At 71.5% G+C, this 57,671-nt stretch carries 46 protein-coding genes; 29 read left to right on the top strand and 17 right to left on the bottom strand.

The window, feature by feature from the left end; genetic code table 11:
- Window positions 1-116 precede the first annotated feature (116 nt).
- Complete coding sequence (locus tag ACFY0P_RS28180; protein WP_388918784.1) at window positions 117-2,333, bottom strand: NADP-dependent isocitrate dehydrogenase; 2,217 nt, start codon at window positions 2,331-2,333, stop codon at window positions 117-119.
- A 203-nt stretch (window positions 2,334-2,536) separates the two neighbouring features.
- On the opposite strand from ACFY0P_RS28180, the gene ACFY0P_RS28175 reads away from it, so the two are divergent.
- The gene (locus tag ACFY0P_RS28175; RefSeq protein WP_388918781.1) at window positions 2,537-4,120 is read left to right on the top strand and encodes a M1 family aminopeptidase; all 1,584 of its coding nucleotides are present in this window, start codon (window positions 2,537-2,539) and stop codon (window positions 4,118-4,120) included.
- Between the two features lie 15 nt (window positions 4,121-4,135).
- On the opposite strand, the gene ACFY0P_RS28170 is transcribed toward ACFY0P_RS28175, so the two are convergent.
- On the bottom strand, window positions 4,136-5,215 hold the full coding sequence (locus ACFY0P_RS28170; RefSeq protein WP_388918778.1) for a mechanosensitive ion channel family protein: 1,080 nt from the start codon (window positions 5,213-5,215) through the stop codon (window positions 4,136-4,138).
- Between the two features lie 215 nt (window positions 5,216-5,430).
- On the opposite strand from ACFY0P_RS28170, the gene ACFY0P_RS28165 reads away from it, so the two are divergent.
- The 7 genes from ACFY0P_RS28165 to ACFY0P_RS28135 all read left to right on the top strand — a co-directional run bounded on the left by ACFY0P_RS28165 (window position 5,431) and on the right by ACFY0P_RS28135 (window position 14,773).
- A complete protein-coding gene (locus ACFY0P_RS28165) occupies window positions 5,431-7,020 on the top strand; it encodes an NAD(P)-binding domain-containing protein (RefSeq protein WP_388918775.1) in 1,590 nt (529 codons plus the stop codon).
- Complete coding sequence (locus tag ACFY0P_RS28160) at window positions 7,020-8,153, top strand: alpha-hydroxy acid oxidase (RefSeq protein WP_388918772.1); 1,134 nt, start codon at window positions 7,020-7,022, stop codon at window positions 8,151-8,153. The genes ACFY0P_RS28165 and ACFY0P_RS28160 overlap by 1 nt, the downstream gene beginning before the upstream one ends.
- Window positions 8,150-9,529, top strand: coding sequence for a cytochrome P450 (locus ACFY0P_RS28155; RefSeq protein ID WP_388918769.1), 1,380 nt, complete (start codon window positions 8,150-8,152; stop codon window positions 9,527-9,529). The genes ACFY0P_RS28160 and ACFY0P_RS28155 overlap by 4 nt, the downstream gene beginning before the upstream one ends.
- A 14-nt stretch (window positions 9,530-9,543) precedes the next feature.
- Window positions 9,544-10,818, top strand: a complete 1,275-nt coding sequence (locus ACFY0P_RS28150) for a cation:proton antiporter (protein ID WP_388918766.1) — start codon at window positions 9,544-9,546, stop codon at window positions 10,816-10,818.
- 90 nt (window positions 10,819-10,908) lie between these two features.
- Window positions 10,909-12,360: an FGGY family carbohydrate kinase gene (locus tag ACFY0P_RS28145; protein ID WP_388918763.1), complete on the top strand. Its 1,452-nt coding sequence runs from the start codon at window positions 10,909-10,911 to the stop codon at window positions 12,358-12,360.
- Window positions 12,357-13,739, top strand: a complete 1,383-nt coding sequence (locus tag ACFY0P_RS28140; RefSeq protein ID WP_388918760.1) for an FAD-dependent oxidoreductase — start codon at window positions 12,357-12,359, stop codon at window positions 13,737-13,739. The genes ACFY0P_RS28145 and ACFY0P_RS28140 overlap by 4 nt, the downstream gene beginning before the upstream one ends.
- Entirely contained in the window at window positions 13,736-14,773 is a 1,038-nt protein-coding gene (locus ACFY0P_RS28135) for an FAD-dependent oxidoreductase (RefSeq protein ID WP_388918757.1), read from the top strand. The genes ACFY0P_RS28140 and ACFY0P_RS28135 overlap by 4 nt, the downstream gene beginning before the upstream one ends.
- Here ACFY0P_RS28135 and ACFY0P_RS28130 read toward each other — a convergent pair.
- Together ACFY0P_RS28130 and ACFY0P_RS28125 are read right to left on the bottom strand one after the other, a co-directional pair.
- A complete protein-coding gene (locus ACFY0P_RS28130) occupies window positions 14,760-15,524 on the bottom strand; it encodes a crotonase/enoyl-CoA hydratase family protein (protein WP_388918754.1) in 765 nt (254 codons plus the stop codon). The two genes, ACFY0P_RS28135 and ACFY0P_RS28130, sit on opposite strands and share 14 nt — an antisense overlap.
- Before the next feature lie 31 nt (window positions 15,525-15,555).
- A complete protein-coding gene (locus ACFY0P_RS28125; RefSeq protein WP_388918751.1) occupies window positions 15,556-16,539 on the bottom strand; it encodes a YbhN family protein in 984 nt (327 codons plus the stop codon).
- A gap of 213 nt (window positions 16,540-16,752) precedes the next feature.
- Here ACFY0P_RS28125 and ACFY0P_RS28120 point away from each other — a divergent pair, with 213 nt between their 5' ends.
- From ACFY0P_RS28120 to ACFY0P_RS28095, 6 genes are all read left to right on the top strand, one after another.
- Window positions 16,753-18,618: an ABC transporter ATP-binding protein gene (locus ACFY0P_RS28120; protein WP_388919068.1), complete on the top strand. Its 1,866-nt coding sequence runs from the start codon at window positions 16,753-16,755 to the stop codon at window positions 18,616-18,618.
- Window positions 18,619-18,903: 285 nt separating this feature from the next.
- Window positions 18,904-20,268: a lectin gene (locus ACFY0P_RS28115; RefSeq protein ID WP_388918748.1), complete on the top strand. Its 1,365-nt coding sequence runs from the start codon at window positions 18,904-18,906 to the stop codon at window positions 20,266-20,268.
- Window positions 20,269-20,300: 32 nt separating this feature from the next.
- Window positions 20,301-22,487, top strand: a complete 2,187-nt coding sequence (locus tag ACFY0P_RS28110; protein ID WP_388918745.1) for an RICIN domain-containing protein — start codon at window positions 20,301-20,303, stop codon at window positions 22,485-22,487.
- A 146-nt stretch (window positions 22,488-22,633) separates the two neighbouring features.
- Window positions 22,634-23,164, top strand: a complete 531-nt coding sequence (locus ACFY0P_RS28105) for a (2Fe-2S)-binding protein (RefSeq protein ID WP_388918743.1) — start codon at window positions 22,634-22,636, stop codon at window positions 23,162-23,164.
- Window positions 23,161-24,156, top strand: a complete 996-nt coding sequence (locus tag ACFY0P_RS28100) for an FAD binding domain-containing protein (protein WP_388918741.1) — start codon at window positions 23,161-23,163, stop codon at window positions 24,154-24,156. The genes ACFY0P_RS28105 and ACFY0P_RS28100 overlap by 4 nt, the downstream gene beginning before the upstream one ends.
- 35 nt (window positions 24,157-24,191) lie before the next feature.
- A complete protein-coding gene (locus tag ACFY0P_RS28095) occupies window positions 24,192-26,279 on the top strand; it encodes a xanthine dehydrogenase family protein molybdopterin-binding subunit (protein WP_388918738.1) in 2,088 nt (695 codons plus the stop codon).
- Here the strand turns inward: ACFY0P_RS28095 and ACFY0P_RS28090 are convergent.
- The 7 genes from ACFY0P_RS28090 to ACFY0P_RS28060 form a co-directional block, all read right to left on the bottom strand.
- Window positions 26,257-28,014, bottom strand: a complete 1,758-nt coding sequence (locus tag ACFY0P_RS28090) for an MFS transporter (RefSeq protein ID WP_388918735.1) — start codon at window positions 28,012-28,014, stop codon at window positions 26,257-26,259. The genes ACFY0P_RS28095 and ACFY0P_RS28090 overlap by 23 nt on opposite strands.
- Window positions 28,011-28,478, bottom strand: a complete 468-nt coding sequence (locus ACFY0P_RS28085; protein WP_388918732.1) for a MarR family winged helix-turn-helix transcriptional regulator — start codon at window positions 28,476-28,478, stop codon at window positions 28,011-28,013. Before ACFY0P_RS28085 ends, ACFY0P_RS28090 begins: the two co-directional genes overlap by 4 nt.
- A gap of 61 nt (window positions 28,479-28,539) precedes the next feature.
- A complete protein-coding gene (locus ACFY0P_RS28080; RefSeq protein WP_388918729.1) occupies window positions 28,540-28,713 on the bottom strand; it encodes a hypothetical protein in 174 nt (57 codons plus the stop codon).
- A gap of 26 nt (window positions 28,714-28,739) precedes the next feature.
- Window positions 28,740-29,096, bottom strand: a complete 357-nt coding sequence (locus tag ACFY0P_RS28075; RefSeq protein WP_388918726.1) for a PRC-barrel domain-containing protein — start codon at window positions 29,094-29,096, stop codon at window positions 28,740-28,742.
- A gap of 43 nt (window positions 29,097-29,139) precedes the next feature.
- Window positions 29,140-31,584, bottom strand: a complete 2,445-nt coding sequence (locus ACFY0P_RS28070; protein WP_388918723.1) for a SpoIIE family protein phosphatase — start codon at window positions 31,582-31,584, stop codon at window positions 29,140-29,142.
- 77 nt (window positions 31,585-31,661) lie between these two features.
- On the bottom strand, window positions 31,662-35,936 hold the full coding sequence (locus ACFY0P_RS28065; RefSeq protein WP_388918720.1) for a HAMP domain-containing protein: 4,275 nt from the start codon (window positions 35,934-35,936) through the stop codon (window positions 31,662-31,664).
- Between the two features lie 301 nt (window positions 35,937-36,237).
- Entirely contained in the window at window positions 36,238-36,603 is a 366-nt protein-coding gene (locus tag ACFY0P_RS28060; RefSeq protein ID WP_388918717.1) for an STAS domain-containing protein, read from the bottom strand.
- Window positions 36,604-36,811: 208 nt separating this feature from the next.
- Between ACFY0P_RS28060 and ACFY0P_RS28055 the strand changes: the two genes are divergently transcribed.
- The 3 genes from ACFY0P_RS28055 to ACFY0P_RS28045 all read left to right on the top strand — a co-directional run bounded on the left by ACFY0P_RS28055 (window position 36,812) and on the right by ACFY0P_RS28045 (window position 38,256).
- Entirely contained in the window at window positions 36,812-37,288 is a 477-nt protein-coding gene (locus ACFY0P_RS28055) for an ATP-binding protein (protein ID WP_388918714.1), read from the top strand.
- A gap of 69 nt (window positions 37,289-37,357) precedes the next feature.
- Window positions 37,358-37,585, top strand: a complete 228-nt coding sequence (locus ACFY0P_RS28050; RefSeq protein WP_388918711.1) for a DUF5133 domain-containing protein — start codon at window positions 37,358-37,360, stop codon at window positions 37,583-37,585.
- Window positions 37,586-37,809: 224 nt separating this feature from the next.
- Window positions 37,810-38,256, top strand: coding sequence for a MarR family winged helix-turn-helix transcriptional regulator (locus ACFY0P_RS28045; RefSeq protein WP_388918708.1), 447 nt, complete (start codon window positions 37,810-37,812; stop codon window positions 38,254-38,256).
- 210 nt (window positions 38,257-38,466) lie between these two features.
- Here ACFY0P_RS28045 and ACFY0P_RS28040 read toward each other — a convergent pair whose 3' ends face one another.
- Window positions 38,467-39,639, bottom strand: a complete 1,173-nt coding sequence (locus ACFY0P_RS28040) for a PP2C family protein-serine/threonine phosphatase (protein WP_388918705.1) — start codon at window positions 39,637-39,639, stop codon at window positions 38,467-38,469.
- A 200-nt stretch (window positions 39,640-39,839) separates the two neighbouring features.
- Between ACFY0P_RS28040 and ACFY0P_RS28035 the strand changes: the two genes are divergently transcribed.
- From ACFY0P_RS28035 to ACFY0P_RS28005, 7 genes are all read left to right on the top strand, one after another.
- The gene (locus ACFY0P_RS28035) at window positions 39,840-40,274 is read left to right on the top strand and encodes a MarR family transcriptional regulator (protein ID WP_388918702.1); all 435 of its coding nucleotides are present in this window, start codon (window positions 39,840-39,842) and stop codon (window positions 40,272-40,274) included.
- Window positions 40,275-40,787: 513 nt separating this feature from the next.
- Entirely contained in the window at window positions 40,788-41,147 is a 360-nt protein-coding gene (locus tag ACFY0P_RS28030) for an STAS domain-containing protein (protein WP_388918699.1), read from the top strand.
- A gap of 196 nt (window positions 41,148-41,343) precedes the next feature.
- Entirely contained in the window at window positions 41,344-41,697 is a 354-nt protein-coding gene (locus ACFY0P_RS28025) for an ATP-binding protein (RefSeq protein WP_388918696.1), read from the top strand.
- A 219-nt stretch (window positions 41,698-41,916) separates the two neighbouring features.
- Window positions 41,917-42,744 (top strand): FAD binding domain-containing protein, encoded by an 828-nt coding sequence (locus ACFY0P_RS28020; protein WP_388918693.1) that lies wholly within the window; start codon window positions 41,917-41,919, stop codon window positions 42,742-42,744.
- A complete protein-coding gene (locus ACFY0P_RS28015) occupies window positions 42,741-45,458 on the top strand; it encodes a molybdopterin-dependent oxidoreductase (protein WP_388918690.1) in 2,718 nt (905 codons plus the stop codon). Before ACFY0P_RS28020 ends, ACFY0P_RS28015 begins: the two co-directional genes overlap by 4 nt.
- A 5-nt stretch (window positions 45,459-45,463) precedes the next feature.
- A complete protein-coding gene (locus ACFY0P_RS28010) occupies window positions 45,464-46,438 on the top strand; it encodes an antibiotic biosynthesis monooxygenase (protein WP_388918687.1) in 975 nt (324 codons plus the stop codon).
- Window positions 46,439-46,891: 453 nt separating this feature from the next.
- Window positions 46,892-47,557: a hemerythrin domain-containing protein gene (locus ACFY0P_RS28005; RefSeq protein WP_388918684.1), complete on the top strand. Its 666-nt coding sequence runs from the start codon at window positions 46,892-46,894 to the stop codon at window positions 47,555-47,557.
- 27 nt (window positions 47,558-47,584) lie between these two features.
- On the opposite strand, the gene ACFY0P_RS28000 is transcribed toward ACFY0P_RS28005, so the two are convergent.
- Window positions 47,585-49,111 carry a HAMP domain-containing protein gene (locus ACFY0P_RS28000; protein ID WP_388918681.1) on the bottom strand — a complete coding sequence of 509 codons (1,527 nt, stop codon included), beginning with the start codon at window positions 49,109-49,111 and terminating at the stop codon, window positions 47,585-47,587.
- Window positions 49,112-49,255: 144 nt separating this feature from the next.
- On the opposite strand from ACFY0P_RS28000, the gene ACFY0P_RS27995 reads away from it, so the two are divergent.
- Window positions 49,256-49,909, top strand: coding sequence for a response regulator (locus tag ACFY0P_RS27995; RefSeq protein ID WP_388918678.1), 654 nt, complete (start codon window positions 49,256-49,258; stop codon window positions 49,907-49,909).
- On the opposite strand, the gene ACFY0P_RS27990 is transcribed toward ACFY0P_RS27995, so the two are convergent.
- Window positions 49,887-50,282, bottom strand: a complete 396-nt coding sequence (locus ACFY0P_RS27990; protein ID WP_388918676.1) for a response regulator transcription factor — start codon at window positions 50,280-50,282, stop codon at window positions 49,887-49,889. The genes ACFY0P_RS27995 and ACFY0P_RS27990 overlap by 23 nt on opposite strands.
- 689 nt (window positions 50,283-50,971) lie before the next feature.
- Between ACFY0P_RS27990 and ACFY0P_RS27985 the strand changes: the two genes are divergently transcribed.
- Window positions 50,972-51,373: an STAS domain-containing protein gene (locus ACFY0P_RS27985; RefSeq protein ID WP_388918673.1), complete on the top strand. Its 402-nt coding sequence runs from the start codon at window positions 50,972-50,974 to the stop codon at window positions 51,371-51,373.
- A 61-nt stretch (window positions 51,374-51,434) separates the two neighbouring features.
- Here the strand turns inward: ACFY0P_RS27985 and ACFY0P_RS27980 are convergent, their stop codons facing one another.
- The 3 genes from ACFY0P_RS27980 to ACFY0P_RS27970 form a co-directional block, all read right to left on the bottom strand.
- Window positions 51,435-52,298, bottom strand: coding sequence for an AraC family transcriptional regulator N-terminal domain-containing protein (locus ACFY0P_RS27980; protein WP_388918670.1), 864 nt, complete (start codon window positions 52,296-52,298; stop codon window positions 51,435-51,437).
- Between the two features lie 36 nt (window positions 52,299-52,334).
- Entirely contained in the window at window positions 52,335-53,921 is a 1,587-nt protein-coding gene (locus tag ACFY0P_RS27975; protein WP_388918667.1) for a SpoIIE family protein phosphatase, read from the bottom strand.
- Window positions 53,922-53,997: 76 nt separating this feature from the next.
- Window positions 53,998-55,287, bottom strand: coding sequence for a PP2C family protein-serine/threonine phosphatase (locus ACFY0P_RS27970; protein ID WP_388918664.1), 1,290 nt, complete (start codon window positions 55,285-55,287; stop codon window positions 53,998-54,000).
- A 379-nt stretch (window positions 55,288-55,666) separates the two neighbouring features.
- Between ACFY0P_RS27970 and panD the strand changes: the two genes are divergently transcribed.
- From panD to ACFY0P_RS27955, 3 genes are read left to right on the top strand one after another with little or no spacing between them, the layout of a single operon-like run.
- Complete coding sequence (gene panD, locus ACFY0P_RS27965) at window positions 55,667-56,086, top strand: aspartate 1-decarboxylase (protein ID WP_388918661.1); 420 nt, start codon at window positions 55,667-55,669, stop codon at window positions 56,084-56,086.
- 21 nt (window positions 56,087-56,107) lie between these two features.
- Complete coding sequence (locus ACFY0P_RS27960) at window positions 56,108-56,452, top strand: GNAT family N-acetyltransferase (RefSeq protein ID WP_388918658.1); 345 nt, start codon at window positions 56,108-56,110, stop codon at window positions 56,450-56,452.
- A 10-nt stretch (window positions 56,453-56,462) separates the two neighbouring features.
- Window positions 56,463-57,110: an aspartate/glutamate racemase family protein gene (locus ACFY0P_RS27955; RefSeq protein ID WP_388918655.1), complete on the top strand. Its 648-nt coding sequence runs from the start codon at window positions 56,463-56,465 to the stop codon at window positions 57,108-57,110.
- Window positions 57,111-57,671: the final 561 nt, after the last annotated feature.

Below are 57,671 nucleotides of genomic sequence, written 5' to 3'. Positions count from 1 at the left end.
GACCGCTGACCGGGCCGGGCCGAGGGCCGGCGGAGCCGGACACGGCTCCGCCCCGGCGGGCGGGGTGCCTGCCGGGGCGGAGACTGCAGCAAGGCGGCCTGGAGGGCCGGGCGGTCCTAGAGGGCCGCGAGGGCCGCGTTCCAGGTGGCCGACGGGCGCATGACCGCGTCCGCCTTGGCCTTCTCGGGCTGGTAGTAGCCGCCGATGTCGGCCGGCGAGCCCTGGACGGCGAGCAGCTCGTCGACGATCTTCTGCTCGTTGGCGGCGAGCGTCTCGGCGAGCGGCCCGAACGCCTTGGCGAGCTCGGCGTCGTCGGTCTGCTTGGCCAGCTCCTGCGCCCAGTACAGGGACAGGTAGAAGTGGCTGCCGCGGTTGTCGATGCCGCCCACGCGACGGGTCGGGGACTTGTCCTCGTTGAGGAAGGTCGCCGTCGCGCGGTCGAGGGTGTCGGCCAGCACCTTGGCGCGGGCGTTGCCGGTGAAGTCGGCGTACTGCTCGAAGGACGGCACCAGGGCGAAGAACTCGCCGAGGGAGTCCCAGCGCAGGTAGTTCTCCTTGACCAGCTGCTGGACGTGCTTCGGTGCGGAGCCGCCGGCGCCCGTCTCGAACAGGCCGCCGCCCGCCATCAGCGGGACGACCGACAGCATCTTGGCGCTGGTGCCCAGCTCCAGGATCGGGAAGAGGTCGGTCAGGTAGTCGCGGAGGACGTTGCCGGTGACGGAGATGGTGTTCTCGCCGCGGCGGATCCGCTCCACCGACAGCTTGGTGGCCTCGACGGGGGACAGGATCCGGATGTCCAGGCCCTCGGTGTCGTGCTCCGGCAGGTACGCGTTGACCTTGGCGATCAGCTGCGCGTCGTGGGCGCGGCCCTCGTCCAGCCAGAAGACGGCCGGGTCGCCGGTGGCGCGGGCGCGGGTGACGGCCAGCTTCACCCAGTCCTTGATCGGCGCGTCCTTGGTCTGGCAGGCGCGGAAGATGTCACCGGCGGCGACCGGCTGCTCGATCACGACGTTGCCGGCCGCGTCGACCAGGCGGACCGTGCCGGCGGTGGGGATCTCGAAGGTCTTGTCGTGGGAGCCGTACTCCTCGGCCTTCTGTGCCATCAGGCCGACGTTCGGGACCGAGCCCATGGTGGACGGGTCGAAGGCGCCGTTGGCCCGGCAGTCCTCGATCACGGCCTGGTAGACGCCGGCGTAGGAGGAGTCCGGGATCACCGCGAGGGTGTCGGCCTCCTGGCCGTCCGGGCCCCACATGTGGCCGGAGGTGCGGATCATGGCCGGCATCGAGGCGTCGACGATGACGTCGGAGGGCACGTGCAGGTTGGTGATGCCCTTGTCGGAGTCGACCATCGCCAGGGCCGGGCCATCGGCGATCTCGGCGTCGAAGGAGGCCTTGATCTCGGCGCCCTCGGGCAGGTTCTCCAGGCCCTTGAGGATGCCGCCCAGACCGTCGTTCGGGGACAGACCGGCCGCCTTGAGCGTCTCGCCGTACTTCGCGAACGTCTTCGGGAAGAAGACGCGCACCACGTGACCGAAGATGATCGGGTCGGAGACCTTCATCATCGTGGCCTTCAGGTGCACGGAGAACAGGACGCCCTCCTGCTTGGCGCGGGCGACCTGCGCGGCCAGGAAGTCGTTGAGCTGTGCGACGTGCAGCACGGAGGCGTCGACGACCTCGCCCTCGAGGACCGGTACGGACTCCCTGAGGACGGTGGTGGTGCCGTCCTCCGCGACCAGCTCGATCTTGAGCGCGCCGGCCTCGGAGATCACCGCGGACTTCTCGGTCGAGCGGAAGTCGTTCTCGCCCATGGTCGCCACGTTGGTCTTGGACTCGGGGGTCCAGGCGCCCATGCGGTGCGGGTGGGTCTTGGCGTAGTTCTTGACCGAGGCGGGGGCGCGGCGGTCCGAGTTGCCCTCACGCAGGACCGGGTTCACGGCGGAACCCTTGACCTTGTCGTAGCGGGCGCGGATCTCGCGCTCCTCGTCCGTCTTCGGGTCGTCCGGGTAGTCCGGCAGCGCGTAGCCCTTGCCCTGGAGCTCGGCGACGGCGGCCTTCAGCTGCGGGATCGACGCCGAGATGTTCGGCAGCTTGACGATGTTGGCCTCGGGCTTCTTGGCCAGGTCGCCCAGCTCGGCCAGGGCGTCCGGGACGCGCTGGTCCTCGTTCAGGTACTCCGGGAAGTGGGCGATGATGCGCCCGGCCAGCGAGATGTCGCGGATGTCCACGGCGACACCGGCCTGCGAGGCGTACGCCTGGATCACCGGCAGGAACGAGTGCGTCGCGAGGGCCGGGGCCTCGTCTGTGTAGGTGTAGATGATGGTCGAGTCAGTCACCGGGTGCTCCGCTCCACGTCTGCAACATTGCTCGACATCAAGATATCTCGTGACCGGCCCACACTCGACAGGGGTCCGCGACTCGGAAGATCCGTTTGTCATACGACAGGCAACCGGATCGGTCAAAAGGGTGGTCAAGACGAACGAGCCACCATCGACCGGCGGCCGGACCGACCAGCCGGCCGCCCGAGCGAAAGCGGACCATGAGATATCGCACCAGAGTCACGGCCCCGGCGGCCGCCCTGCTCGGCACCGCGACCGTACTGGCCACGGGGGCCCCGGCCCTCGCGCGTCCCTTCTCCGCGGGGGAGACAAGGGGCGACGCGAGGACCGGGGGCGACACACCCGCCCCGGGCCCGGAGACCCTCGGCGACCCCGTCTACCCGGCCCTCGGCAACGCCGGCTACCGGGTCCGCGCCTACGACCTCGACCTCGCCTACGACGCCACGACCCGCCTGGTCGCCGCCACCGCGACCCTGCGCATCCGCACCACCCAGGACCTGTCCCGCTTCTCCCTGGACGCCCTGGGCCTGGACATATCCGCCGTCCGGGTCGACGGCCGGGACGCCGCCTTCGAGCAGGCGGACGAGAAACTGCGGATCACCCCGGCCCGGCCGCTGTGCGAGCTGGACGACGTCACGGTGTGCGTGACCTACACCGCCGACCCGCGCCGCACCCTCCCGCACACCGCCTGGGTGCCCACCCCCGACGGCTTCGCGATCTGCCCGCAGCCCAACTCCGCGCACACCGTCTTCCCGTGCAACGACCACCCCTCGGACAAGGCGGACTTCACCTTCCGCGTCACCGTCCCGAGCGGCCTGCGGGGCGTCGCGAACGGCCTGCTCACCTGCACCGAGAACCTGCCGGGCGACCGCACGGCGTACTCGTACCGCTCCCGTTCGCCGATCGCCACCGAACTCGTCCAGATCACCGTCGGCGACTACGTGATCAAGGACCGGCCGGGCCCGCACGGCCTGCCGCTGCGGGACGTCGTCCCCACGGCCCGCGCCGCCGCCCTGGAACCGGCGCTCGCCCTCACCGCGGGCCAGGTGGCCTGGCTGGAGGACCGGCTCGGCGCCGCCTTCCCGTTCGAGACGTACGGCCTGCTGCCCTGCAACTCCGACGACCCGAACGCCTTCGACTTCACCGGCATGGAGACCCAGACCCTCACCCTCTACAAGCCGAACTTCCTGCTCCAGGCCGAGCCGAAGATCGGCTCGCACATGATGCACGAGCTGGTCCACTCGTACTTCGGCAACATGGTCAGCCCCGCCACCTGGGCCGACCTGTGGCTGAACGAGGGCCATGCCGACTTCTACGGGCTGCTCTACCGCTACGAACGCGGCTGGCCGGACTCCCTGGGCCTCACCACCATGGAGGCCCGGATGAAGGACACCTACGCCCGCGGCGACCAGTGGCGCCACGACTCCGGCCCGGTGGCCGCCCCGAACGAGGTCAACCTCTTCGACAGCCAGCGCTACCTCGGCGGCGTCCTGGTCCTGTACGCCTTCCGCGAGCTGGTCGGCGAGGACGCCTTCCACGCGGTGGAGCGCACCTTCCTGGACCGCTTCCGGCGCCGCTCGGCCTCCACGGAGGACTACATCGCGGTGGCCACGGAGGTCACCGGCCAGGACCGGTCCGGCTTCCTCCGCGACTGGCTCTACGGCACGACGACCCCGCGCATGCCCGGCCACCCCGACTGGACGGTCACGCCGGTGACCCCGTCCCTCGCCGCCCCGCACAGCCTGCGGGGCGGGCACCACCACGACAACTCGGCCACGCTCTGAGAAAGGACCAGGGGGCTAGTCGGTGACCGGCACTTCCCCGGCGGTGCGCTGCTGCGGGATCACCACGGCCCCCTGCTGGAGCGCCACCGTGCGGGCCGGCGCCGGTATGCGGATGCCCTCCTCGCGGTAGCGGCGGTGCAGGCGCTTGATGAACTCGTGCTTGATCCGGAACTGGTCGCTGAACTCGCCGACGCCCAGGATCACCGTGAAGCCGATCCGCGAGTCGCCGAACGTGTGGAAGCGGATGGCGGGTTCGTGGTCCGGGACCGCGCCGGTGATCTCGGCCATGGTCTCGGCGATGACCTCGTGCGTGACCCGCTCGACGTGGTCCAGGTCGCTGTCGTAGCCCACACCCACCTGCACCAGGACCGTCAGCTGCTGCTCGGGACGCGTGTAGTTGGTCATGTTGGTCTTCGCCAGCTGGCCGTTGGGGATGACCACCAGGTTGTTGGAGAGCTGGCGGACGGTCGTCTGGCGCCAGTTGATGTCCACGACATACCCCTCCTCGCCGCTGCTCAGCTGGATGTAGTCGCCCGGCTGCACGGTCTTGGAGGCGAGGATGTGGATGCCCGCGAAGAGGTTGGCGAGGGTGTCCTGGAGGGCGAGCGCGACCGCGAGACCGCCCACGCCCAGGGCGGTGAGCAGCGGCGCTATGGATATGCCCAGCGTCTGGAGCATGACCAGGAAGCCGATCGCCAGGACCAGCACCCGGGTGATGTTCACGAAGATCGTGGCCGAACCGGCGACCCCGGAGCGGGACTGGGTGACCGACTGCACGAGCCCGGCGACCACCCGTGCCGCCGACACCGTCACCGCGAAGATGAGCAGCACCTTCAGGCACTGGTCCGTGTGGTGCTGGACCGTCTTCGTCAGCGGCAGCACCGCCGCCGCGGCGGCCGCGCCGCCCGCGATCGCCGCCCACGGCACCACCGTGCGCAGCGCGTCCACGACGACGTCGTCACCGCTCCAGCGGGTCCGCTTCGCGTGCTTGGCCAGCCAGCGCAGCATCCCGCGCGACAGAAAGGCCAGCAACAGCCCCGCCGCCAGGGCGATTCCGGCCAGGACCAGGTCATCGACGGTGAGCGCTCGGTTCACCGGTTACCTCCCATTCGGTTGTGCAACCGCTCATCCTGCCGCATCCGCACGGAGGTTCGTACCGGCGCCCGTCCGCCAGGGCTGTGCCGAACCTGTCGACTTGCTGTCGATGTGGGGGGCGTGGCTAGCGCTGGGGCTCCTGGGGGACTTGGCTTCTGCGCTGGCTCACCCGCACGTCTGCTCCGGCCCCCACCCCCCATCGGAAGGCAGGCACTGTGCACCAGGAACAGCTCGACTATCTCGTCGTCGGAGCCGGTCCCGCCGGACTCCAGCTCGGACAGCTCCTCCAGGCGGCAGGCCACGAATTCCGCATCCTGGAGAGCGGCAGCACACCGGGCACGTTCTTCCGCACGTTCCCCCGGCACCGGCAGCTGATCTCCATCAACAAGGTCCACAACGGCACCCGGGATCCCGAGCTCAACCTCCGGATGGACTGGAACTCGCTCCTGTCCGACGACTCCGACCTGCTGTTCAAGCACTACTCCACGCGCTACTTCCCGGCCGCCGACGACTTCGTGCGTTATCTCGCCGACTTCGCCGAGGCGTTCAAACTGGACATCGCCTACGACACCCGGGCGGTCCGCATCGCCCGCGACGACACCGGGTTCACCGTCACCGACCAGCACGGCGCCGAGCACCGCGCCCGCCGGCTGGTCATGGCCACCGGTGTGTCCCGGCCCTACATCCCCGACGTCCCCGGCATCGAGACGGCGGAGCCGTACCCGGACGTCTCCGTCGACCCCGACGACTTCACCGACCAGCGTGTCCTGATCCTCGGCAAGGGCAACTCCGCGCTGGAGACCGCTGACAACCTCGTCGAGACGGCCGCCGTGATCCACGTGGCGGGACCGCACTCGATCAAACTGGCCTGGAACACGCACTTCGTGGGCCATCTGCGGGCGGTCAACAACAACTTCCTCGACACCTACCAGCTCAAGTCGCTGAACGCCCTGCTGGACGGCAACGTCGAGTCGATCGAGCGGGACGGCGGCCGCTATCGCGTGCGGTTCAGCTTCTCCCGCGCCGACGAGGTCGTGAAGGAGCTGGTCTACGACCGGGTGATCGTCTGCACGGGCTTCCGCTTCGACGCCTCACCGTTCGACGCGGAGTGCCGCCCCGAACTCGTCCTCAGGGACCGCTTCGCCGCGCTGACCCCCGCCTACGAGTCCGTCAACGTGCCCGGACTCTACTTCGCCGGAACGCTGATGCAACAGCGCGACTTCAAGAAGTCCACCAGCGGATTCGTCCACGGATTCCGCTACGCCGTAAGGGCGTTGAGCCGCATCCTCGACGAACGCCACCACGACCGGCCCTGGCCGCACCGCCCGCTCACCACCGCTCCGTCGGAGCTCGCCGACGCCGTGGTGGCCCGGGTCAACCGGAGTTCCGCGCTGTGGCAGCAGTTCGCCGTGATCGGCGACCTGATCGTCACGGCGGACGACGGCACGGCCCGGTACCACGAGGAGGTCCCCGTCGACTACGCGCACATCAGCGAACTCACCCGGGACCGCGACTACTTCACCGTCACCCTGGAGTACGGACCCGACCACGACAAGGTCGACCCCTTCGACATCACCGTCCGCCGCACCGCGCAGAACTCGGTCGACGACGCCTTCGACGCGTCGTACCTCCACCCCGTGATCCGCCACTTCCGCGACGGCGACCTCCTCGGCACCCACCACCTGGCCGAGAACCTGGAGAACCACTGGGACCATCCCGACGTCCACCACGCCCCGCTCGCCGGCTTCTTCACCCGTGAACTGATGTCCGAACCGAAGACCGGCCGGACGGTGAGGCGGCCGTGATGTTCAGCGCGAAGGACTTCGAGACCGCCGCCCGCGACCGACTCGACCCCGTCCACGCCGACTTCGTCGCCGGCGGCGCCCGCGACGAGATCACCGTACGGGCCAACGAGGAGGCGTACGCCCGGCTGCGGCTGCTGCCCCGTGTGCTGCGCGGCCGCGCGGTGCCCGACCTGGATGTCGTGCTCTTCGGCGGGCGGGCCCGGACGCCGGTGCTGCTCTCGCCCACCGCCTTCCACCGACTCGTGGACCCGGAGGGCGAGTTGGCCACGGCCCGGGCCGCGGCCGCCGCCGGGGCGATCATGATCGCGAGCATGGCGTCGACCGTCGCCGTCGGGGAGGTCGCCGCCGCGGCCCGCGCCGCCGCCCCGCCCGGCGCGACCGTACCGCTCTGGTTCCAGCTCTACCTCCAGCCCGACCCGGGCATCACCGAGGCCCTGGTCCGCCGGGCCGTCGACGCCGGCTGCACCGCCCTGGTCGTCACCGTCGACTCTCCGGTGCTCGGCGCGAGCGAGCGCAACCGGCGCAACGGCTTCCACGACCTGCCCGCGGGCCTGCGCTGCGAGAACCTCGTCGACCTCCGCGACGGCGAACGCGGGCACGTCCGCCAGATCGCGATGTCCCCTGAGTTCTCCTGGGACCACATCACCCGGCTGCGCGGGATCACCGACCTGCCGATCCTGCTCAAGGGCGTCCTGCACCCCGAGGACGCCCGGCTCGCAGTCCGCCACGGCGTGGCGGGTCTGCTGGTGTCCAACCACGGCGGCCGTCAGCTCGACACCGTCCCCGCCACGCTGGAGGTCCTGCCGGACATCGTCGCGGCCGTGGCCGGACGGATCCCCGTCCTTCTGGACGGCGGGATCAGACGCGGCACCGACGCGGTCAAGGCGCTGGCGCTCGGCGCGCGGGCGGTGGGCATCGGCCGCCCGGTGATGTGGGCGCTGGCCGCCGACGGGGAGAAGGGCGTGCGGCGGCTGCTGGAACTGCTGCGCGAGGAGATCGAGGACGCCCTCGCCCTGTGCGGAGCGGCGGGCCTCGGCGAACTCACCCCGGATCTCGTCCGCCCGGCCTGGTCGGGACGGCACTTCGGCGGGGCGGAGTCCGGGGGAGCGGCATTCGGCGGAGCGGTCTCATGAGCGCCGCCGGATGGATCGCCCTCCTGGCCGTCCTCGCCCTGGTCGCGAGCCTGCCCTCGTGGCTGCCTCGCGCGGTGGTCGCCCTCCGTGTGCGGATCTTCGCCCGGCTCAACGGCGAGGAGGGCATCGCCGCCCCCGGCCGCGAGGTGCCCGCCGAGGAGTTCAAGCAGGTCTACGGCCACCCGGCGGCCAACGGCCGCAGCCGGGGCGCCGCCCTGTCCGACCTGTTCTGGTACTGGCTCTCGCCCGGCCCCGAGGTCCACCAGGAACACCTGGAGCCCGGCCCCCGGTACGACGACGTGGCCCGCACCACCCGGCAGATCCTCGCCGGGCCGTCCCGCGCCGAGTGGACCGAGCTGGTCGGCCGCTGCACCCGCCACGTCCTGGCCGAACTCGGACCCGGAACACGCCAGGTGCGGTTGCGCGACCTGATGATGCCGGTGTGGGCCGAGGTCTACTACGAGGTCGTCTTCCGCGCCCCCTGCCCCCGCGAGGTCCGGGACCTGATCACCGGCAACGCCGACGACGTGGTCAGCGCCCTGAAGTGCACCCGGCTACGGCACCTGGACCGCCGGATGCGCCTCACCGCCTATCTGCGCGAGCGGCTCGCCCACGACCCGCCCCCGGTGCCGCTGCCCGCGCTGCTCACCGAGCGGGAACGGGCCTACTACCTCCAGGGCACCTTCTTCAACACGGCCGTGGTGCAGATGTCGGAGGCCATGGCCCACCTGCTGCTCGCCCTCGCCACCCACCAGGAGGTGCAGGACCGGCTGCGCACGGCGGCCGACCCCGACTACCTCGACCACGTCATCGACGAGACCCTCCAGCACTTCCCGCTGTTCGGCGTGGCCCACCGGATCACCACGGGCGAGATCCCGCGCGACGGCCGTCCCGCCATCCCCCCGGGCTCGGTCCTGCTCTTCAACTACCCCGAGTACCAGCGCTCGGGCACGGCCGGGGCCGACCGCTTCGACCCCGACCGCTGGCTGTCCAGGGACACCCGGCCCGCCGCCTCCATCCCGTTCGGCGTCGCCGCCAACCGGCCCTGCCCGGCCCGCGGTTTCGCCGTCCTGACCATGCGGATCGCCGCCGAGGAGGTGTTACGGCGGTTCCGGCCGGTGTCGTCAGCGGAGCACACCCGCTCGCTGCCCAGCCGCGGACCCTGCCTCCTGATCCCGCGCGAGGACACCGGATCGCCCCGGCTGCGGCTCGCGGCGCTGCGGCTCGCCGACCACTGGGCGAACGTCCCGCGCAGCCTCACCCAGCTGGTCCTCGGCACCTACATGGTGTGGGACGCCCGCCGCCAGGGCCTGTGCCGCGGCTACTTCGCCGCCGCGCCCGGCGGTTCGTCCCCGTCCGTCGTCGGCGGCCGGTGAGGGGAGGCGACGCCATGACACCCGTGGAGCTCGCTCCCCGTTTCTTCGCCGCCGTCGTCGTGATCCTGCTGGCCTGCCGGCTGGTCGTCGCCGTCGCCGGCCGCTTCGGGCAGCCGCCCGTCGTCGGCGAGATGATCGCCGGTGTCCTGCTCGGACCGTCCCTGTTCGGGCTGGTCGCACCGGGCGCGTCCGACGCGGTCTTCCCGGCCGAGCTCAAGCCGGTGCTGTACGTGGCCGGGCAGATCGGCCTGGTGGCCCTGATGTTCCATGCCGGATACGAGTTCCGGGCGCACGCGGGCCGCGGGCTCGCCGGGACGGCGGCAGCCGTCTCGGGGGCCGGGATCACCGTTCCCCTGGCCCTCGGCGTGGGCCTGGCACTCGTGGCCCACGGGCACGTGGACATCTTCGTCGACGGCGTCCCGGTCTGGATCACGGCGGGCTTCGTCGGCGTGGCCCTCGCCATCACCGCCTTCCCGATGCTGGCCCGCATCATCACCGAACGCGGACTGGCCGGCTCCCGCTTCGGCACCCTGTCCCTCGCCTCGGGCGCCACCGACGACGCCGTCGCCTGGATCATGCTGGCCGCGGTCCTCAGCGCCGCCTCGGGCGACCCGGGCCGGGTGCTGACCGCGATCGGCGGTGCGCTGCTGTTCGGGGCGGTGCTGTACTTCGCGGGGCGCCCGCTGCTGGCCGCGATCGTGAACCGGCCCGGACTGCGCGACGACACCCGGCTCCTCGGCACCGTCGCGGTGCTGTTCGGCGCCGCGTGGTTCACCGACGTCATCGACCTGTACGCGGTGTTCGGGGCCTTCTGCGTCGGCATGGCCATGCCCCGGGGTGAGGCGGCCGAGGGCCTGGTGCGGACCACCCAGTCGGTGACCCAGGTGGTCTTCGTCCCGATGTTCTTCACCTACTCAGGTCTCAACACCCGCTTCGACGTGTTCGCCGACCCCGCGGTGCTGGCGTTCGGCGCGGCGGCCGTGGTGCTGGCCGTGCTCGGCAAGTTCGGCGGCTGCTGGGCGGTGGCGCGGCTCAGGGGCGAACCGCCGTCGGTGGCGGTGCGTGTGGGCGCTCTCATGAACGCCCGCGGGCTCATGCAGCTCATCGCCCTCAACGTGGGCCTGGCCGCCGGAATCGTCAGCGACGCCCTGTTCTCCGCCTTGGTGCTCGTGGCGCTGGTGACGACGGTGATGACCGCCCCCGTCCTGTCCTGGCTCGACCGGCGGGACGCGGCCGGGACACCGACCGGACCGGCGACGGAGCAGGGCCAGGAGGTGGTGCGCACCTGATGCTCTCACCCTTCCTGACGACGCGCCCTCGGTTGACGCGGCCTGCCGCCCGGCGGCAGGCTGTCGCGCAGTGATCGTCAGGGAGGCTCGATGACAGGTCCGGTGCTCGCAGTCGACCAGGGCACGTCCGGCACCAAAGCCCTGGTGATCTGCCCCGAACGGGGCGTCATCGGCACCGGATTCGTCGCCGTACGGCCCCGGCACCTGCCCGGCGGCCTGGTGGAGGCCGACCCCGTGGAGCTGTACGAGTCGGTGCTCGTCGCCGGCCGCCGGGCGCTCGCCGAGGCCGGTGAACCGGTGACCGCGCTCGGCCTGGCCAACCAGGGCGAGACCGTCCTCGCCTGGGACCCCGGCACCGGGCGTCCGCTCACCGACGCCATCGTCTGGCAGGACCGCCGGGCCGAGTCCGTCTGCGCCGAACTCGCGGACCATGCCGAGGAGTTACGCGTCCTCACCGGCCTCCCGCTCGACCCCTACTTCGCCGCGCCGAAGATGGCCTGGATCCGCCGGCACCTGACCACCGAGGGCGTCGTCACCACCACCGACGCCTGGCTGGTCCACCGGCTCACCGGCGCCTTCGTCACCGACGCCGCCACCGCCGGCCGCACCCACCTCCTCGACCTGGACCGGGTGCAGTGGTCGTCCCGCGCCCTGGACCTGTACGGACTGTCCGCCGAACGCCTCCCGGAGATCGTCGACAACGCCCAACTCGTGGGCACCACGAAGGAGTTCGGGGAAAAGATCCCGCTCACCGGCCTCGCCGTCGACCAGCAGGCCGCCCTCCTCGCCCAGCGCATCACCGGGCCCGGCGGCGCCAAGTGCACCTACGGCACCGGGGCCTTCCTGCTCGCGCACACCGGCGACACACCCCGGCACAGCAGCTCAGGACTGGTCAGCTGTGTCGCCTGGCGCCTCGCCGGAGAGGCCGCCTACTGCCTGGACGGCCAGGTGTACACCGCCGCCTCCGCGGTGCGCTGGCTCACCGACCTCGGCGTGATCTCGGGCGCCGCCGATCTGGACCGGGTGGGCGGCGCCGTCCCCGACGCCGGCGGGGTCACCTTCGTCCCCGCACTGGCCGGCCTCGCCGCCCCCTGGTGGCGCGGCGAGCTGCGCGGCTCCCTCACCGGGCTCGGCCTCGACACCGGGCCCGGGCAGCTGGTGCGGGCCCTGTGCGAGGGTCTCGCCGCTCAGGTGGTGGAGCTCGCCGAAGCCGCCGGGACCGACCTGGGCACCCCGCTGACCGCCCTGCGTGTCGACGGCGGCCTGACCCGCTCGGCGCTGCTCATGCAGACCCAGGCCGACCTGCTGCAACGCCCCGTCGAGGTGTCCACGCTGCCCGATGCCACCGCCCTCGGCGTGGGCGCGCTGGCCCACCTCGGCAGCGACCCCGTCGACTTCCTGCCCGACGGCAGACCCTCCGCCGTGTACGAGCCGCGCATCTCCGCCGCCGAGGCCGCCGACCGCCTCGGGGTCTTCCGCGCTGCCGTCGCCGCCCTGCTGGACGGGCCGGTGACCGGAGCCGGATCGGGGGCGCCCCGGTGACGGTCACCGCCGCAGGACCCCTGCCCGGCGTCCCGTACGACGTGACGGTCGTCGGCGCCGGGGTCGTCGGCAGCGCGATCGCCCGCGAACTCGCCCGCCACCCGCACCTCTCGGTCGCCCTGGTGGAGGCCCAGGACGACGTCGGCCAGGGCACCTCGAAGGCCAACACCGCCATCCTGCACACCGGTTTCGACGCCCACCCCGGCACCCTGGAGGCCCGCCTGGTCCGCGAGGGCGGCCGCCTCCTCACCGCGTACGCGGCCGAGTCCGGCATCCCGGTCGAGCCGGTCGGCGCGCTGCTGGTCGCCTGGGACCAGGAGCAACTGGCCGCCCTGCCGGACCTCGCACGCAAGGCCGTACGCAACGACTGCCACGACACCGCCCTGGTGGACGCCGCCGGGCTGTACGCCCGCGAACCCCGCCTCGGCACCGGCGCCCTCGGCGCCCTGCACGTGCCCGGCGAGAGCATCGTCTGCCCGTGGAGCACCACCCTGGCCTACGCCACCCAGGCGGTGCGCGGCGGCGTCGATCTCCACCTCGGCACCCGTGTGACGGGGGCGAGCCGGCGCGACGGCGTGCACACCCTCACCACCTCCCGCGGCCCCCTGCACACCCGCCACCTGGTCAACGCGGCGGGCCTGCACGCCGACACCCTCGACCGTCTCCTCGGCCACCGCGCCTTCACCGTCACCCCGCGCCGGGGCCAGCTCATCGTCTACGACAAGCTCGCCCGCGACCTCGTCCGGCACATCCTGCTGCCGGTCCCCACGGCCCTCGGCAAGGGTGTCCTGGTCGCCCCCACGGTCTACGGCAACGTCCTGCTCGGCCCGACCGCCGAGGACCTGGACGACAGGACCGCCACCGAGTCGACCGCGGAAGGGCTCGCCGGGCTGCGCGAGAAGGGCCGCCGCATCCTGCCCGCGCTCCTCGACGAGGAGGTCACCGCCGTCTACGCCGGGCTGCGCGCCGCCACCGAGCACGACGACTACCGCATCTCCGCCCACCCCGACCAGGCGTACCTCACCGTCGGCGGCATCCGTTCCACGGGCCTCACCGCCTCGCTCGCCATCGCGTCCCATGTCACCGGACTGCTGCGGGACTCGGGCCTCGACCTGAAGAACCCCGCCGACCTGGAGCCGGTGCGCATGCCGAACCTCGGCGCGGCCTTCCCCCGCCCCTGTCAGGAGGGCGGTCACGTCATGGTCTGTCACTGCGAGCACGTCACCCTCGGCGAGATCCGGGACGCCCTCGCCGGGACCATCCCGCCACGCAGCCTGCCGGGCCTGCGCCGCCGTACCCGGGCCGGGGCGGGCCGCTGCCAGGGCTTCCACTGCGGGGCCGCGGTCCGGGAGCTGTTCGAGGGGGCGGGCAGACCGTGACCGGGGAACGCCATGTCGACGTCCTCGTCGTCGGTTCCGGTCCCGCCGGTCTCGCGGCCGCCGCCCGGATCGCCCTCGCCGGAGCCGGCCGGGTCGAGGTGCTGGAGCGGGAACCGGAGGCCGGGGGAGTGCCCCGGTACTGCGCCCACGGCGGATTCGGCACCTGGACCCGGCCGTTGACCGGACCGGCGTACACCCGTCTGCTCGTCGAGGCGGCCGCGCGGGCGGGGGCGGTGGTCCGCACCGGGGTGACCGTACTGGACTGGGCCGGTTCGGCAGCGCCCCGAAGGGGCGTGGGGCTGCATGAAATGTGCGGCTGCCGCCGCGTGGGCGCGACCGGCCACGACGGCGCCGCAGTCGACACACGGCAAGCGGAGCGCTTCGGCCTCGCCACCGTCGGCGTGCGCGGCCCGGAGACGGTCACCGCACGGGCGGTGGTCCTCGCCACCGGCGCCTACGAACGCCCCCGCGCGGCCCGGCTGATCCCGGGCACCCGGCCCGCCGGGATCTACACCGGGGGAGAGCTCCAGCAGGCGGTGCACCGCTACCGGCAGCCGATCGGCGGGCGGGCGGTGGTGGTCGGGGCCGAGGACGTGTCGTACGTGGCGGCCGGGACCGTGCGGGCGGCGGGCGCCGAGGTCGTCGCGATGGTCACCGACCGGCCGCGCGCCGCCGGATCCGTCCGAGCCATGGACGCCCGGCTCCGCTCGCGCATCCCGCTGCTCACCGGCACGGCGGTCACCGAGATCCGCGGGCAGGGGCGGCTGTCCGGCGTGCGGATCCGGCACCGCGACGGGCGTACCGGCGTGCTCGCCTGCGACACCGTCGTCTTCACCGGGGACTTCGCCGCCGAGGACGAGCTCGCCCGCCGGGGCCGGATCGCCCTGCCCGCCGGGCCCGGCCCGTACACCGACCGCCCGGGAGTCTTCGCCGTCGGCGGTCTGCGGCAGCCGGGACTGGACGTCCGCGCCGCGACCCGGGAGGGCGTCGAGGCGGGCAGGGCGGTGCTGGAGTGGCTGGTCAGTCGCCCGTGAAGGAGCCGTGCCGGCCCGCCCCCGCCGCGAACCGCGCCGCGCCTTCCAGGCCCTCCGCCAGCACGGCCATGCCGTGACGGATTTCCGTGCCCATCGCCGCCGCCTCGTCCAGCCCCTCCTGGTCCAGCACCGACGCGCGGTCGCTGCGCAGGCAGGCCTGGGGGAAGGCCGCGATGGACGCGGCCAGTTCCTCGGCCGCTTCACGGGCGCGGCCGGCCGGGACGACCCGGTTGGCCAGGCCCATCTCGTAGGCCTCCGGGGCCGGGACCGGGCGGCCGGTCAGGATCAGGTCCATCGCCCGGCCGGTGCCGATCAGCCGGGGCAGCCGTACCGTGCCGCCGTCGATCAGCGGCACGCCCCAGCGGCGGCAGAAGACGCCGAACACCGCGTCCTGCTCGGCGACCCGCAGATCGCACCACAGGGCCAGCTCCAGGCCCCCCGCCACGGCGTGCCCGGCGATCGCGGCGATCACCGGCTTGGACAGGCGCAGCCGGGTCGGACCCATCGGGCCGTCGCCGTCCACCGCCACCCGGTTGCCGTCCCCGGCACCCATCGCCTTCAGGTCGGCGCCCGCGCAGAACGTGCCGCCCTCACCCCACAGCACCGCGACCCGCGCCGCGTCGTCCGCCTCGAACTCCCGGAAGGCGGCGACCAGTTCGGCCGCCGTCGGCCCGTCCACCGCGTTGCGCACCTCGGGGCGGGAGAGGACGACCGTGGTGACAGGTCCCTTGCGTTCGAGGCGGACCGGCATGTGATTCCCTCCGTAGGAAGGCCACCCGGCGTCAGATGACCTTCAGTCGTACCAGCGCTCCCAGTGTCAGTGCTCCCGGCAGCAACGGCACCCACACGGTGATGATCCGGTACGCGAGGACGACGGCCGTGGCCACCGCCACCGGGCCGCCGGCCGCCACCAGCGCCACGATCAGCGCCGCCTCCACCGAACCCAGGCCGCCCGGCGTGGGGATCAGGGCGACGGCGACCGTGGCCGCCAGGTACGCCAGCGCCATGTGCGCGGGCGGCACGTCGAGGCCCAGCGCCTGTCCCACCGCCACCAGACCGGCCGCCTGGAGCGCGGGGAAGGCGAGCGAGCCGCCCCACAGCGCCAGCGCCCGGGACGGACGCGTGTGCACCGAGCGGGCCTCGCCGAGGGCGCAGCGCACGAAGCGGAACACCGGCTCGCGCACCCGTCGGACGAGGAACAGCGCGGCCAGCGCCACGGCCACCAGCGCACCGGCGCCGGCCAGGACGGGTCCGACATCCCCGTCCGGGAGCAGGCCGTCGAGCCGCAGGGCGTCCGGGAAGGCGACGAAGAACACGGCCATCAGGCCCACGCGGGCGATCGACTCGGCGAGCAGATAGAGGGCCAGGGCGGCGGAGGAGGTGGCGAGCGGCACCCCGCACACGGTCATGAACCGGAGGTTGACCGCGCCCGAGCCGAGACCCGTGGGCAGCAGGTGGTTGGCCGAACCCGCCGCGAGCTGGGTGGCCAGCAGCCGCCAGCGGGGCAGCGGCTGGACGACCGCACCCTGCCGGGTGAACGCGGCGGCCACCCAGGTCAGGCAGGTGGCACCGCCGGCCGCCAGCAGCCAGGGCCAGGACGCGTCGCGCAGGTGGCCGAAGCCCTCGACGAGGACCGGCCAGTGCTGCACCGCGATGACCGCGACCAGCACGAGCGGAATGAGCGTGAGGATGTGCCGCCAGGGGATACGACGGGCGAGCCGGGGGAGACGGCTCTCACGGAAGCCGGGGATTCTTACCGCTGTCACACCGGGAGAGGTTTTCCGCGCCGCCCCAACTGCGGGTGGCGGAAGAGGAGACGCCGGATGACGGCCGGGAAGCGGGTGAGGGCGGAGGTCCACCTGGGGCTTCGCGGAGCCGGGCGGGGCCTGCGGAAGGCTCATCGGGTCCTTCGTACGAGGGGACGGCGGGCGGTCATTGACCTCAACGAAGCTTGAGGTCTTACGTTCTTCCTCATGAGTATGGAGACCACCGCCTGGACGCAGCTGCACAGCGTCATGACCGCCCAGCAGGAGCGGCGCCCGTTCGACCGGGCGACGCTGCGCCGTATCGCCGCCTTCGCCCGCCCGCACCGGGCCGGGATAGTCCGCTTCGTCCTCCTCGGGGTGGTCACCGCCCTGCTCGCCGTCGCCACCCCGGTGCTCGCCGGCCATGTCGTCGACGCGATCGTGTCGGGCCACGACACCGGCACGGTCGTACGGCTGTCGCTGCTGATCGCGCTGGTCGCGGTCGCGGAGGCGGCGCTCGGGGTGCTCGGGCGGCGGCTCTCGGCGACGCTCGGGGAGGGACTCATCCTCGACCTGCGCACGGCTGTGTTCGATCATGTGCAGCGCATGCCCGTCGCGTTCTTCACGCGTACTCGTACGGGAGCGCTGGTCAGTCGTCTCAACAACGACGTGATCGGCGCCCAGCGGGCCTTCGCCAACACCCTCTCCGGTGTGGTCAGCAACCTGGTCACGCTGCTGCTCACGCTCGCGGTGATGCTCACCCTGTCCTGGCAGATCACCCTGCTCGCGCTGGTGCTGCTGCCGCTGTTCGTGGTGCCCGCGCGCCGGATGGGCGGCCGGATGGCCCGGATGCAGCGGGAGGCCGCCGCGCTCAACGCGGCCATGGGCACCCGGATGACCGAGCGGTTCTCCGCGCCGGGCGCCACCTTGATCAAGCTCTTCGGCCGCCCCGAGGAGGAGTCGGCGGAGTTCGCCGCGCGCGCCGCCCGGGTCCGGGACATCGGCGTGCGCACCGCCACCGCCCAGTCGGTGTTCATGACCGCCCTGACCCTGGTCTCCTCCCTCGCCCTCGCCCTGGTCTACGGCCTCGGCGGCTGGTTCGCGCTGCGCGGCACCCTGGAGCCGGGCGCGGTGGTGGCCCTCGCCCTGCTGCTGACCCGCCTCTACGCCCCGCTGACCTCGCTCGCCGGGGCCCGCGTGGAGGTGATGAGCGCGCTGGTCAGCTTCGAGCGGGTCTTCGAAGTGCTCGACCTGAAGCCCCTGATCGACGAGAAACCGGACGCCCGCGAGGTCCCCGAGGGCCCGGTGGCCGTCGAGTTCGAGGACGTCCGCTTCGCCTACCCGGCCGCCGACCAGGTCTCCCTCGCCTCCCTGGAGGAGGTCGCGGTCCTCGACTCACGCGGCGGCAGCGAGGTCCTGCACGGCATCTCCTTCCGCGCCGAACCCGGCCAGACGATCGCCCTCGTCGGCACCTCGGGCGCCGGCAAGTCCACCATCGCCCAGCTGCTGCCGCGCCTGTACGACGTCGACGGGGGCGCCGTCCGCATCGGCGGCACCGACGTCCGCGACCTGACCGCCGGCTCCCTGCGTGCCACCCTCGGCATGGTCACCCAGGACGGCCACCTCTTCCACGACACCGTCCGTGCCAACCTGCTGCTCGCCCGCCCCGCCGCCACCGACGAGGAGTTGTGGGACGCCCTCGGCCGCGCCCGGCTCGGCGAGGTCGTACGGTCGCTGCCCGACGGCCTGGACACGGTGGTCGGCGAACGCGGCTACCGGCTCTCCGGCGGCGAGCGGCAGCGCATGACCATCGCCCGGCTGCTGCTGGCGCGCCAGCGCGTGGTCATCCTCGACGAGGCCACCGCCCACCTCGACAACACCTCGGAGGCGGCCGTCCAGGAGGCTCTCGCCGAGGCGCTGGAGGGGCGTACGGCCGTGGTCATCGCCCACCGGCTGTCGACGATCCGGGCCGCCGACCAGATCCTGGTGGTCGAAGCGGGAGAAATCGTGGAGCGCGGCACCCACGACTCGCTTCTGGCGGCGGAGGGGCGGTACGCGGAGCTGTACCGGACGCAGTTCGCCGAGGTGCCGTCGGTCTGAGCCGCGTGGACCGCGCCGTGGGACTGCGGGCCGCTTCCCGGGTGCGGGTGCTATGTGGCTGGTCGCGCCCACACGGCGGCAGCCGCAAATCAACGCAGCCCCGCGCCCCTTCGGGCGCGATCCCTGCGCGGGCCAATTGGCTCCCCACCCCTTGACGCCGGTGGTCCGGACCTTTAGTTTCACGCCTTAAACAAAGCCTCACGGATGCGCTCAACGCCCAGCGGCAACACGGGCGTTGAGTGCACACCGTGCTGCATCCCCCCGCGTGAAGGGCCGCCCCCCGCAATGGCCAGACCTCTCCCCACGGCTGTCTCCATAGCCGCTCTGACCCTGTCCGCAGGACTGCTGACCGCCGCTCCCGCGGCGGCCGCCACCGGCACCATCACCGGCCTCGCCGGCAAGTGCCTCGACGTCGCCGGAGCCAACTCCGCCGACGGCACCGCCGTCCAGCTGTACGACTGCAACGGGACCTCCGCCCAGCAGTGGACCCGTGGCAGCGACGGCACCCTCCGTGCCCTCGGCAAGTGTCTCGACGTGACCGGCAACTCGACCGCCGACGGCGCCAAGCTCCAGCTGTGGACCTGTAGCGGCGGCGCGAACCAGCAGTGGACCGTGTCGTCCGCGAACGACATCGTCAATCCGCAGGCGAACAAGTGCATGGACGTCACCGACAACAACTCCGCCAACGGCACCCGGATACAGATCTGGACCTGCGCGGGCACCGCCAACCAGAAGTGGACGGCCCCCGCGTCCGACGGCGGCGGCACCACCCCGTCCGCGCCGATGGCCGTGGCGCCCTACCTCTACAACGGCTGGGGCGACCCGCCGAGCCCGACCACCATCACCAACGCGACCGGCGTGAAGTACTACACGCTCGCGTTCGTCCTCAGCAACGGCTACTGCAACCCGCAGTGGGACGGCAGCCGGGCGCTGACCGGCGGCGTCGACCAGCAGACCATCAACACCGTGCGCGCCAACGGCGGTGACGTCATCCCGTCCTTCGGCGGCTACAGCGGCAACAAGCTGGAGAGCTCCTGCTCCAGCGCGAGCGAGCTGGCGGCGGCCTATCAGAAGGTCATCAACGCCTACGGCGGCCTCAAGGCCATCGACATCGACCTCGAAGCCGACGCCTACAGCAACGGGACCGTGCAGCAGCGGGTCGTGGACGCGCTCAAGACGGTCAAGGCCAACAACTCCGGCCTGAAGGTGTACATCACCATCGGCACCGGCCAGAGCGGTCCGGACACCAGCCTGATCAACCGGGCCGCGTCCTCCGGGCTGACCGTCGACGCCTGGGCCATCATGCCGTTCGACTTCGGCGGCGCCGGCCAGAACATGGGCAACCTCACCACCCAGGCGGCCGAAGGGCTCAAGAACGCGCTGAAGAACGCGTACGGCTACAGCGACGACACCGCCTACCGGGACATGGGCATCTCGTCCATGAACGGCATCACCGACAACAACGAGACCGTCACGGTGACCGACTTCCGGACCATCCTCGCCTACGCCCAGCAGCACCACCTGGCCCGGCTCACCTTCTGGTCCGCCAACCGCGACCGGCCCTGCACCGGCGGCTCCGCCGACAGCTGCTCCGGCGTGAGCCAGTCGAACTGGGACTACACGCGCGTCTTCGCCGGATACACCGGCTGACCCCCTCCGCAAGCCGCTTCCAAGGAGAACAAGTGCCTTCCCTTCCCCGGCGCCGCAGAGCAACGGCCGCCGCAGCGGTGGCCGTTGTCGCCGCCTCCCTGCTGACCACGGCGGGCTCCTCCTCGCCCGCGTCCGCCGCCACGCTGCCCACCGGCAACACCACCCTGCTCAACGCGGCCAGCGGCAAGTGCGTGGACGCCAAGGCGGCCGCCACCGCCGACGGCACCGTCGTCCAGCAGTACACCTGCAACAACACCACGGCCCAGCAGTGGAGTCTCACCGCCACCAGCGACGGCTACGTCCGCATCAACAACGCCAACAACACCAACGAGGTCCTGGACGTCACCAACGTCTCGACCGCCGACAACGCGGCCGTCCAGATGTGGACCTACGGTGGCGGCAGCAACCAGCAGTGGCTGCCCGTCGACGACGGCGGCGGCGCCTACCACTTCGTCAACCGCAACAGCGGCAAGTGCCTCGACGACCCCTCGGCCTCGACCGCCGACAGCGTGCAGTTCGTGCAGTACACCTGCAACGGCACGCAGGCCCAGCGGTTCCAGGTCGTCCCGGTGACCCAGTCGAGCAACCCGGACCTCGGCTCCAACGTGGTCGTCTTCGACCCGTCGATGTCCGCCTCGACCATCCAGAGCAAGCTGGACTCGATCTTCCAGCAGCAGCAGACCAACCAGTTCGGCTCCCAGCGCTACGCCGTGCTGTTCAAGCCCGGCGCCTACAGCGCGGACGTCAACGTCGGCTTCTACACGCAGGTGCTGGGTCTCGGCCTGTCGCCCGACGCGGTCTCGATCAACGGCGCGGTGCACGCCGAGGCCGACTGGTTCCAGGGCAACGCCACGCAGAACTTCTGGCGCGGCGCCGAGAACCTGTCGGTCAACCCGACCGGCGGCAGCGACCGCTGGGCGGTCTCGCAGGCGTCCGCCTACCGCCGGGTGCACCTGCGCGGCAACCTGGCCCTGGACGACGGCGGCTGGTCCAGCGGCGGCCTGATCGCCGACAGCCAGATCAACGGCCAGGTCAACTCCGGCACCCAGCAGCAGTGGCTGACCCGCAACTCGCAGCTCGGCAGCTGGACCGGCGCCAACTGGAACATGGTCTTCGTCGGCAGCACAGGCGTGCCGTCCACCACCTTCCCGAGCCCGCCGGACACCAAGGTCGCGCAGAGCCCGACCTCGCGTGAGAAGCCGTTCCTGTACGTCGACGGCTCCGGCAACTACCAGGTGTTCGTCCCGTCCACCCGCACCAACTCCTCCGGCACCAGCTGGACCTCGGGCTCGGCGGCCGGTACGTCCCTCTCCCTCGACAGCTTCTACGTCGTGAAGCCGGGCGCCACCGCCTCCCAGATCAACGCGGCCCTGACGGCGGGCAAGAACCTCCTGGTCACCCCGGGTGTCTACCACCTCGACCAGACCCTGCAGATCAACCGCGCCGACACCGTCGTCCTGGGCCTCGGCCTCGCCACCTTCGTCCCGGACAACGGCGTCACCGCCATGAAGGTCGCCGACGTGGACGGCGTCAACATCGCGGGCCTGCTCTTCGACGCCGGAACCACCAACTCCTCCACCCTGGTGGAGGTCGGCCCGAGCGGCTCCTCGGCCTCGCACGCGTCCGACCCGACCTCGCTGCACGACGTGTACTTCCGCGTCGGCGGCGCGGGCGTCGGCAAGGCCACCACCAGCCTGGTCGTCAACAGCAGCAACGTCATCGGCGACCACATGTGGATCTGGCGCGCCGACCACGGCACCGGGGTCGGCTGGACCACCAACACCGCCGACACCGGACTGGTCGTCAACGGCGACAACGTGACCATGTACGGCCTGTTCGTCGAGCACTTCCAGAAGTACCAGACCGTCTGGAACGGCAACGGCGGCAAGACGTACTTCTACCAGAACGAGATGCCGTACGACCCGCCGAACCAGTCGTCCTGGATGAACGGCTCGACCAAGGGCTACGCGGCCTACAAGGTCGCCGACTCGGTCACCAGCCACCAGGCGTACGGCCTCGGCAGCTACTGCTACTTCAGCACCAACTCCAGCGTCGTCGCCGACCACGCGATCGAGGCGCCGACCAACTCGAACGTCAGGTTCACCAGCATGGTGACGGTCTCCCTCGGCGGCACCGGCACCATCACCCACGTCATCAACAACAGCGGAGGACCGTCGAACTCGTCGACCAACGTGGCGAACCTGACCTCGTACCCGTGACCGTCGGTACCTGAGTCGGACGGTGGGTGACCCGGTGTGTCCGCCGGGTCACCCACGGCCGTGCCCGCAGGCGGCACGTGTGGAACGGCGTGACCTGGATACCCGGACCGAACGGCAGCACGGCCAGTCCGGAAGTCAGGCATGCCATGGGCAGTGAGATCCAGCGCTCCGAAACCACCCTCCGGGTCAACGGCAAACCGCACACCCTGCTCCTCGACCACCGGCGCGTCCTCCTGGACGTGCTCCGCGAGGACCTCGGCCTGACCGGCGCCAAGAAGGGCTGCGACCACGGTCAGTGCGGTGCCTGCACCGTGCTGGCCGACGGCCGCCGGGTGAACAGCTGCCTGCTGCTCGCCGTCGCCCTCGACGGCACCGAGATCACCACGATCGAGGGCCTGTCCGCCGACGGCGAGGGCCCCCACCCGCTGCAACGGGCCTTCCTCGACCGGGACGCCTTCCAGTGCGGCTACTGCACCCCCGGCCAGATCTGCTCCGCCGTCGGCATGCTCGCCGAGGCCGCCGCCGGACATCCGTCGCACGTCACCGACCCCGCCGCGCCCTCCGGCCGGCCCGTCCCGCTGGACCGGCCCGAGATCCGCGAGCGGCTCAGCGGCAACCTGTGCCGGTGCGGGGCCTACCCGCGCATCGTCGAGGCGGTCGAGGACGTGATCCCGTGAGGTCCTTCGACTACGTCCGCGTCCGCACCCCCGAGGAGGCCGTCGAGGCCTTCGCCGCCCGCCCCGGTGCCCACTACCTGGCCGGCGGCACCAACCTCGTCGACCTCATGAAACTCGGCGTCGAACAGCCCACCGCGCTGATCGACGTCAGCCGCCTCCCGCTGGACCGGCTGGAACAGCTGCCGGACGGCGCCCTGCGCATCGGCGCCACCGTCCGCAACAGCGACCTCGCCGCCCACCCGCTCGTCCGCGACCGCTACCCGGTGCTGTCCCAGGCCCTGCTCGCCGGCGCCTCCGGCCAGCTGCGCAACGTCGCGACGACCGGCGGGAACCTCCTCCAGCGCACCCGCTGCGGCTACTTCCAGGACCCCGGAAAGCCCTGCAACAAACGCGAGCCGGGCAGCGGCTGCGGCGCACTCGACGGCGTCCACCGCGACCACGCGGTCCTCGGCCACTCCCCGCACTGCGTCGCCACCCACCCCTCCGACATGGCCGTGGCCCTCGCCGCCCTCGACGCCCGCGTCGAGCTCTACGGCCCCGAGGGCGCCCGCACCCTGGACCTGACCGACTTCCACCGGCTTCCCGAGGACCACCCCGAGCGGGACACCGAGCTCCGCCCCGGCGAGCTGATCACCGGGGTGCTGCTGCCCGCCGCCACGGCCGGCGCGCCCTCCGCCTACCGCAAGGCCCGCGACCGGGTGTCGTACGCCTTCGCCCTCGCCTCGGTCGCCGTCGTCCTGCGCGTCGCAGGCGACCTGGTCACCCAGGTGGGCCTGGCCTTCGGCGGGCTCGCCCACCGCCCCTGGCGGGCCCGGGTCGCGGAGGCGGCCCTGCTGGGCGAGGCGGCCACGCCGGCGGTCTTCGCCAGCGCCGTCGACCTGGAGCTCGCCGCCGCCCGCCCGCTGCCGGACAACGCCTACAAGGTGCCCCTCGCCCGCAACCTCGCCCTCGACGTCCTGGCCCGGCTCGCCCCCGCGGCCGTCCCGCTCTGACCACGGAGCGTCCCGCTCCGACCCCGGAGGTCCCCATGGCCCGCACCGCCGCCCTCGGCAGCCCGGCCGAGCGCCGGGAAGGGCTCGCGAAGGTCACCGGCGCCGCCCGCTACGCCGCCGAGCACCCGCTGCCCGGCCGCGTGCACGCCCGCGCCGTCCCCGCCACCGTGGCCCGGGGCCGGATCACCGGCATCGACACCGGCCCGGCCCGCGCCGTCCCCGGCGTCCTCACCGTCCTCACCCACGAGAACGCCCCGCGCCTCGCCGAACCCGAGGACGCCACCCTCGCCCTGCTCCAGAGCCCCGACGTACCGCACCGGGGCTGGTGCGTCGCCCTGGTCGTCGCCGAGACCCCGGAAGCGGCCCGCGCCGGAGCCGCCGCCGTGCGGATCAGCTACGACACCGTCGGCCACGACGTCGTCCTCACCCCCGGCCACCCGGGCGCCCGTGAACCCGAGGAGGCCAACGGCGGCCAGCCCGCCCGCTGCCGGCGCGGCGATCCGGAGTCCGCCTTCGCCGCGGCCCCCGTCCGCCTGGACGTCACCTACCGCACCCCGCCGCTGCACAACCACCCGATGGAGCCCCACGCGAGCACCGCGTACTGGGACCGCGGCCGGCTCACGGTGTACACCTCCAGTCAGGGCACGAGCGAGGTCCGCAGCGTGCTCGCCGGGCTGTTCGCCCTGCCCGTCGACCGGATCACGGTGCGCGCCGAACACGTCGGCGGCGGCTTCGGCTCCAAGGGCTCCCCGCGCCCGGACGTGGTCCTCGCCGCCATGGCCGCCCGGCACACCGGCCGGCCGGTCACCCTGGCCTACCCGCGCCGCCACCTGCCCACGGTCGTCGGCCACCGCGCCCCCACCCTCAACCGGATACGGCTGGGCGCGACCCCGGACGGCCGGCTCACCGCCCTCCTGCACGACGTGACCACCCACACCTCGCCCGTCCGGTCCTTCGTGGAGCTGGCGGGCACGACCTCCGGGGTCATGTACGCCACCCCGAACCTGTACTACGTGCACCACGTCGTCCCGCTGGACGTGCCCAGCCCCTCCTGGATGCGCGCACCCGGCGAGGCCACCGGCATGTACGCCCTGGAGTCGGCGATGGACGAACTGGCCGACGCACTCGGCACGGACCCCGTCGAGCTGCGGATCCGCAACGAACCCGACCGTGAACCGGCCGGCGGCCTGCCCTTCAGCAGCAGGCACCTCGTGGAGTGCCTGCGCGAGGGCGCCCGCCGGTTCGGCTGGCACCGCCGGGCGCGCCGCGCCGAGGGCCCGCTGCTGATCGGCACCGGGGTGGCCGCCGCCACCTACCCGGTGCTGGCCTTCCCGTGCACGGCGACCGCGGAGGCGTGCCCGGACGGCCTCTACCTGATCCGGGTGAACGCCGCCGACATCGGCACCGGCGCCCGTACCGTCCTCGCCCAGATCGCCGCCGACGCGCTCGGCGTACCCCTGGACCGGGTCCGTACCGAGATCGGCGACAGCGACCTGCCCCCGGCACCGGTGGCGGGCGGCTCCTCCGGGACCGCCTCCTGGGGCTGGGCGGTGTACGAGGCCTGCGCCCGGCTGCTGACCCGGCTCGCCGACCACACCGGTCCGCTGCCCGAGCGGGGGATCGGGGTGCGCGCGGACACCAGCGGGCGCGCCGACGCCGACAGCTCCTACGCCCGCCACGCGTTCGGCGCCCACTTCGCCGAGGCCGCCGTCGACACCGTCACCGGCGAGGTCCGGGTGCGCCGGCTGCTCGGCGTCTACGCGGCCGGGCACATCCTCAACTCCCGTACCGCGCGCTCCCAGTTCGTCGGCGGCATGACGATGGGCCTGGGCATGGCCCTGACCGAGGGCAGCACGGTGGACGCGGCCCACGGCGACTTCGCGGAGGCCGACCTGGCCGCCTATCACATCCCCGCGCACGCCGACGTCCCCGACATCGAGGCGCACTGGATCGACGAGGACGACCCGCACCTCAACCCCATGGGCGGCAAGGGTATCGGCGAGATCGGCGTGGTGGGCACCCCCGCCGCCGTCGGCAACGCCGTCCACCACGCCACGGGCATCCGCTTCCGCACCCTGCCGCTGACCCCGGACCGGATCCTCACCGCTTTGAACGCACGGTGACCTTCGTGACCGGGGCCTGCTGCCCTTCGAGGGGACGGTGACCGCCGCGCAGGGCGGAGGCCACGGCGGAGACCAGGGCCATGCCGGCCGCCACGCCGAAGACGATGCCCAGGCCGTGGTGGAAGGGGCCGGAGACCAGCTGCGGGAAGAAGGTGTGGCCGGTCAGCACGGACCGCTGGGCCCTGGTGACGTGGTCCAGGACGCCCTCCGAGGCGAGCAGGTGCTCGATGGGGTTGTTGCCGAGGAACGTCGCGAACAGCGTGCTCACCGGCGGCAGCGACGCGGCGTGCGCGGCGGAGGCGGCCGGCACGCCGTGCGCCATGAGGCCGCTCTTCAGCGTCGCCGGGAGCGAGGAGGCCAGCCCGGAGACCATCAGCGAGAAGAACACGCCGATGGACAGGGCCGTACCGGAGTTCTGGAAGGTGGAGCGCATGCCCGAGGCGACGCCCCGGTACTCGGCCGGCACGCTGCCCATGATCGACGAGGTGTTGGGCGCGGAGAACATGCCCTGGCCGAGGCCGTTGAGCAGCAGCAGCGCCGCGAACAGCCCGTAGTCGAAGTCGACGGGCAGCGCGAGCAGCCCCAGGAAGGACGCGGTGACGACGACCAGGCCCGCGGTGGAGAAGAACCGGGCGCCGAACCGGTCCGACAGGTAGCCGGACACCGGCCCCGCGATCAGGAAGCCCAGCGTCAGCGGGAGCATGAAGATGCCGGCCCACAGCGGGGTGTCCTCGAAGTCGTAGCCGTGCAGCGGCAGCCAGATGCCCTGCAGCCAGATGATGAGCATGAACTGCAGACCGCCGCGCGCGATCGAGGTCAGCAGGGCGGCCACGTTGCCCGCCGCGAACGCCCGGTTCCTGAAGAGCGCCAGGTTGAACATGGGCTCGGCGACCCGGGTCTCGATGACGCAGAAGGCCAGCAGCAGCGCGGCGCCGCCGATCAGGCCGGTCAGCACCCACGGGTTCCCCCAGCCGGTGGCACTGTCGCCGTAGGGCTGGATCCCGTAGGTGATCCCGGCCAGCAGGATGCCGGCGCCGGCCGCGAAGGTGAGGTTGCCGAGCCAGTCGATCCGGCCGGGCCGGCCCGCCGAGGTCTCGCGCAGGCTCAGGTACGACCAGATCGTGCCGGTGATGCTGACCGGGACGCTCACCCAGAACACGGCACGCCAGTCGACGACGGCGAGCAGCCCGCCCGCGAGCAGACCGAGGAACTGCCCGGCCAGCGCGGTGATCTGGTTGATGCCGAGGGCCATGCCGCGCTGCCGGGCCGGGAAGGCGTCGGTGAGGATGGCGGCCGAGTTGGCGGTCAGCATGGACCCGCCGAAGGCCTGCACGATCCGCCACAGGATCAGCCACAGGGCCCCCGACCCCGCCCGGAACGGATCGAGCGACAGCGCCACCGAGGCACACGCGAAGATCAGGAAGCCCAGGTTGTAGATCTTCACCCGCCCGAACATGTCGCCGAGCCGCCCGAGCACGACGACCAGCACGGCGGACACCAGCAGGTAGCCGAGGATCATCCAGAGCAGATAGCCGATGTTGCCGGGCGCGAGCGGATCGAGTCCGATGCCACGGAAGATCGCCGGCAGCGAGATGATCACGATCGACGCGTCCATGGTGGCGATCAGCACGCCGAGCGTGGTGTTCGACAGCGCGACCCACTTGTAGCCGGGCCCGGCCGGGGTGTCCTTGTGGCGGGCCGAGCGCAGGGCGGCGGACCACCCGCGCCCGTTCACAGGCGCTCCGCCAGCCGGCCGAGGAGCGGCAGGGCCGCCCCGAGCGTGGCGCGCTCCTGCTCGGAGAACGTGTCGAGGACGGCCGCGAGCCGCTGCACCGACTCGGAGCGCCGCTCGGCGAGCACGGCCCGCCCCTCGTCGGTGACGGCCACGATGCTCCGCCGCCCGTCCGCGGCGTCGGGGGTACGGCGGACCAGGCCGCGCTGTTCGAGCTGGGCGAGGGTGCTCGCCATGGCCTGCGGCCGTACCCGCTCCGTCTCGGCGAGGGCGGTCGGGGAGTCCGGGCCCTCGCCCGCGAGCCGGGCAAGCACGGACACGCCCGACAGGGACACGTCCCCCACGGCGTGCGCCTGCCGCAGCCGCCGCGTCACCCGGCCGACCGCGAGCCGGAGATCGGACGCGAGCCGGGTGACCTCGCTCAGGTCGCGTATACCGCCGCCGTCGGCGGCCATGTCTGCCTTCACATGTACTAACACTAGGTTTATCAGTCTGAACTGCTCAACCATTCGTTAGTAAATATGACGGTCAGCGGGCCAGGTGGTGACGCCGGCCGCGGTGCCGCAGGCGGACCGTGGCGTAGACGAGGTCGGCCAGGAGCACGACGGCGCCGATGATCAGCAGGTAGAACAGTCCGTGGGCGGCGAATCCGACGATGCCCAGGACGAGGGCCACGAGGATCAGGAGCAGGAACAGGCTCATCGTCTTCTCCCGGACGGCTCGGTGGGTCAGCGGCGGGCCAGGCGGCGCTCGCCGCCCGCGCCCGGGACGTAGTCGAGTTCGTAGTGCGCGAAGACCGCGGGTTCCCTGGCGGCCGGCAGCTCGCCGTCGGTGTCGATCGACGGCGCCTTCTTGACCACGTCCTTGCGGTACGCGACCTTCAGGTAGGCCGGACCGACGCTCGCCTCGGCGAGCGGGACGAACACCAGACGGCGGCGGGTGGGCAGCCCGACCGTCACGGTGACGAAGCGGGGCCTGTCGGTCGTGGTGTCCACGTAGACCGACTCCAGGACGCCGATCTTGTGCCCGGCGGCGTCGACGACGTCATGACCGCGCCACTCTCGGATGTCGGTTGCTTCGAACATCGGGCACCTCCGCCGACCGGGTACCCGGCGCGGTCGCCGGCAGTCATGGAGCCACGCGGATGCCCACCACGCAGGTGTCGTCGTCGGTGTCGGACCGGCTGTGGGTCAGCAGGCGGTCCACCTGCTGGTCCAGGGCCGGGGGCACCGTGCGCGCGGCCTTCAGCAGTTGCGCGAGGGACTCCTCCACGGACCGGTCACGGCGTTCGACCAGGCCGTCCGTGTACATCAGCAGGGTGTCGTCGACCGCGAGCTGCACCTCGTGCTCCTGGTACTCGGCCTCCGGCACGGCGCCCAGCAGCATGCCCTGGACCAGGGGCAGCGGCTCCGCCTCGCCCCCGCGCACCAGGACCGGCGGCAGGTGTCCGGCCCGGGCCCAGCGCAGGACGTGCCGGTCGGGGTCGTAGAGGCCGCACACCGCGGTGGCGGTGACGGAGCCGGTCAGATGGTGCGTCACCATGTTGAGCCAGGACAGCAACTGCCCCGGCCCGGCACCGGTCACCGCGAGCCCGCGCAGCGCGTTGCGCAGGACGACCATGCTGGTGGCCGCGTCGATCCCGTGCCCGGCGACGTCGCCCACGCACAGCAGCACCAGCCCGGACGGCAGCAGGACCGCGTCGTACCAGTCGCCGCCGACCAGATGCTGGGTCTCCGCCGGCCGGTAGCGCACCGCGAGATCCAGCCCGGGAACCGCCAGCGGGGTCTGTGCGGGCGGCATGATGGCGTGCTGCAACTGGAGGGTGAGACGGTTGCGCTCGCTGGCCTGCTGCTCGGTGTGGGCGAGCTGGTCGCGGGTGGCCGCGAGGGCGACCTCGGTCCAGTGCTGCGCGGAGATGTCCTGGTAGGCGCCGCGTACGACGTACAGCTGTCCGTCGGAGTCGAGGACCGGCTCGGCCACCACCCGGATGTGCCGGGTCACCCCGTCCGGCCGCTGCAGGCGGAACGCGGTGGACGCCGCCCGGCGGTGGTGCAGCAGGGTGCGCAGGAACCGTCCGATGGCCACGGCGTCGTCCGGATGGGCGTGCGCGGGCAGGTCCTCCAGCGCCACCGGGGAGCCGGAGGCGGGTCTGCCGTAGAGCTGGTACAGCTGCCCGTTCCAGGTGATCTCGCCGGTGAGCAGGTTCTCCTCGAAGCCGCCGATACGGCCCAGTCGCTGGGCGTGCTGGAGCAGGCTGGCCAGCCGGGCCGTCTCGTCCTCGATGCGCCAGACGAGCAGCACGCTGCTCCCGTGCCGGCTGATGTTGATGTCGGCGACCGCTGCCAGCGGGACCTCGTCGACCAGGGCGGTCAGCCGCATGCGGTGGGCGCGGTAGGGCTCGCCGGTGGCGTGGACGCGCTCTATCCGCTCGAAGAGCTCGCTGTGACCGGCGGCCGTCGGGTACGTCTCCAGCAGCAGGGCCCCGCTGACGACTCCCCGGGGCCGGCCCGCCGGGTCCAGGAAGCGGCCGTTCACGTGATGGATGCGGAAGTCGGCGAGTTCCCCGTCGGCGTCCAGCACCGGGACGAGCACCAGGGCGGGGTCGTGGAGCCCGTCGGCCAGGTCCATCAGCTCCGTCACGTCCGGCAGGACGCGCGGGTCCTCGGCACCGTCCGGATGGTGCCGGCCGTAGGTCTCCAGGGTGTGCGCGCACAGTTCGGCCAGCGCCTCGATCTGGCGGACGACGGGCGGGGGAGGGGGGTCCAGCGGGGTGGGCCAGGCGATCTCCAGGACACCGTGGATCCGTCCGCCGGTCCCGGCCGGTAGGGCGAACCGGCCGCCCTCCGGATGGTGGTGCTGCCCGATGGAGGGCATCCCCGTCTCGGCCAGGCTGCGGATCCAGTGGCCCGCGCGCTCCGCCAGCCCCCGGCGGGCCATGGTCGTCACACCCGGCGGTACGTGCCGCCAGCGCCCGGCCTCGGCGGCGGGGAACCCCGCGCTGCCGGCCAGGGCGAGCGAGCCGTCGGTGCCCAGGGCCCAGATGGCCACCGCCTCGGCACCGAGCGGCGTCAGGGCGTGTTCCAGCAGGGAGTCGGCGACGGCCTGGGTGTCGTGGGCGGCCAGCGCGCCGCTCTCGGCGGCCCGCAGCCGTACGGCCGAGGAGCGGCCGTCCGCCGGCTCCGCGGGCCGGGCATCGGCCGCGGTGGCCGCCAGGAAGGCCGCGGTCACCTCCGAGAGCCGGTCGCGGGCCGCCTGGTTGATGACGTCGACCGCGAACTCGAGCGGTGTCACCCCCGCCTGCCCGGCCAGCTCGGCCAGCTGCCGCGCGGCCTGCGCCGGCCCGCAGCGCAGCCGTTCGACCAGGATGCCCTTCGCCAGTTCGATCAGAGCACGTCCGTCGGCCTCCGCCTGCGCCGCCAGCACCTCGCGGCGCAGCCGCTCCACGGTCGCGGTGAGCCTGCCGACGGGCGACGGCCTGCCGGGCTCGGCCGGGCCGGCCCCGCCCGGTGTGGGCCGGCCGTCGGCCGGGTGTCGCGGGGCCTGTGCATCGGGCGGTTGACGGAGGTCACTCACGGTCAGTCTGTTCCTCGGCTGGGACGCCCCGCGGCGTCACGCGGTCGGCTGGTGGACGATGCGGCCGTGACGCGTGGTCACCCGGGCAGCCACCGTCGGACGCGGCGGATGAGGTCCCCGGTGTCGACCGGTTTGGTGACGTAGTCGTTGGCGCCCGAGGCGAGGCTCTTCTCCTGGTCGCCCGGCATGGCCTTCGCGGTCACGGCGATGATGGGCAGGTCCGCGTACCGGGGCATGGCGCGGATCTCCGTGGTGGCGGCGTAGCCGTCCATCTCCGGCATCATCACGTCCATCAGGACCATGCAGATGTCGGGGTGCGCGAGCAGCATCTCGATGCCCTTGCGGCCGTTGTCGGCGTGCAGGACCTGGAAGCCGTGCAGTTCCAGCACCCCGCTGAGGGCGAAGAGGTTGCGGGCGTCGTCGTCGACCACCAGGATCGTCCGGCCCAGGAAGGCGTCGTCCACGACCTGCGCGGCCGGTGGGTGCGGCTCCTCAGCGCGCACCAGCGACAGCACGTCGCCGGGCTGTTCGGCCGACAGGTGCAGCGTGATGCGCTCGCGCAGCTCGTCCAGGCTGGCCAGGAAGTCCAGTGGCCGGTCACCGGCGAGGGCCCGCAGCCCCTGCTCCTGGGCCAGGTCCACCCGGTGCCCGGTGTGGACCAGGACGGGCACGCTGGCCAGCGCCGAATCGCCGCGCATGGCCTCCAGGAAGCCCGCACCCTCCTGGCCGGGCATGCCGAGTTCCAGGACGACACAGTGGCAGGCCTGCGCCGCCAGGGTGCTCGCCGCCTCCTGCGCCCCGACCGCGGTGATGATGTCGATCGCCCCGTGCGGATCGTCGGGGCGCTGCGCGATGTCCGCCACGGCCCGCTCGGCGACCAGGGTGAGCAGCCCGCGCGGCCGCTCCTCGATCACCAGCAGCCGCCGCCTGCGCGGCTCGGCGGCCGACGCGGGAGCGGGCAGCGCACGGGGCGCCGGCAGCTCCTCGGCGCCGGTCTCGTCGTGCGGCTGTTCCACCGCCCGGCCCCCGGCCTCCAGGAGGTCCTCGAAGTCGGCGCGGGCGACGGGCAGATACAGCGTGAAGGTGCTGCCCTGCCCCGGCGTGCTGTCGACCGTGACGGCACCGCCGAGCAGGTGCGCGATCTCCCGGGTGATGGACAGACCGAGTCCGGTGCCGCCGTACTTGCGGCTGGTGGTGCCGTCGGCCTGCTGGAACGCGCCGAAGATCGTCTCCAGCTGCTGCTGGGGGATGCCGATGCCGGTGTCGACGACCCGGAACGCCACCACCGGCCCACCGCGGTGGACGCCCGGCGGCACCTCCGCGTCGGCGGCGGGTTCGATCCGCAGCCGCACACCGCCCTCCTCGGTGAACTTGACCGCGTTCGACAGCAGGTTGCGCAGGATCTGGCGCAGCCGGGAGTCGTCGGTGAGCAGGTCGGCAGGGGTGCCCGGGGCGGTGGCCACCGCGAAGTCCAGGCTCTTCTGGGACGTCATCGGCCGGAACGTCACCTCGACGTACTCCAGCAGCCGGCTCAGCGGGACCCGCTCGGGGGCGACGTCCATCTTGCCGGCCTCCACCTTGGACAGGTCGAGGATGTCGTTGATCAGCTGCAGCAGGTCCGAGCCCGCCGAGTGGATGATGCCCGCGTACTCGACCTGTTTGGGCGTGAGGTTGCGCGACGGGTTCTGCGCCAGCAACTGGGCGAGGATCAGCAGGCTGTTGAGCGGCGTGCGCAGCTCGTGGCTCATGTTGGCCAGGAACTCCGACTTGTACTTCGAGGCCAGCGCCAGCTGCTGCGCCCGGGTCTCCAGCTCCTGCCGGGCCTGCTCGATCTGGAGGTTCTTCGCCTCGATGTCGCGGTTCTGCTCGGCCAGCAGGGACGCCTTCTCCTCCAGCTCCGCGTTGGAGCGCTGCAGTTCCTCCTGCTGCACCTGCAACTCCTCCGACCGGGACTGCAGTTCGGCGGTCAGGCGCTGGGACTCCTCCAGCAGTTCGTCGGTGCGGGCGTTGGCCACGATGGTGTTGAGGTTGACGCCGATGGTCGGCATCAGCTGCGCCAGGAAGTCCTGGTGGATCTGGGTGAAACGGGTCAGCGAGGCCAGTTCGATGACGCCCAGGACCTGCTCCTCGACCACGATGGGCAGCACCACCAGGGCGCGGGGCAGCGCCTGCCCGAGGCCGGAGGAGATGGTGACGTACCCCTCCGGAAGCTCGTCCACGGAGACGGGGCGCCGGTTGCGCGCCGCCTGCCCGACCAGGGAGCGGCCGACCGGGATCCGGGTCGGCCGCTCCGCGTCGTCCGGAGCCCCGTACGAGCCGACGAGCCGCAGCTCGTGCCCGCGCTGGGTGTCCTCCGCCAGGTAGAACGCGCCGTACTGGGCCGACACCAGGGGCGTCAGCTCGTCCATGATCAGCTCGGCCACCGCGGGCAGCTCGCGGTGGCCCTGCATCAGGCCGGAGATACGGGCGAGGTTGGTCTTGAGCCAGTCCTGCTCCTGGTTGGCCCGGGTGGTCTCGCGCAGGGACCCCACCATGGCGTTGATGTTGTCCTTGAGCTCCGCGACCTCGCCGGAGGCCTCCACGGTGATCGAGCGGGTCAGGTCCCCCTCGGCGACGGCGCTGGCGACCTCCGCGATCGCGCGGACCTGCCGGGTGAGGTTCCCGGCCAGCTCGTTGACGTTCTCCGTCAGCCGCTTCCAGGTGCCCTCGACGCCCTCCACCTCGGCCTGGCCGCCGAGGCGGCCCTCGCTGCCGACCTCGCGGGCGACGCGGGTGACCTCGGCGGCGAACGAGGAGAGCTGGTCGACCATCGTGTTGATGGTGGTCTTCAGCTCCAGGATCTCGCCCCGCGCGTCCACGTCGATCTTCTTCGACAGGTCGCCGCCCGCCACCGCGGTCGTCACCAGGGCGATGTTGCGCACCTGCCCGGTGAGGTTGTTGGCCATCGAGTTGACGTTGTCCGTCAGGTCCTTCCAGGTGCCGGCCACGTTCGGCACGTGCGCCTGCCCGCCGAGGCGGCCCTCGGTGCCCACCTCGCGCGCCACCCGGGTGACCTCGTCGGCGAACGCCGACAGCGTGTCGACCATGGTGTTGATGACGTCCGCCAGCGCGGCGACCTCGCCCTTGGCCTCGACGGTGATCTTCTGCGAGAGGTCGCCGCGCGCCACGGCCGTGGCGACCTGGGCGATCGAGCGGACCTGCCCGGTCAGGTTGGACGCCATCACGTTGACGTTGTCCGTGAGGTCCTTCCAGGTCCCCGACACGCCCCGCGCGATCGCCTGCCCGCCGAGATTGCCCTCGGTGCCGACCTCCCGTGCCACCCGGGTGACCTCGTCGGCGAAGGCGGAGAGCTGGTCGACCATGGTGTTGATGGTGTTCTTGAGTTCGAGGATCTCGCCGCGGGCGTCGACGGTGATCTTCTGGGAGAGGTCGCCCTGCGCGACCGCGGTGGCCACCTGGGCGACGTTGCGGACCTGCGCGGTGAGGTTGCCCGCCATGAAGTTCACGGAGTCCGTCAGGTCGCGCCAGGTGCCCTTGACGCCCTTCACGTCGGCCTGGCCGCCGAGGCGGCCCTCGGTGCCGACCTCGCGGGCGACGCGGGTGACCTCGTCGGCGAAGGCGGAGAGCTGGTCGACCATGGTGTTGATGGTGTTCTTGAGTTCGAGGATCTCGCCGCGGGCGTCGACGGTGATCTTCTGGGAGAGGTCGCCCTGCGCGACCGCGGTCGTCACCTGGGCGATGTTGCGGACCTGGGAGGTGAGATTCCCGGCCATGAAATTGACCGAATCCGTGAGGTCGCGCCAGACCCCGCCGACCCCGGGCACCTGCGCCTGGCCGCCGAGGCGCCCTTCGCTGCCGACCTCGCGGGCGACGCGGGTGACCTCGTCGGCGAAGGCGGAGAGCTGGTCGACCATCGTGTTGACGGTCTCCTTCAACTGCAGGATCTCGCCGCGCGCGGGCACGTCGATCTTCTGGGACAGGTCGCCCTTGGCCACCGCCGTCGCCACCTGGGCGATGTCACGGACCTGCGTGGTGAGGTTGCCCGCCATGGCGTTGACCGACTCGGTCAGGTCCGCCCAGGTGCCGGAGACCCCGGGCACCTCGGCCTGCCCGCCCAGCGTGCCCTCGGTGCCCACCTCGCGGGCGACCCGTGTCACCTCCGAGGTGAACAGGGACAACTGGTCGACCATGCCGTTGAACACGGTGGCGATGTCGCCGAGCAGGCCCGTTCCGTCGGACGGCAGGCGGGTGCCGAAGTCGCCGTCGCGTACCGCCGTCAGCCCGGCGAGCAGTTGCCGCAGCTCCTGCTCGCCCGGGCCCCGCACCTGGGCGTCCATCGACGTGACTGCCATGCCCACCCTCGTTCCGCTTCGCAGGATCCCCACCCCGAGGACCCGGAGCCAGGCCGGTGCCGTGCGGCGCCACCACCAGTGGCGACGCCGCGTTCGACGGCTCCGGCCGACGGGAAATCGATCGCAGACTAACTCAGTTGTCGTGCGGCAACAAAAGGTCGGCGCGAAAGCCCTGGCCCGCCGAAAAACCCAGGAAACAGGCGGCATGGCAAGGTCGCGTCGGGGAACCCGGGCGGTTTTGTCGGCGGTGGATCCGGTCCCCGCCGCGACCGCGGTGGCCGCCGGTCACGACGCCCCGGCGTCACGCCGCGAGGGCCTCCTCGACGGTCCGGTGACAGGGGGCCACGGTGTCGAGTCCCACCAGTTGCACGGTGCGCAGGACCGGGCCGTGGACGCCCGCCAGGCGCAGCCATCCCTGCGCGGCCCGGGTGGCGTGGTGGGCGGCGACGAGCGCGTTGACGCCGCTGGAATCCATGAAGCCGACCCCGCTGAGATCGACGACGACCCGGGGGCCGGTGGTGGGGTCGGCCGGAGGCATCGCCCGTGTCAGCGCGCCCACACTCTGGTAGTCGATCTCTCCGCGCAGGGCGAGCACGGCGATGCCGTCCACGTCTGCGCGGACCACGGCCAACTGCCCTCGTTCCACTGCTTCCTGGTTGTCTGCCACTTCCGTCCTCTGTGCCCTCGGTCCGGGTCGAGCCCCCTTCCTGTAGCCAACGCTGCCCCGGATCCCCGCGGTGATGCACCCGATGTCCCGACCGACTTCCCACGGCACGGGAATACCGTCGGCAGGGCCGGGTAGACGCGCGCCCATGAACGGGGTATCGCATGTCAGTGGCAGGGCGGAGCCTGTCCCGCCCGAGGAGTGTTCCCGGATGCCGGAAGCCGCGCCCGCCGACGTCACCATCGCCCTGGACGGGGCGGACGGCTGTATCGCCAGTGCGCGGGGCCGGACGCTGGACTTCCTGACCAGGGCCCAGTCCGTGCACGGGCTGCCGGTCACCTCCCGCACCATGGACCTGGCACAGCTGGTGGTCAGCGAACTGGTCACCAACGCGCTGAAGTACGCGCCCGGACCGGTGCTGCTGCACCTGCGCGTCGTCGACGGCATGGTGGAGGCCGAGGTCTGGGACACCGATCCCACGCTGCCGCTGGCCCGGGCCGCCGACACCGGACGGGTGGGCCAGCACGGTCTGGAGATCGTGCTGGCGGTGGTCCAGGGCTTCGAGGCGCGACGTGAGCCGGTGGGCAAGTGCGTCACCGCCCGGCTCGCGCTCTTCGACGATCCGCTGCTGGGTTTCGGGCAGCCGACCCGTGGCGGCGGCCGGACGGCCGGGAAACGGGGGGAATGAAGTGCCGGGACGGGGGCAGGCGGGCCGCTGCGTGATCCACGCGAACTGTTGACAGGCAGGAGGCTTGCGATGCTCATGGCACACCCCGCCGTGCTGACGGACCTGATCGAGCAGTACGAGACACTGCGCACCCTGCATGCGGACGAGGGCGACGAGGCCGTACGCCGGCGGATGGCCGACATCGCCTACACGCTGTGTGTGGCGACCGGTACCAGTGACGTCGACGCCGCGCTCGTCGTGGCGCGGTACCGCCTGCCCGGTGCCCGCGTCGAGGACGACTCCCTGCTCTCGGCCTGACCGCGGACGACCGGGCGCCCGGCCCGCCCGGCGACTCGTGCAGATGCTGTGCAGGCCGAGGGGGGCAGGGGGCAGCGGGGCTTGTCTTGCCGTCGGTCGGGTACCGCGAGGGAAAAAGGTGGTACCTGCATGGACAGGCGGGCGATGTCTGAAGGCGATGCCTCGTGACTGGTCTCAGTGATGGTTCCAGGGACGGCCCGTCGGGCGGGCCGTCGGACGGCCTCATGGCTCTGGCCGTGTCGATGGCCGACGCCGTGGAGAGCCTGACGGCCCTGTGGTCGGTCGCCGCGCAGGGTGCGCGGGTGCGTCTGTCGCCGCACCAGTTGCGCGCCCTGCGGATCATGGAGGGGGAACCGGGGCTCAACCTCACCGCGCTGGCCGTGCGGATGGACATCGGGCTGCCCGCCGCCAGCCGGCTCTGCGACCGGCTGGCGGCGGCCGGTCTCCTGGAGCGGGAGCTGCATCCGCGCAACCGGCGCGCGGTGCGGCTGCACCTGACGAGACCGGGCCGGCAGGCCCTCGACGAGGTGGCATGGCGCAGGTCGCGCAGACTGGCCGCCGCGCTCGGTGCCATGGAGCCGGCCGAACTCGAGGCCCTCGGGCGAGGGCTCCGGGGGTTTCTCGCCGCACAGGACGACAGGCCGGGAGAAGAGGACGGAACCGGACCCTGACGTGCGCGGGGTCACGGCGGTCCCAGAGGCTGACCCGGGCCGCCGGAGGGCGCCGTGCGCGCCGGTGCCGACCGCGGCGACCGCGGCGACCGCGGCGACCGCGGCGACCGCGCCGACCGCGCTGAAGAGGTCGTACAAGAGGACGTACACCGGCGCCGCCGCCCTCCGGCGTCGGCCGGGGGCCGGCAGCGGAGCGCACGCCGCCTCACGTCACGACGGCTGACGTCCTCGCCAGTCCAGGCATACGACCAACGCGTCGTCGTCCGCCACGGCGGCATCGCCGCGATGACCCGCCAGCTCGCGCAGAATGGCGCGCGGCACCTCGGCGGCGGGCAGCAGCCGAGTGGAGTGGATGGCCCGGGCGAGCGCCCGCTCGCCGTACGTCTCGCCCTTGGGCGAGTGCACCGCGTGGACGCCGTCGCTGACGAAGATGAGCCGGTCCCCGGGCTCGGCGGCGAAGTCCTGCGCCACGTAGTCCGTCTCCTCGAACATGCCCAGCGGCAGCTGGGCCTCGAAGGGCACGCGCTCGACGGTGCCGCCGCGCAGCCGCAACAGCTGAGGGGAGCCGGCGTCCACCACGCTGGCCCGGCCGGTCGCCAGGTCGAGGTCCAGCATCAGGACGGACAGGTAGCGCCGGCCCCGGTAGTGGGCGTAGACGGCCTGGTCGGCCAGGGCCGCCTGGTCCTCGATGGCGATTCCGGCACGCCGCGCGTTGCGCAGGGCGCTGACGGCGAGGTTGGTCAGCAGGGCCGCCTCTATGCCCTCGCCCATGCCGTTCGTGACGTACACCATCAGCCGGTCGGAGGTGGCGGACCAGTCGAAGTTGTCCCCGTAGACGGCGTAGGCCGGCTCCAGCTGGCAGGCCAGGTCGTACTCGGGCCGGGAACAGGAGCGGCCGGGCAGCAGGTGCCACTGCATCTCCGCGGCCAGGGTGAGCCGGTCCTTGCGCCGGGCCTGGAGGTACAGGTCCGTGTCGCGCTCGGCCACCACCACCTCGTGTGCCAGCGCGTCGGCGATCTCGGCGAGTTCCGAGACGTGGTCGGATGCCGCCTCGCTGCCCCGCAGTGTCACGGACAGCACGCCGAGCCGGTCGCCGCGCACGCTCACCGGCAGATGGACACGGGCCGGCCGGCCCCGGCCGTCCTCGCAGTAGGGCGTCTGGGAGCCGAAGGCCCGGCCGGCCGCGCTGCCGTGCACCGGGACCGGCTCCAGGTTGTGCGGCGCCACCGACACCGGCTGAAGCACCGTCAGGCCGTAGTCGGCCATGAACAGCTCGACGTCCGCCGCGTCGTATCGCTCGGTCAGCACGACGCGGACCGCGTCCAGCAGTTCGTGGGGAGCCGCTGTGCGCAGAGCGCGTTCAGCGGTTTCGAATCTGTTCACGATGGGGGGTGCACCATTCTTTCTCCTGACAACGTGCGGGCCCGGCTGCGGCGCCGGGCTCCGGGAAGAGCCGCGTCTGTCGTCCCGAGGTGTCCGTGGCCGGTGGCCGCTGCTAGTACGCTGAGAGGCACCCCAGTGCCTGCGAGAGTGTGACCGTGACTGCCTTCCGCCGCCGCCCAGAGCCCGAAGAGGTCGCACGCGTGACCACGCGGGCCGTCGAGCTGCTGGAGGTCGTCTGGGGGCGGGCCTCGACCGCGCCCACCTCCGCCTCCCAGCTGCGCGTGCTGCACATCCTCGAGCACCACGACGGCATCAACCTGCGCACCCTCGCCGAGTTCCTCGCCTCCACTCCGCCGTCGACGAGCCGACTCTGTGACCGGCTCCAGGCCGCGGGGTTCGTCGAGCGCATGGTGAGCCCGGAGGACCGGCGCGAGGTACGGCTCCATCTCAGCGCCCGGGGGCGCTTCTTCCTCGCCGATCTGCGCGCCCGCCGGGAGAGCGAGTTGCAGAAGGTGCTGGCCGACATGCCCGCGGCCAAGCGTGTTGCCCTGCTGGAGGGCCTGGAGGCGTTCTGTGCCACCGCGGCCACGCAGATACACGACGAGGCTCCGGACTCCGACAGCCGGACCGCCTGAAGAACCTTCACGGCACCGGTGCCACCACCGCTTCACGACGGTGGCGGACGGTGCCCGGAGCGGTCTCCGTCCACCGGATCATTCCAGGTCCTTCCCCGTGTACGTCCGACGCGGCTACTCTGTTGCCTCATGGCTATTGTTGTCAAACGGCAACTGTTCTTCGGATTGCCCTCACACCTTTCGGCTGCCTTTCCTCGGCACGGTCCGCGGAGACCGTGCGGTACGTCTCGAACGCCGGAGACCCGGAAGTGATCGCAAGCACGTCCCGGCCCGTGGCCCGGACGCACGGTGCGCCCGACGGCCGTGTTTCCACGGCGGCCGTGCCGGCGCTGCACGCACCGTCTTCGGACGGTCGCGTCCGCCTGCCGGCGAACCGGCAGCCATCCGTGTACCCGCGGAGCGGGAGTGCATGACGATCGTCGCCCCGTCCGTGGCGGCGCCCGGGGAAAACGGCCCGGACGTCCGGGCCGTTCCCACCCGTCCCGCTGGGACCGGCGACGTGAGGATGGCGCCATGCACCCGGCTCCCCACCTGAGCGTGCACATCGACCGCCGTGAGCAGATCTTCGTGCTCACCGTGCGAGGCGAGGTCGACTACGACCACGCCGGTGACTTCGAGCGGGCCTGGGAGGCCGCCGACCGGGCGGCGATGCCCGTCACGGCGGTGGACCTCGCCGCGGTCACCTTCGCCGACAGCATGCTGCTCAACGCGCTCATCCGGGCCCGCCACCGCCACCAGGCCGACGGCAGGTCCCTCGTGCTGGTCGGCCCCCTGCGGGCCGCCGTCAGCCGGCTCCTGGAGATCAGTGGCACCGCGGAGCTGTTCACCGTCACGGACGCCCGTCCCGGCCGGGACGGCGCGGACCCGTCATGAAGGAAGCCGTCATGAAGGAAGCCGGCACGGGTACCTGAACCGGGGATCACCAGCACAGGGTGTGATCGCACGACACGGACGAAACCTGCCCGGAGACATGCTCATGGCCGTCCCGACCAGGAAGCAGGAAGCGGATGAAGGAGCTCTCGGGCGACCGGGGCGGTGCAGTGTGGCCTGGGGCGGAGCCTGCGCGTCCATGGCCGAGGCGCGACACGCGGTACGCGCCTTTCTGGCCCGTCAGGGACTCCGTCCCGACCACCGGACGAGCCAGGACGCCCAGCTCGTGGTCAGTGAACTCGTCACCAACGCGATCCGGCACGCTCCCGGCCCGGGTGAGCTGGTGGTGGAGCTGGAGCCCGCCGCGGGACACCTGGTGATCGCCGTCCGCGACACCTCCCCGTCCCCGCCCGCCCCGCACGAGGGCGACCCGGCGCGCCCGGGCGGCCACGGCCTGCGTCTGGTCGCACGGCTGTGCAGCCAGGTGTGGACCGTTCCCGCACCACCGGGAAAGCGGGTCGTGGCCCTCCTGGACCTGCGCGGAAACGGGTGACGCAGCGGCCGCCCCCGCGCGCCCGCCGGGCAACCGGCTTTTCGGGGTGGGCCGGCCATGGTCGGCTGCCCTCGGCCGGGTTGTGATCCGAGTGCTGCGATAAAATGCGACCAGGTATCCGGCCCCGCCGGACCCTGCTCGATCAGCAGGAGATCCACGTCAGAAGTGCCGGAGGACGGTTGTCCCTCCCGCGTTCTGTTTCCCTGTAGGTCGGCTCTCATGGACCTCAACACCATCACCGAAGTGATCCGGCGACCGCCCGAGCGGCCAGGCGCGGAGTGGCACGAGGGTGACGCCTGGCTCGCGGGCGGGACATGGCTCTATTCCACGGAACAGCCGGACCTGCGACGGCTGATCGACCTGACGGCGTTGCGTTGGGAGCCCCTGGTCCTGACGGACGAGGGGCTGGAGATCAGCGCCACCTGCACCATCCGCGACCTGTACGCCTTCCCGTGGCCGAAGGGCTGGACCGCCGGAATCCTCTTCCGGAAGAGCTGTGAGGCGTTCCTGTCCTCGTTCAAGGTCTGGAACGCGGCGACCGTCGGCGGAAACATCTGTATGTCCTTGCCCGCCGGCCCGATGATCACGCTGACGGTCGCGCTGGAGGCGCGGTACGAACTGTGGGCGCCCGACGGCTCCGTGCGCTTCGTCGACGCCGTCGACTTCGTCACCGGCGACCACCGCAACGTCCTCACCCCCGGGGAGCTCCTCCGGCGCGTCACCCTCCCCGAGCGCGCGCTGCGCGGACGCACCGCGCACCGTCGCTTCACGCTGACCCGGCTCGGCCGTTCGACGGTGTTCCTCGTCGGCACGCAACGGCCGGGAGCGGGTGACCTGGCGCTCACCGTCACGGCCGGCACCACACGGCCGGTCCGCATCGTGTTCGGCTCCCTGCCCGACGCCCGGACCCTGCGGCAGACCATCGACGCCGTACCGCCCGACGTCTGGTTCGCCGATCCCAACGGAACCCCCGACCACCGCAGGCATCTGACCCGGCACTTCGCCGAAGAGATCCGCCGTGAACTCACGGCTGGGGACCCGCCATGACCTACCTCGTGAACGGACGGACATTCGACCGGGAGCCGGCCCCCGGCCAGTGCCTGCGCACCTTCCTGCGCGAACTCGGCCACTTCGGCGTCAAGAAGGGCTGCGACGCCGGCGACTGCGGCGCCTGCACGGTGTGGCTGGACGGCACCCCCGTGCACAGCTGCATCACCCCCGCGTTCCGCGCGGAGGACCGTGAGGTGACCACGATCGAGGGCCTCGGAAGGCCCGGCGCCCCGCATCCGATGCAACGGCGGTTCGAGGACGCCCCCGGCTTCCAGTGCGGCTTCTGCACCGCAGGGATGATCATGACGTCGGCGGCCCTCACCGAGGACCAGAAGGCGGACCTGCCCCGCGCGCTGAAGGGCAACCTGTGCCGTTGCACGGGATACCGGGCGATCGAGGACGCCGTGAAAGGCGTCGCAGCGGTCGAGACGGCAGCCCCGGGCAAGGCCGTCGGGACGAGCGTCGGCGCGCCCGCGGGCCACGACGTGGTGACGGGGCACGCCGAGTTCACCATGGACACGCACATCGACGGCATGCTGCACCTCAAGGTGCTCCACTCACCCCACGCGCACGCCCGGATCCTCTCGATCGACAGGCGCGCTGCCCTCGCGGTGCCCGGTGTGCACCGGGTCTACACCTGGGAGGACGTACCCCGCAGACGCTTCACCACGGCGATCCACACCGACCACCTGGTCGACCCGGACGACACCCGCGTCCTCGACGACACGGTCCGCTTCGCCGGGCAGCGCGTCGCCGCGGTCCTGGCGGACACGGTCGGCGCGGCGGAGGAGGGCTGCCGGCGTCTGACGGTCGCGTACGAGGTGCTGCCGGCGGTGTTCGACCCGGAGGCGGCGATGGCCGACGGCGCTCCCCGGCTGCACGGCTCCCAGGATCCGTTCGTCCGCGACCCCGCCCACAACATCCTGCTCGAACTCCACTCGCACATCGGCGACGTCGACGCCGGATTCGCCGCGGCCGACGTGGTCCACGAAGGCACGTACGTCTCACCGCGGGTACAGCACGCGCACCTGGAGACCCACGGCTCGATCGCCTGGATGCAGGACGGCCGGCTGAACGTCCGCACCAGTTCGCAGTCGCCGTCGATCGCGAAGGTCAAACTGGCGTACCTGTTCGCGCTGCGCCCGGACCGGCTGAGAGTGTTCTGCAAGCGTGTCGGCGGCGGGTTCGGCGGCAAGCAGGAGGTGATCACCGAGGACCTGGTCGCGCTCGCCACCCTGGACACGGGGCGGCCCACCTGCCTCGAGTTCACCCGTGAGGAGGAGTTCACCACGGCCTCGCCCCGGCATCCGATGACGCTCACGGTCAAGCTCGGCGCGAAGTCGGACGGAACGCTCACCGCCGTCCAGGTGCGCAACGTGTCGAACACCGGCGCCTACGGCAACCACGGCGGCGAGACGCTGTACGCGGGCGGGGCCGCCGTCATGATCTACCGCTGCCCCAACAAGAAGTACGACGCGTACTCCGTCTACACGAACACCGTGCCGAGCGGGGCGCTGCGCGGCTACGGCATGACACAGCCGGCGTTCGCCGTGGAGTCGGCGATGGACGAACTGGCCCGCGCCCTGCACATCGACCCCCTGGAGCTGCGCCGACGCAACATCGTGCGGCCGGGTGAGCCCCTGGTCGCCCTGCACGACGGCCCCGACGACGTGATCTTCACCGAGGACGGACTGGCCACGTGTCTCGACCTGGTGGGCGCCGCCCTGGCCCGTACGGCGGACCGGCCGCCTCCCGGCCCGGAGTGGCTCGTCGGAGCCGGCGTGGCGAGTTCCCTGCACGAGACCGCGCCCCCGACGGAACACCTCTCCGAGGCCTGGGTCACCCTGGGCGACGACCTCGTCTACGAACTGGCCGTCGGCACCGTCGAGTTCGGGGAGGGAACCGCCACGGCGCATGTCCAGATCGCGGCCGCCCAGCTGGGCACGACGCCGTCCCGGATCCGTCTGGTGCAGTCCGACACCGACCGCACCGGATTCGACACCGGAGCCTTCGCGAGCGCGGGCCTCTTCGTGGCGGGCAACGCCGTGCTACGGGCGGCCGGCGCCGTGCGCGACCGCATCCTGGAATTCGCGGCAGCCTGCACGGGCGTGCACGTGGTGATGTGCGCGATGGACGACGACGGTGTCGTCTGCGGCGACCGGCGGGTGCCGCTGGCCGAACTCGTCGCGCTGGCCCGGACGCGTGGCATCCGTTTCACCGCCGCACGCAAGGCGTACGGCTCGCCCCGGAGCGTCACCTCCAACACGCAGGGGTTCCGGGTGGCCGTGCACCGGGTGACGGGCGAGATCCGGATCCTGTACAGCGTGCAGGCGGCGGACGCCGGGGTGATCATCAACCCGGCGCAGGTCCGGGGCCAGATCGAGGGCGGTGTCGCCCAGGGAATCGGCTTCGCGCTGACCGAGAACCATCAGGTCGACGACAACGGCGTCATGGTCAACCCGAACCTCCGGAACTACCGCATCCCCGCCTACGCCGACGTCCCGCGCACCGAGGTCCTCCTGGTCGGCTCGGCGGACTCGGTGGGGCCCATGCGGTCCAAAGGGATGGCGGAGTGCTGCATCAACCCGGTGGCCCCCGCGCTCGCGAACGCGGTACAGGACGCGACGGGCGTCCGCTACCGGGCGCTGCCGCTGACTCCGGAACGCATTTACGGCCGACTCCCCGCGGAGCAGTCGGTATCGGCAGGTTGAGCCGCATGAACACCGAACAGAACGTAGCCGCCGCGGCGACGGCGATCATCGGTCAGAAGGTCCTGCCCGGGATGGACCGGGAGTTCGAGTCGTGGCAGGAGCGCCTCAACGCCGCGGCCGCCTGCTACCCCGGTTTCCTCGGCGCCGAGATCTCCCCGCCGACACCGCTGCAACCCGAGTGGGTCGTCGTGTACCGGTTCGACTCGGTGGCGCATCTGCAGGCGTGGATCAACAGCGGGACCAGACAGGCGTATCTCGACGCCGGTGCCCGGTACTTCGACGGCCCGGCGACCCAGCAGGTGGTCAGCAGCGGCACCCGGTCACTGGATCCGCTGGTCACCGTGGTGGTCACCCACCGCGTCCCCCCGGACCAGGTCGACGACTTCCTCGCCTGGCAGCAGCACATGGTCCAGGAGGAGAGCAGGTTCGAGGGGTTCCGCGGGACCGAACTCTTCCGCCCCGTCGAGGGGCTCCAGGAGGAATGGACCACGCTGTACTGCTACGACAGCGCCGAGCACCTCGACGCCTGGCTGACGTCGCCCCAGCGGCGGGAGGCCCTGGCCGAGGGCGAGAAGTTCAGCGACTACAGCCTCCGTACGATCGACAACTCGTTCGGCAGCTGGTTCGCCTTCGGGGACAACGGCAGGGAGACACCGCCGCCGCCCTCCGAGACCAGGACCTCCCTCGCCATCTGGGTCGGCCTGTACCCGACCGTCGTGCTGCTGACGCTCGCGCTGTCCCCCCTGCACCTGCGGCTCTGGATCGGCCTGCTCGTGGGCAACCTGCTGTCGAGTTTCATCATGAGCTTCCTGACCATGCCCTACTACGTGAACCCGCTGCTCGGGCGCTGGCTGCGGCCACCCGCGGACGAACCGCCGGCCAGGACCAACCTCCGCGGCCTCGCTGTCGTCGCTGCGGCGATGGTCTTCTGGGCCGCCGTCGTCTACCTCGTCACGGTCCGGTGGTGGACCCTGCCCTGACCGGTGCCTGCCGACCGGACGCGCGAAGCGAGGTGGCTCCGGCGACCGCCCTTGATCATCGCCGCCGTGGCAGCGGAGATCCCGGCCGCCTCGGCTTCTCTCCACCCTGGCCACCAGAGCGGCTTCTTCGGTTGGCGTGGCCCGTCTGCACGCCGTCGCCCGCCTGCGTGACACGCACCTTCGGCATCGCGACGGTGACCAAGCGGGCCGGGCGCGAAGTCGACCGTATCGGGCACACGGACGACAGGATCGTTCTCCCCGTCTCGCCGGAGCGCGTGATCGTATGGGAGCGCGCAGGGGGCCAGGCCTGAACGTGGCGGAACCCGATGTCGCTCCGCGCCGACACCGCGAACGAGCACCCCCGCGCCGGGACAAGGCCCGACAGCTCGCCGTCCCGGTCGACTTTCAACGGCACTCCGAGGTAGGGCAGTGAATCCGACCGTCAACGAACCCATGGCCGATGTACGAGACATGTACATGGCCCACACCGCGCTGCGCCGCGAGTTCCGCCTGCTTCCGCAGCTGATCCGGGACGTCGCTCCGGGCGACACCGTGCGCGCCGACGTCATAGGCGCACATGCGGAACTCCTGTGCCGCATCCTCCACACCCATCACGAAGGCGAGGACATGCTGCTGTGGCCCAGGCTCCTCCGGCGTGGTGGCGAGGAGGTCGCGTCCATCGTCCCCGCGATGCAGGAGCAGCACCGGGCCATCGACCAGGCCCACGCCGAGGCAGTCGGGCTGCTGCCCGCCTGGCGCTCCACCGGGGAGGGCGGCGAGGTGCTGACCCATGCCTTCGAACTGCTGCTGACCGTGCTCCTGGAGCACATGGCAAGGGAGGAGAACCAGATCCTGCCGCTGTGTGAGAAGTATGTGACCGCCGCGGAGTGGAAAGAACTGGGCGAGCACGGCATGGCCGCATCCCCGAAAAGGGACCTGCCCCTGGCATTCGGCATGGCCATGTACGAGGGGGACCCCGCCGTCGTCCAGGCGGTACTCGCCCACGCGCCGCTGCCCGTGCGGCTGCTGGTTCCCATTCTGGGCCGCCGGCGCTACGCCGCCCACGCAAAGCGCGTCCACGGCACGCCCACACCGGCACGGTTCGGCGCCCATGCCTGAGGCCGGCCACGCACGACCGGCCTCCTGTCACCGGCTCAGCTTGCCGCCGTCCTCCACGGGCCGTTCAGTCCGCGCAGGGGCTCGGCCGGGGAAGCCATGGGGAGGTGAGGGATCCGCCGGCTGTGCCTCGGTCAGGGGAAGGTGCGCTCGCAGAGTCGTACCCTGTCCCGCGGGGCTGTGGAGGTCGAGTATCCCGCCGAGGGCCCTCGTCCGGTCGGTGAGACCGACCAGCCCCGAGCCGCTCTCCGGTGCGGCGCCTCCGACGCCGTCGTCGTGAACGGACAGGCACAGGAGGCCGTGGCCGGTCCTCGCGCAGACCTGGACGTAGGATGCGTGGGCATGCTTCGCGGTGTTGGTCAGCGCCTCGGAGACCACGTAGTAGGCCGCCACCTCGATCGGCTCGGGCAGCCTCCGCGGAACATCCACATCGAGTTCCACCGGAACCGGTGAGCGACGGGCCAGAGCCCTGAGTGCGGGGGCCAGACCTCCCCGGGTGAGGACTGCCGGATGAATGCCACGGGAGAGCTCGTGCAGGTCGTCCAGTACCCCTTTGAGGGCTTCGGCGGCCCCGGAGATCCTGGTCCTCAGTTCCCGTTGGTCCGCAGGGACCGTGCGCTCGGCCACCTGCAATTCCAGCAGAAGCGCCACCAACCGCTGCTGGGTGCCGTCGTGCAGATCACGTTCGATGCTGCGCCGTGCCTGGTCGGTGGCCGCGAGAATCCTGGAGCGTGACGTGGACAGTTCCGCATGGCCTTGTTGCAGCGAGTCGGCCATGCGATTGAAGCTGCGCTCCAGGAGCCCGATCTCACCGACCGCTGTTTCCGGTGTACGGGCGGTCAGGTCCCCGTTGGCGAGCTGGTCGGCCATGGCGGCAGTTCGGCGCACGGGATGCACGATTGCCCTGATGACGTAGCCCGCGACCCCGATGGTGGTCACCACCGATCCGGTCAGGCCGGCGATGGTGGCGGCGACAGCCTGGTCGGTGGGCGTCGCGGCATGTTCCTCCCTTTTCTTGGCCATGTTCTGCTCGGTGGCCACGATGTCGTGAAACCCGTCCAGAATTACCTGGAAACGGCGGTTGTCCGCTCCGTTCAGGGCGGACCGCTCTCTCGGGGAACTGTCGTACTTCGCGGCGTTCGCCAAAGACGTGGAGTATTCCTTGATGTATGCGGTGCACCTGTTCTGGATCCACTCCGCCCGGGCCAGCTGTCCAGGGTCGCCTTCGGTCAGGCGTTTCAGCGCGTCGGCCTCTTTGGGGAAGGCGGCCACAGAATTCTGCCAGCGCTCGACGTACTGCGGCTGCCTGGTCAGGGCATAGCTGTGCAAGTCCGTCTCGAAGTCGAGCACCTGTTGCTCCACCTGGCTTGCCACTATGCGCACTTCCTCTGACTTCTGTGCCAGCTGGTGGATGGCGCGCAGGTCGGTAACCGAGTGCAACAGGATGGCGAAAGCCGTGCAGAGGGGGAGCACGAGGAGGCTGCTCGCGACGATCAAGCGGCGTACGACGCCCTTGTTCCCGCCGGCTTTCCTGGGTTGGGAGGCGAGTGGATGCACTGATACCTCCCTGTCGAAGAGACAGGTGTTGCACGAACCTCTTACAGCGTGCTCGCTGGACGAGGCTCAAGGACAATGTTGAACATGAGGTCAGGAAGCTCGAGGTCCGGCGTCGGCGGCCGGCCGAGCGAGGGCGGACCGGCCATGACGCACCTGCGCGTCGTCCTCGCCGAGGACGATGTCCTCCTTCGCGAAGGTCTGGCCAGCCTGCTGCAGCGCGCGGGCTGCACGGTGCTGGGGAAGGCCGCAGACGCCGTCCAGTTGCTCGACCTGGTACGGAGAGTCACGCCGGATCTGGTGATACTGGACATCCGGATGCCGCCCGGACAGGCGACCGAAGGTCTGGACGCAGCGCGCACCATCCGGCAGGAGTTCCCTGACATGGGCATTTTGGTCCTCTCGGCGTATGTCGAGGTGGAGAACGCGTTGGAACTCCTCGACCGCGGGCACGGTATCGGTTACCTGCTCAAGAGCCGCGTCAGTGACGTCCAGGATTTCCTGGAAGCGATGCAGCGGATCGCCAGGGGTGGATCGGCGCTGGATCCTGCCCTGGTGCAGGAACTGGTGTCCGCCCGTCGTAGGGAGGATCCGCTGGCCGCACTCAGCACCCGGGAACGCGAGGTGCTGGAGTTGATGGCCGAGGGGCGCTCCAATGCCGGTATCGCCCGCCGGTTGTGGGTCGCCGAAGGAACGGTGGAGAAACATGTACGCAATATCCTGGCGAAGCTGAACCTGCCGGAAACGGAGTACGACCACCGTCGTGTGCGGGCGGTCATCACCTTTCTGGAGGCCAGATGATCGAACTGTCATGGTGATCCTCGTTCGCTGCGGCGAGCAGGGCGCGAATGGCATTGCCCGACAAAGCGGTTTTCGCCAGGAAGCCGGCTGCGGCACTCTCCTCGATCATGCCTGCGTATTCGTCCTCGGCGTGGACCGAAATCAAAATGACCAGCGGGGGAGATGGGCCGGTCTCGAGTCGCATTCGGCCGGCCAGTTCCAGACCGCACTCGCCACCCAGATCGATGTCGACCAGCACCACGTCCGGCTTGAGTTGCTCAGCCTGCCGCAATGCCTGAGCGCTGTCGGATGCCATGCCCACGACTTCTATGCCCTGGCCCTTGAGCAGACAGTGCGCGGCTCGGAGGAAGTCGGGACAGTCATCGACGATCATGCAACGCATCATGTATCCAGACTCCCGGAGGGTGTTCGCTGCCCGACGCCGACTGCGTGGCTGAGCAGCGAGGAACTCGACGTCGCGGCGCAGCCGAAGCGGGTCCACGAGCGCCGCCTCCGAGTCCCCCTGCCGGAATCCCGTACGGCACGGCTGGTCCTGTCTCTCGAAGGCGGACGACGCAGCGGCTGACGGTGGCGAAGCCGGTCGGAGCGTGGGAGTTGCCGCCGGGTGCACGGACCGGCGCCGGTTCGCCGTGAGCGTGGGTCGGGCGTTGCCGGCCGAGGGCATGACGGTCCGGCAGGCGACGGCACATCCCCGCATGGCCGGCCAGTGCAGGTACGCAGAGCCGGGTCGGCCTCAGGCATGGGTGCCATGCCGTGCTCGCTGCGTGTGCGCTCGAATCACTGCCTTACCTCGGAGTGCCGTTCAAAGTCGACCGGGAGGTGCCTGGAAGCGAACTCTCGGGTCAACAGCCGCGCTTCCGGCTATCAGTCCGTCAATTCCACCACAGGGAAGGCGAAAGGAGGGAGAACGATCCTGCTCTGTGCGTGCACGATACTGGCGGCTTCCTGCCTGGTGGTGCTGGCAGGAAAGAGCGGATGGGTGCTGACTGCCATGACGACGGCGTGACTTTGTCCATAGCTTTGACGTGTTCGTAGATGCCTCACTCGTAGAGGAGAAAGTACGTGCCAGCCGTCTGTACCGTCTTTGTCGGAACTCGGCCGATTGTGGTGACCGCCGCCGGTGAATTGGACGTCGCCAGCGCTGCCCACACCGAGGCGATCTTCACCGCCGCAAGCAGCGGCACCCGTCCCGAGGTCGTCATCGACCTGAGGCAGGTCACCTTCCTGGACTGCGCAGGAGCACGTCCTCTGACCACCGCCGCCCGCCGCATCCATGAGGCCGGGGGCCGGCTGACGCTGCTAGCCGATCACCCGATGGTCGTCAAAGTGCTGCGCTTCAACCAGCTGATTCCTCATAGCGCGTCGTCGACAGGCGACGCCGACCCGGCTCACCATCCACCCGCATACCCCCCGGCACCGCGTCTCTGCGACCACCGCTGCCGACCGATGGCGGAGGAATGCTGACCGAGTCGCTCGTCACTGCCGGGCCGCCGCAGCGGCCCGGCGGAAAGCCGTGAACGTCAGGTCATTGCGTATCGCGCCCGGGGGAAGTCCCGAACATTCTTCGGTAGTCCCGGTGGAACTGGGACGGGCTTTCGTAGCCGACGCGGTGAGCGATCGCCGTGACGTTCCCCGTGCGGGCCCACAGAAGCGTACGGGCGGTTTGCAGACGTATCGTCTTCTGAAACTGGATCGGTGTGGCCGACGTCGCTGCGCGAAAGTGCCGGTGGAACGAGGACGTACTCATGCCGGACAGGCGGGCGAGGTCGGTGACGTTGAGCGGTTCGTGATAGTGCTGGCGGATCCAGTCGATGGCCCGGGCGATGTGTGCGACGCTGCTGTTGGCCAGGCCGATCTGCCGTATGACGCCGCCTTGGTTTCCGGTGATCAGCCGCCAGAGGATCTCGCGTTGGTATGCCGGGCCGAGAACTCGCAGGTCGTCGGGGCAGCGAGCGGCTCGCAGCAGTCGTACGACGGGGTCGAGCAGCTTTGCCGTGGCGTCCGTGACGAAGAATTCCCTGTCGGTGGGGGGCGTGCCCGCCTCGTCCGTCTCGAGCAGCAGCGACGCGATGGCCTGCGGTCGGAGGTCCATGATGAAGATCGTGAGCGGTTCGTCATGGTCTGCCTGGACGACCTGGCTGGTCGACGGCAGGTCGAGCGAGGCGATCACGTACTTCCCGGCGCCGTACTCGTACGGTTGGCCGTTGAACACTGTGCGCATGGTGCCCTGAGCCACGATCGCCAGGGTGGGCCCGGGCACGGGGGCAACGACCGGCGGAGTAGGTTCGTTCACGACCGCAACGGCCACGCCGTCGACAACCGTGGCGCTGCGGCCGCCGTCTCCCACGTGTTCAAGGATCAGCGTGCGCAGCTCCTGCAGAAGCTCCATCCTCAACCTCCGAACGCGACGAGGCTCAGCACAGGGCTAGGCGCCCAAGGGCGCAGAGGTGGTGTGATGGTCGCTGGGGGCTTGTTCCGGCGTCGGAAGTTCTTCTTCCGCCCAGACGGTCTTGCCGTGGGAATGGTGGCGTATGCCCCAGCGCCTGGTGAGCTGAGCGACGATGAACAGCCCCCGACCGCTCTCGTCGAAGGTGCGGGCTCGCCGCAGATGCGGGGAGGTGCTGCTGCCGTCGGAGACCTCGCAGGTCAATCCGGCGCCGTGTCGGATCAGGCGCAGTCGGACAGGAGGGTGAGCATGGCGGATCGCGTTGGTGACGAGCTCGCTGGCGACGAGCTCCATGGTGGGTGCGGCCTGTTCAAGTCCCCACGCGGCGAGCTTCCCTGAGACGTGCTGACGAGCTTGCGAGACGGCCGCGAGATCGGTTGAGAGCTCCCAGGCACCGACGTTGCTGCCGTCGAAGGCATGTGTGCGGGCCGCGAGTACGTCGGCCTGGACGTAACCCCCACCGGATACGAGGGCGTCGAGGGCGCGGTGGCAGAGGGCGTCCAGGCTGCGCTGACATCCGGCAACCGCCTCGGGCCACGCAGTCCCACCGGTCCAGCCTGCCGGTTCAGGTGTCCCGGGGGTGTGCGCGTACAGCAGGAGCACACTGCCTTCGGGGAGCGCGACCTCGGCGGCCTCCGCGGGCGGTCGGGCATGTCCGAGCGGCAGGCCGACAGGGATCTCCACGGTGGTGGCCGGGCCGTCGGGCCTGATCACGGTCGGCGCGGGATACCCGGCACTGGCGAGGGTGCAGCGCGCGGAGACGGGGTCGTAGACGGCATACAGACAATGGGCGGTGGTACCGGCTGCGCTCGCGTCGCGCCCGACCACGTCGTGCTGGGGCCGCAGCCGGGTCAGTACATCCTCCAGGTGGGTGAGGAGTTCCTCCGGTTGCAGGTCGATGTCGGCCAGTGTGCGTACCGCGGAGCGGAGTTCGGCGGCGATCGCGGGCGTGTGACTCCCGTGGTCGGTGACGGATCCCGCGACCAGCGCGACCCGGGCGCCTGGCAGTGGTATGACGTCGAGCCAGTGGGCTCTGGGCCTGGCTGTGCTGTTGTCGGCCATGCCGGAACCGGCGAGCTCCACCGCCGCGGGCTGCGGCAGCGGGGACGGTGGCCGGTCCGTCACCGAGAACGGAAGCGCGTCGCCGGGTGCGCCGTCCGCGGTGTGCCTCGCCTCTGAGGTGATTGCTGGACTGTCGACGCTCACCACGGCCTGTTCCGCCCGGACGCAGTGCCGGCGTTGCAGGCGCAGGCGGGTCCGGCAGATCACAAGGCTCAGGCCGAAGGACAGCGCCGCGGCGGAGATCACGACCGCACGGCCTCCTTCGGAGACCCCGTGGATCGCCAAGCCGTAGACGGCCCCACTGGCCACCAGCGTCGCGCCCCCGATGAAGAGGGTCCGGCGAACGGGGAGCAGGGCGGCGGCCACGAGGGGGACCAGCACCGAGTAGTCGGACCAGCGGACCAAGCCACCGGTGGAGACGCCCAATTGGACCGCGCATATGGCGCTCAGGTAGATGACGAGCAGCGAGCTCGGCCGGCACAGTAGACGTCGTGCAGTGGCCATCCTTGTCACTGTCCCTTCATGGTTGGTCTCTGGTGTGACGCACAGGGCTCTGTCGTCCGCGCCGGCCTGATGCGGATCACGCGGCGGCCTCCGGGGAACGAGACGAGTGGGCAGGGCAGTGGACGGCCACCATGGCGAGGTCGTCGTCCAGGTGTCGGCCCGCATAGGTGCTGAGATCCTGGCCGATGTGCTGCAGGAGGCTGTGCGGGCAGCACCAGGTCCACGTGGCAGCACGCTCGAGGACGGGGTAGAACGTCCCGGTGGCGTCGCGGGCCTCGACGAGTCCGTCGGTGTAGAGCAACAAGGTGTCGCCTGGAAAGAACGCGAACGTGTCGAGGGGGAATGCCTCGGCGGTGCTTCCGGCCAGTCCGAGTGGCGGAGCAGGCCGGTTCGCACACAGGAGGGTCACCCCGCCGCGTTGCCTGAGCAGCGGCGGAGGGTGTCCGCAGCTCACGATCCTGACGGTGTCTTCTGCGTCGGGAAGTTCGACCAGCAGAGCGGTGATGAAGCGCTCGGCACTGTGGGGGTCCCTCTCGCTCATTGCGGCCAGGTGTCTGCGGACGCTGCGTTCCAGGGAGGCCGCCAGCTTCGGGAGTGTCCCGTGCTCATGGGCTGCCTCGCGGAAGGCACCGAGCAGGGCGGAGGCGTCCTCGACAGCCGGCAAACCCTTGCCGCGGACGTCGCCTATGAGAAAGCGGGTCGTATGGCCGCTGCGGACGGCCGCGTACAGGTCGCCGCCCACCAGGGCGTGCGCGGTGGCCGCCCGGTACATGCACGCGATGCGCAGAGGACCCAATGTGCGCGGGATGGGCCGCAACAGAACCCGCTGGGCCGCCTCGGACACAGCGCGCACCTGGGTGAGTTCTCTCAGATCGCGATCGCGCATTGCGCGAGCGGCGACGGCGGAGCCCGAGACCGCCAGCAGAGCGCCGATGTGTATGGGCAGCAACGGCGAACGCACCAGACCGTCGTGCCAGTCGATGAGGACCGCTGCCGCACTGGCGGTGAGCGCCATGGCGACCGTGAAGCGTATCCGCGCGACCGCCGCGGTGCAGGTGGGGGCCGCTACGAGCAGCGGTGAGAGATGAATGGCCAGGGGGGCGAAGGACGCCGCCAGGGTGATCGCGGCGATCAGCAGGAGAGGAAGCGCCAGATACGCTCGCGTGCCCTCGGCCGTGGGCCGACCGTGCCCTGCGAGGCGGGGTCGGAGGCGGCTTCGCCACCGCTGTCCGACTCCTTCGGGCAGGAGGCTGTCAGGGCCAGGCACTGAGACATCGCGAGCAAAGAATTTCATGGGTGATCCTGCGAGGGGCGATCTCGTGAGCGCCTGGATTCGGCGTGCCGGCCGTCCGTAGGCGGTGATCACGTTCTGCGCCTGGTCACGTCCGGTACGCCACGGCGGAAACCGTCCCCGTCCTTACTGTTTGCTTGACGCCTTCTTACCGTATGGCGGTAATCCATTTCCGCTATGCGGAGTCCAATGTGCGCCGGACGCAGGGCCGGGTCAAGTGGGGACGCCGCACATAGGCATTACGGAATTCGAACGTCGGCTACCTCGCCACCTCCGGGAGCCTCGGGGGCGGAGCTGTGCACGGTGATCCGGTCGAAGGCACGATGCTGCGCCGTTCCCCTTGCCGCGCCGGCCGAAGTGCCCTTCCGGGCGATCGCCATCCCGATGTAGCCTCCGAACATCGCCCTTGACCTGCAAAAAGCAGGCAGGGAGCAGTCAAACCGGGAGTATCTCCGTGCTTCGTACCATGTTCAAGTCCAAGATCCACCGCGCCACCGTCACCCAGGCCGACCTGCACTACGTGGGATCCGTGACCATCGACGCCGACCTCCTCGACGCCGCCGACCTGCTGCCCGGGGAGCTGGTCCACATCGTCGACATCACCAACGGCGCCCGGCTGGAGACGTACGTCATCGAGGGCGAGCGGGGCTCCGGGGTCGTCGGGATCAACGGGGCGGCCGCCCATCTCGTCCACCCCGGCGACCTGGTGATCATCATCAGCTACGCTCAGGTCACCGACGCCGAGGCGCGTACGCTTCGGCCGCGGGTCGTGCACGTCGACCACGGCAACCGGGTCGTGGCCCTCGGCGCCGACCCGTCCGAGCCGGTACCGGGCTCGGACCAGCAGCGCAGCCCGCAGGCCGTGCCGGCCTGACCGAAGGACCAGGAGGGCGACATGAGCGACATCGAGATCCGCGACGACCGGGCGGCCGGCCGTCTGGAGGCGGTCGCCGGCGACGAAGTCGTCGGCCACATCGAGTACTTCGTCCTGGAGTCGCCCTCCCGGGCCCTCGTGCCCGTCCACACCATCGTGGAGCCGGAGCACGAGGGGAAGGGCATCGCGGGCTCCCTCGCCCGCGAGCTGTACGCGATCTCCGAGCGCGAGGAGACCCCGGTGGCCCCGCTCTGCCCGTACGTCGTCAGGTGGGCCGAGCGCCACCCCGACGTGGCCCCGGCACCGGACCCCGAACTGCTGCGCGCGGCCAAGGAATGGCTGGTCGCCCACCCCGGCCGTTTCTGAGGGCCCGCACGTGCTCGCCCTCCTCCACACCTCACCCCTCCACGTCCCCGTCTTCGACGCCCTGCGCGACGAGCACCACCCGGGCCTGGAGCTACGTCACTCCGTGGTCCCGGACCTCCTGGCCCGGGCCCGCCGGGAGGGCCCCGAAGCGGTGGCCGGGGACGTCGCCGCGGCCCTCCACCGAGCAGCGGCGAACGACGGCGTGCGGGCCGTCCTCTGCACCTGCTCGACGATCGGCGCGGTGGCGGAGCGGGCGGGCGGCGAGGTCGGCGTGCCGGTCGTCCGGGGCGACCGTCCGATGGCGGCTGCGGCGGTGGCGGCGGGCCCCCGCATCGCCGTCCTGGCGACGGTCGAGAGCACCCTGCCGCCCACTCTGGCCCTGCTCGACGACGAGGCCCGCCGCGCGGACCGCCCGATCCACGCCCGCGCCCAGGTCGTACCGGACGCCTGGACCCGCTTCGAGGCCGGAGACGTCGAGGGATGCGCCCGCCTGGTGGCAGCCGTGGCGGACGCCGTGACCGACGCCGACGTGATCGTCCTGGCCCAGGCCTCCATGACCTCGGCGGCGAGATTCACGACCACGGCGGTCCCGATGCTGTCCAGCCCCCGTCCGGGCCTGGCGGCGGCTGCGAGGAGTGCGCGGGCGTCGGTCGGGTAGGTGGCGCAGTAGACCCCCAGAGGTGACATCGAGCCACTGGCCGGAGGACACCATGACGAATCCACACCCAGCCCCCGCCCCAGACCCCCACCCTCCGGACCCCTACCCCAGCCCGGTCCCCACCCCCCAGCCACCCCCGGCCCCGGAACCGACCCCACCACCCCCGCCCCCCACCCCGACTCCGACCCCCCCACCCCCCGACCCGTCCCCGATCCCCCCGGGCCCAGAACCCACCCCCACCCCAGAACCGGGCCCACCCCTAACCTGAGCAAACCGCGCGGGGCGCGGGGAACCGCGCGAGAACCCACGACGCACCGGCACCCGACCGCCGGCCCCAGCCCGGCTCGGGGGCGCGGGGAACCGCGCGAGAACCCACGACGCACCGGCACCCGACGGTCAAGCTCGCCCCGATCCCAGGGGCGCGATGAACTGCGCGAGAACCCACGACGCGCCCGCACCCGACCGCCGGCCCCAGCCCGGCTCGGGGGCGCGGGGAACTGCGCGAGAACCCACGACGCACCGGCACCCGACGGTCAAGCTCGCCCCGATCCCAGGGGCGCG

The organism is Streptomyces sp. NPDC001714 (assembly GCF_042892755.1).
Taxonomy (GTDB): Bacteria; Actinomycetota; Actinomycetes; order Streptomycetales; family Streptomycetaceae; genus Streptomyces.
Note: the sequence above shows the minus strand (reverse complement) of the source record. Positions and strands in the feature narration are given on the sequence as shown.

Bases quoted from the DNA above. Each gene is read 5' to 3' on its own strand.
- ACFY0P_RS28175 (WP_388918781.1), top strand. From the start codon at position 2,537: ATGAGATATCGCACCAGAGTCACGGCCCCGGCGGCCGCCCTGCTCGGC.
- ACFY0P_RS28160 (WP_388918772.1), top strand. From the start codon at position 7,020: ATGTTCAGCGCGAAGGACTTCGAGACCGCCGCCCGCGACCGACTCGAC.
- ACFY0P_RS28155 (WP_388918769.1), top strand. From the start codon at position 8,150: ATGAGCGCCGCCGGATGGATCGCCCTCCTGGCCGTCCTCGCCCTGGTC.
- ACFY0P_RS28150 (WP_388918766.1), top strand. From the start codon at position 9,544: ATGACACCCGTGGAGCTCGCTCCCCGTTTCTTCGCCGCCGTCGTCGTG.
- ACFY0P_RS28145 (WP_388918763.1), top strand. From the start codon at position 10,909: ATGACAGGTCCGGTGCTCGCAGTCGACCAGGGCACGTCCGGCACCAAA.
- ACFY0P_RS28130 (WP_388918754.1), bottom strand. From the start codon at position 15,524: ATGCCGGTCCGCCTCGAACGCAAGGGACCTGTCACCACGGTCGTCCTC.
- ACFY0P_RS28120 (WP_388919068.1), top strand. From the start codon at position 16,753: ATGGAGACCACCGCCTGGACGCAGCTGCACAGCGTCATGACCGCCCAG.
- ACFY0P_RS28115 (WP_388918748.1), top strand. From the start codon at position 18,904: ATGGCCAGACCTCTCCCCACGGCTGTCTCCATAGCCGCTCTGACCCTG.
- ACFY0P_RS28105 (WP_388918743.1), top strand. From the start codon at position 22,634: ATGGGCAGTGAGATCCAGCGCTCCGAAACCACCCTCCGGGTCAACGGC.
- ACFY0P_RS28095 (WP_388918738.1), top strand. From the start codon at position 24,192: ATGGCCCGCACCGCCGCCCTCGGCAGCCCGGCCGAGCGCCGGGAAGGG.
- ACFY0P_RS28080 (WP_388918729.1), bottom strand. From the start codon at position 28,713: ATGAGCCTGTTCCTGCTCCTGATCCTCGTGGCCCTCGTCCTGGGCATC.
- ACFY0P_RS28075 (WP_388918726.1), bottom strand. From the start codon at position 29,096: ATGTTCGAAGCAACCGACATCCGAGAGTGGCGCGGTCATGACGTCGTC.
- ACFY0P_RS28065 (WP_388918720.1), bottom strand. From the start codon at position 35,936: ATGGCAGTCACGTCGATGGACGCCCAGGTGCGGGGCCCGGGCGAGCAG.
- ACFY0P_RS28055 (WP_388918714.1), top strand. From the start codon at position 36,812: ATGCCGGAAGCCGCGCCCGCCGACGTCACCATCGCCCTGGACGGGGCG.
- ACFY0P_RS28050 (WP_388918711.1), top strand. From the start codon at position 37,358: ATGCTCATGGCACACCCCGCCGTGCTGACGGACCTGATCGAGCAGTAC.
- ACFY0P_RS28045 (WP_388918708.1), top strand. From the start codon at position 37,810: ATGGCTCTGGCCGTGTCGATGGCCGACGCCGTGGAGAGCCTGACGGCC.
- ACFY0P_RS28030 (WP_388918699.1), top strand. From the start codon at position 40,788: ATGCACCCGGCTCCCCACCTGAGCGTGCACATCGACCGCCGTGAGCAG.
- ACFY0P_RS28025 (WP_388918696.1), top strand. From the start codon at position 41,344: ATGGCCGAGGCGCGACACGCGGTACGCGCCTTTCTGGCCCGTCAGGGA.
- ACFY0P_RS28020 (WP_388918693.1), top strand. From the start codon at position 41,917: ATGGACCTCAACACCATCACCGAAGTGATCCGGCGACCGCCCGAGCGG.
- ACFY0P_RS28015 (WP_388918690.1), top strand. From the start codon at position 42,741: ATGACCTACCTCGTGAACGGACGGACATTCGACCGGGAGCCGGCCCCC.
- ACFY0P_RS28010 (WP_388918687.1), top strand. From the start codon at position 45,464: ATGAACACCGAACAGAACGTAGCCGCCGCGGCGACGGCGATCATCGGT.
- ACFY0P_RS28005 (WP_388918684.1), top strand. From the start codon at position 46,892: ATGGCCGATGTACGAGACATGTACATGGCCCACACCGCGCTGCGCCGC.
- ACFY0P_RS27995 (WP_388918678.1), top strand. From the start codon at position 49,256: ATGACGCACCTGCGCGTCGTCCTCGCCGAGGACGATGTCCTCCTTCGC.
- ACFY0P_RS27990 (WP_388918676.1), bottom strand. From the start codon at position 50,282: ATGATCGTCGATGACTGTCCCGACTTCCTCCGAGCCGCGCACTGTCTG.
- ACFY0P_RS27980 (WP_388918670.1), bottom strand. From the start codon at position 52,298: ATGGAGCTTCTGCAGGAGCTGCGCACGCTGATCCTTGAACACGTGGGA.
- ACFY0P_RS27975 (WP_388918667.1), bottom strand. From the start codon at position 53,921: ATGGCCACTGCACGACGTCTACTGTGCCGGCCGAGCTCGCTGCTCGTC.
- ACFY0P_RS27960 (WP_388918658.1), top strand. From the start codon at position 56,108: ATGAGCGACATCGAGATCCGCGACGACCGGGCGGCCGGCCGTCTGGAG.